Genomic DNA, 54,232 nt, shown 5'->3' on the forward strand with positions numbered 1-54,232 from the left:
GGTAAGAAAAATTGTACTATCGTTAATTGCTGTTTTGGGGATTTGCGCCGTTGCAATGGCCCAGAACCAGCAGGTTTCCGGTACAGTTACCGACGCTGCCGGTGCTCCGGTAGCAGGTGCCACAGTCATGGTGGACGGAACGACGGTCGGAACGACGACGAGTGCTGACGGCGCTTACTCGATTTCTGTTCCCAGGGAGGGTGTTCTGCTGGTGACCTTCATCGGCTATGAGCCCCAGCGTATTGCTGTCGCCGGAAAAACCCGTGTGAACGTCGTGATGAAGGAGGATACGCAGGCGATCGACGACGTGATCGTGGTAGCATACGGTACGGCCAAAAAAGAGGCCTTTACGGGTTCTGCTTCCGTGATGAAGGCCGAGGATATCGGCAAGCGCCAGGTATCCAACATTTCGAACGCCCTGGCGGGTGCCGTGGCCGGTGTGCAGGCTGTTTCGTCGAACGGACAGCCGGGTGAGAGTGCCAAGATCCGTATCCGCGGTATCGGCTCCATGTCGGCGAGCAGTGCTCCGCTCTATATCGTGGACGGGGCCCCTTACGACGGGTCGCTCTCGTTCCTGAACAGTGCCGATATCGAGTCGATCACGGTGCTGAAGGATGCCGCCGCGTCGGCCATCTACGGTGCCCGCGGTGCCAACGGCGTCGTGCTGGTCACCACCAAGCGCGGCAAGTCGCAGGATGCGACCGTGACCTTCGACGCCAAGTGGGGTACCAACTCCCGCGGTGTGCCCAATTACGACGTGATTTCCGATCCGGGACTGTATTACGAACTGGGCTACAAAGCTTTGTACAACAGTAAGTTCTATGCCGGGAGCTCGGCGGCGGATTCGCGCGCGTTTGCCAACTCCGCCCTGTTCGACTCGACGAACGGCGGTACGGGTTACAACGTCTACACGCTTCCCGAAGGCCAGACGCTGATCGGTGCCAACGGCAAACTCAATCCCAACGCTAAACTGGGCTACTCCGACGGGCAGTATTACTACACCCCCGACGATTGGTACGACGAGCTGTTCGGCAGCGGCAACCTGCGCCAGGAGTACAACGTCTCCATCGCGGGTGCTTCGGAACGCCTCAACTACTACCTCTCGGCCGGTTACCTCGACGATTCGGGCATCATCAAGAATTCGGGCTTCACCCGTTATTCGACCCGTATGAAGGCCGATTACCAGGCCAAGAAGTGGCTGAAGGTCGGTGGCAATATCGGTTTCTCGCACGCTATTACCAACTCCCCTACGGGGCAGACCGACTGGGGTTCGTCGGGCAACCTGTTCTACCTGGCCAACATGATTGCCCCGATCTACCCGATGTATGTGCGCGATGCCGATAAGAAGATCATGTACGACGAACACGGCAATAAGATCTACGACTCGGGTGTGAATACCAACCAGATACGCTCGTTCTCGGGCGGTGCCAACCCCATGATCTCGATCGACCTGGATCGCCACCGCACCTATACTGATGCGATCAACGGCAACTGGTTTGCGACCGTGACGCCCGTCGAGGGGCTGAACGTCACGGCCAACATCAGTGCCAGCGCCATCAACCGCCGTGCGAACCACCTTTATAACTCCTACTACGGTTCCTATATCGGCAAAGGTTCGGTCTCCGTTGCGCAGTCGCGTACGTTCGGCGTCAACCAGCAGTACCTGGCTTCGTACAAGAGAACGTTCGCCCAGAAGCACAACTTCGACGTGCTGGTCGGCTTCGAGAACTATTCGCTGAAGATGCAGTACCTCTCGGGCAGCAACACCGACCTTTACAATCCCAATGTAGGGGAGCTGGACAACACGATCTATGAGACCCCGCAGGTTTCGTCCTACACCGATACCTATTTTACAATGGGTATTCTCTCGCGTGTGCAGTACGACTACGACGGCAAGTATTTCTTCTCGGCATCCTACCGCCGCGATGCTTCGTCGCGCTTCCATCCCGACCACCGCTGGGGTAACTTCGGTTCCGTGGGTGGTGCATGGCTGCTGACCAAGGAGAACTTCCTGAAGGATGTGAAGTGGCTCAACATGCTGAAACTGAAGGCTTCGTATGGTATCCAGGGTAACGACGACCTGCTCGATCCCAGCGGTTACAGCAACTACTATCCCTACCAGGATCAGTATTCGGTAGGCCGTGTCGACGGCGATTTCTCGTTGACGCTCAACTACAAGGGTAATAAGAACATTACGTGGGAGTCCTCGCACTCGCTCAACGTGGGTGTCGAGTTCGGCCTTTGGGACGACCGCCTGAGCGGTAGCGTCGAGTATTTCTCGCGCAAGACCTCGGACATGCTCTACTACAAACCCGTACCTCCTTCGCTGGGTTACTCGCGGCAGCCTATCAACGTGGGTTCGATGCGCAACGCCGGTGTCGAGATCCAGCTGTCCGCCGGGTTGCTGCGCTATAAGAATTTCTCGTGGGATCTGGATCTCAATATGACGCACTACAAGAACAAGATCCTCTCGCTCGACGGCGACGTGCCCGAGACGGGACTGGTTTACTCGATGGCGATCCGCGAGGTGGGCGGCTCGATGTACGACTCCTACCTGAAGACCTATGCGGGTGTCGATCCCAACACCGGTAAGTCGCTCTGGTACGTAGACCCCGACAACGGCGATTATTCGACCACGGATGTTTACGACAACGCCCGCCAGGCCCGCCAGGGCAGCACGCTGGCCAAGGTGAGCGGCGGCTTCGCCACTTCGCTGAGCTTCTACGGCGTGGATATCTCGGCACAGTTCGCTTACCAGCTCGGTGGCAAACTCTACGACAACACCTACCACGAATCGATGCACTACGGCGATAACCTGGGTATGAACTTCCACAAGGATGCCCTCAAGGCCTGGACGCCCGAGAACCCCAACACGAATGTCCCGCGCCTGAACTCGTCCGACGATTCGAACCAGAAATATTCGTCGCGCTTCCTCGTAAGCTCCGACTACCTTTCGGTCAACAATGTGACGGTAGGCTATACCCTTCCCAAGAAGTGGTCGAACAAGATCGGCCTGGGCAGCATCCGCATCTATTTCTCGGGTGACAACCTCGCCGTCTTCTCCGCCCGCGAAGGTCTCGACCCCCGCATCGTATTCGGCGGTACGGGTACTGCGGACAACACCTCCTATTCGGCCCTGCGTACCATTTCGGGCGGTATTAACCTGACGTTCTAATTTTGGCACAATCAAATAACAACGTGTATATGAAAGCAATCAATAAAATATGGGTATTTGCCCTGGGGACGGCGGTTATGGTCTCCTGCTCCGACCTCGATACGTTCCCCGAGAGCGGTATTGTGACCGAGGATCAGAAAAAGGAGGTCGTGGAGGACAACCCCGAACGTCTGCAGGCGGATATCAACACCCTGTCTTCGATCTTCACGAAGCTCCTGCCCAACTGGGCCGGAGGTAGCGCCACGCCTTTCCACAACGACTTCAGCTATCCTGCCGTATGTATCGCCACCGACGGCAACGGTGCCGACATGGTATCGGACAACAGCGACTACGAGTGGTTTTCGGTTGCGTTCGAGTATTCGGATCGCAACGCCAACTATGCCGTGCCCATGTTCACCTGGAATTTCTGCTACAAGCTGAACAAGCAGGCCAACGACATCCTGGCTACGATCCCTGCGGATACCGAAAACCAGACGCTTATCCACTATCGCGGCCAGGCTCTGGTGGCGCGTGCGTTCGCCAACTTCACGCTGGCGCAGCGTTTCCAGTTCACCTACAAGGGCAACGAGGACAAACCGACGGTACCCATCGTGACGTGGGACATGCCGGCCGAGCGTGCCGGTGCGAACCCCCGTGCCACCAATGCCGAGATCTACAAGCTGATCTACGACGATCTGACGCAGGCCATCGCCGACCTCGAGGGTTTCCAGCGCACGAGCAAGGCCGCCGCCGACCGGAACGTGGCTTACGGAATGCGTGCCCGCGTGAACCTGGTGATGAACAACTGGGGCGAAGCTGCCACCGATGCCGAAGCTGCCCTGAGCGGCTACACGTTCCTCTCCAAGGACGACGTGTCGGCTCCCGGTTTCAACAGTGCCAACTCCCCGTCGTGGATCTGGGCCGGCATCTACAAGGCTGCCGACACCCCCGCCAACTACCGCAATATCACCTGGGGCGGACACCTCTGCTCCTTTGCCCGCGGTTATACCACCAGCCAGGGTTTGTATAAGCGTATCAATTCGCTGCTTTACAACATGATCCCCGATACGGACGTGCGCAAGGGATGGTGGATCAACGCCAGCCTCGAATCGCCGCTGCTCGACCACATGGACTGGGACGGCGTGACCGGCTCGGCCATCAGCTCGCTGGCGATTCCCAATGTCAAGCGTGCCTTCCAGCCCTATACCAACGTGAAGTTCGCGCCTTATGAAAATAAGTGCGGTACGGACATCAACGCGGGTGACTGGTGTATCATGCGTGCCGAGGAGATGCTTCTCATCCAGGCCGAGGCCATGGCCATGGGCGGCAACCTCGGCGGCGGCAAGTCCCTGCTCGAGAATTGGGTCAAGACCTACCGCGATCCTTCGTATTCGTGCGCCGCCACGACTCCCGAGGCTTTCCAGAGCGAGATCTGGTGGCAGCGCCGCGTCGAGTTGTGGGGCGAGGGCCATGCCTATACCGACATCATGCGTCTGAAGAAGAACCTCGTGCGGTGCACGACGGACGGCAAGTCGGACTTCCCCGATGCCTGGGCGTTCAACATCGCGGCGACGGACGGTATCCTGCTGATGCGTATCCCCACCGGGGAGACCAACGCCAATGCGGCTATCGACCCTGTCAAGGATAACAACAACGAGGGTACGTTCCCTGTTAACGGCAGCGGAGCTGGTTTGACCGACGGATGCGTAGTTAAATAAGTTTTGAACCGGATAACATCGACAAAATATGAAAACACTCAAGAGTTTATTATATGTGTTCCTGGCGGCGTTCCTCTTCGTGGGGTGTAACGACGACGAGAACTTCAACCCCGGGGAACCCGAAGATCCCGATTGTTACAGCGTCTATTTCCCTACGCAGGAGAATATAGGTTCCAAGGAACTCGACCCCGCGGCTCCGACCGAGATGACGTTCACCGTACGCCGCCTGAAGAGCGAGGGTGCGATCGTAGTTCCCGTGGCCGTAACGTCGAGTGAGGAGGGAATCTTCGTTCCCTCGCAGATCGAATTTGCCGACGGGCAGGAGGAGACGACCTTCAGCATTCAGTTCCCGCAGGCCGAAATCGGTACCACCTATAAATGCGAGGTCAATATCGAGGACAAGAAGTACGCCTCCGTCTATGGTGAAAAAGCCACGGGCTTCGCCTTCAGCGTGACCCGCGTGAAGTGGAACAAACTGACGGGCAAAGGCGGCGAGACCAAGGGCAAGTGGCGCGACGACATCATTTCGACGCTGTTCAATACCGCCAACCCCAACGCCGAGGTCGACGTGGAGATTTACGAGCGGGCCGACAAACCCGGTTACTACCGCATGAATCCCTTTACGCAGGATTTGATCCGGGCCCTCTTTAACGGAACCGCACAGGCTTGCACCGAACCCAATATCATTATCGACGCCACCAACCCCGATGCCGTGTGGATCCCTTACCAGACGACGGGCGTGACGCTCGGAGGTGACGGCGAGATCGAAATTGCTTCGAAGGTCAATGCCAACTTCTCCTCCGTGAGCGAGTCGGCCAGCCTCTACGGTACGCTCAAGGACGGTATCATTACCTTCCCGGCCACCGGCATCATGGTGAACTTCACGGTCTCCGGCGGGTGGTACGGCGCCAACGGCAGCGGTCTGCAACGGATCATGCTTCCGGGTGCCAAGGCATACGACTATACGCTCGCACTGACGAACACCGAGCCTGCGGCCGGTGTGGTCAAGGTCGGCTTCAAGTTCGGTGCGGACGTGGCCAAGGTGAAATACGCGTTCTTCAACGGCTCGATGAGCGACGCGTTGGCCGACGTCCGTTCGGGCGAGATCGAATCGGGTGAGACCCCTTCCACCGAAATCACGGCTTCCGGCACGGTTTCCGCTTCGTTCGACGATACGGGCGTTTATTCGGTCGTCGGCAATATGTACAACACGGCCGGCGAACTGGTAGGGCGTTCGTTCCTCTCGTTCGGGTACGTCAAGTCGGGTGAGGAGTCCCAGAATGCGGTTATCCTTTCGGTAAGAACCGAACTTTCCTGGGAAAAAGAGGCGTTGGGCTATACCCCCGAGAATTCGATCAAGGCGATCCTGTTCGGACAGAATATCCAGTCGGGTTATTGGGGTTTGTTCAAGACTTCCGACCTGGCAGGCCTGAGCACGGCACAGTTGGGACAGGTTGCCAAATCCTCGGGCGATGCGTTCACGGAAGAAGAGCTCGCGAAGATCAACGGCAAAGAGTCTTTGGTTCCGTTCCTCGTCGGCCTGAACAGCGGTACGAGCTATACGCTCCTGGTGTCGGCTTTCAACGGGTATTTCTCCAAGGTCTATGCCGTCGAGCAGACTACCGCCGGTAAGGAAGACCCCATGCAGCAGAAGTATAAATTCGACGACGTCAAGGGTGAGGTGAGCAAAGACGATCTCTTCAATACGACGTGGAATTACTATGCCGTGGATGCATTCGACGAAAATGATGCCACCAACCGCCAATACCTCGGCAAGGTCACGTTCAGTGAGAATGCTGACGATCCTAATTACGTCAAAGTCAAGGGACTTTCGTCCTACCTTGCTTCGAATCTGGATACGAAAGACGACACGTTCCTGGCAAAGTACAACGGACTGGTCAGCCCGATGCCGACCTGCCACATCGGTATGTTCAAGACCTATCATGTCGGCAACATGTTCACCTACGAAGAGAATCCCACGGGAATAAATGGCAGCCAGGGTTGTCTCTATGCAGGCTATGTCGATGACGGAATCCTTGCATTCGTTCCGAACCCGAATTATGTGACGCAGGGCTACACCTTCAAAGGTATCTATTGGGGTGGTTTCGGCAATTATGATCCAGCCACGGGCAAATTCACGAATTTGGCTGCCGATCTGGTACAGTTCGACTACCTGATGCTGATAAATCCCGCAAACGATCCCAATGCGGTAACTGCCGCGGCTGTTGCCCGGGAGCTTGAGGTACGGCCGGCCAACAATTTCGTCGAACTGCGCGGGCCCGAATTGATTCAGGTACTTTGGAGCGAGCAGACCGGCAAACCTGTCAACCGTGCAACATTCGGCGGTTACGGTATGCAGCCCGACCTGGGCGTGGCCGATGCGGTCGCGACCTTCAGCGAGGGCAGTATGCCCCAGGCTCCGGGGGCGATCGTGATGATCGGCAAGAAGGTATCCTTGAAGTAACCGATTCCGGCAATGTTGGAATAATTATCGGGAGGAGCCGGCTCTGAGGGGTCGGCTCCGCCCTCTAAAAACCGATAGACTATGGCTGATAAAAAAATTCTACTTTTCGCCGTGCTGTTGCTGGCGGCGTGTACCGCCGATCCGGCGATGGATGGTGCCGACGGCGGGAATTCTTCTGCGAATACCGCAGCCGCCGCGAAGCTGATCAACACGCCTTACGATGCCAAGCAGGGGTCGCTGATCGTTTGTTTCGACGATGCTGCCGTGCCGACCATCGAGGCTACGGCGGCTTCCTTCGCCGCAACGCGCGGCGATGCCGGGGACGCTGCCGTACTGACCCGTTCGGGCATTGCCCCGGTCGACGAAGTGTTGCAGGGGCTTGAAATCACCTCCCTGCGCCGTGTGTTCCCCTACACACCCCGCCATGAGGAGCGTACGCGTGCCGCAGGCCTGCACAAGTGGTATGTCGTGACTTTCGACGAGCAGGCCGACCTCGAAGCCGCCGCCCTGAAACTGGCCGCCGTGGCCGAAGTCCGGAATGTCGAGTTCAACACGAAGCTTTATGTGACCTCGGTAGGGCCGCGCCGACCGCTGACGGCTGCCGATATGGCTGCCACCCGCGCCGCAGCCGCGGGGCGGTTCAACGATCCGCAGCTTTCCCGCCAGTGGCACTACAACAACAACGGCGACAAGACCGTTGCCTCGACGTCCCGCGCCGGGGCCGACATCAACGCCCAGGATGCCTGGGCGATCACGGCCGGTAACCCCGGCGTGGTGGTTGCCATCGTGGATCAGGGCGTGAAATATACGCATCCCGACCTTGCGGCGAACATGTGGATCAATACGCAGGAGAAAAACGGGGCTACGGGTGCCGACGACGACGGGAACGGCTATATCGACGATATTTACGGGTATAACTTCGTCACGCGCGGTGCCGTCTCCTGGGATCGCGAGGTCTGGGTCGGCGGCGAGAACAAAGGCGATTCGGGGCACGGGACACATGTGGCCGGTACGGTGGCCGCCGTCAATAACAACGGCGTCGGCGTTTGCGGCGTGGCTGGCGGCACGGGGCGCAACGACGGGGTGAAACTCATGTCGTGCCAGATATTCTCGGGCAACGACGCCACCTCGGGGGCTATCACCACTTCCGCCGAAGCCATCAAGTATGCCGCTGACAACGGAGCTGTGATCATCCAGTGTTCGTTCGGAAGCAAGGCCGGAACCTATACTTCGGACAGCGCCTATGAACGCGGCTCGGGCGTGCAGTACAATGCCATCAAGTATTTCATCGAATCTCAGAACTGCGATGCCGTCGACGGCGGCGTGGTCATCTTTGCCGCCGGCAACGATGCTACTGCCATGTCGGGCTACCCGGGGGCTTACCACGATTATATCTCCGTGACCTCCTTCTCGCCCGATTACCTGCCGGCCTATTACACCAATTACGGCCCGGGCTGCAATATCTCGGCTCCCGGCGGCGACTATAAGATCAGTGCCGATGCGGCCAAGACCTACGCCGAAGTCCTGTCGACGGTTCCTTCCGAGTTGTCGGAATACAACGGTGCCGATTACGGCTTCATGCAGGGTACGTCGATGGCCTGCCCGCACGTTTCGGGCGTCGCGGCGCTCGGGCTCTCCTATGCGCTGGAAAAGGGAAAGAAATTCACGCTCGACGAATTCAAGACCATGATCCTCACCTCGGTGAATGATATGGAAACCTATCTCGATGGTTCGAAAACCGGCCTTGTACTGGCCGACTACCGCAAGAAGATGGGTACCGGGTCGATCGACGCGTACCAGCTGCTCATGCAGGTCGAAGGGACACCCTGCCTGCGGGCCAAGGTCGGCACCAAGCAGCTCGTGGCCCTGACCAAATATTTCGGCGGCTCGGCTTCGAACCTGACCTATCTGCGGGTCGAGATGACGCGGGAGAATATGGATAAGCTCGGCATCACCGAGGCTCCTTCGATCTCCTACGGCAAACTGATGATCCACTGCACCAAACCCGGTGTCGCCAAGATCTCCGTCACGGCTATTGCCGGCGGCGGGAGTGTGGGCGGCGGCAGTTCGATGGGCGGTCAGGAGATCACCAAGGAATTCGCCGTCATCGCCCGCGCGACGGAAAATGCGAACGGAGGTTGGTTATAATAAACGATAAGATCATGAGAAAAACTCTTTATACCTTATTCGCCGTGCTCGGTTTGTGCATGTTCGCCGGCTGCGGCTCTTCGTCGAAAGGCGACGACGCTTCGCCGCTGGCCAAGCAGCTCGTGGGCGAATGGCACCTCGTTTCGTGGAACGGGGCAGCCCCCGGCGTATTCGATGCTTACGTGTCGTTCGCTTCGGATAAGACCTTCGAAATCTACCAGCAGATCGAGCAGGTCGGATACCAGAAATACACGGGTTCCTACCTGATCGGCAACAAGATGCTTTCGGGTAAATACAGCGACAATACGCCCTGGGGCAGCTCTTACGAAGTGTCGTTCGATGAGTCGGGCAATACGCTCACGCTGGTGAGCGATCCTTCGGTGGGCGAAGTGAGCGTCTATACGCGCGCTTCGATACCCGTGTCGGTCAAGGGCGGAGCCACGGTCATGAAGGCCTCTTCCCGCGCCGCCGGCCCGCTGCTGTTCTGACGACCCGGTTTTTCTGTAAAACTTTCTGGAAATGCCTTCTGCAATTCGCAGAAGGCATTTCCCATGTTGCGGACTTGTGCGGGTTTTACTTGAAAATAGGCACCGAAACATCGCTTGTTTTGCCCTGGGAGAAACAGAAACCCTTGATTCCAAACGGAATCAAGGGTTTCTGTTTCTTTTGTGGTACCACCAGGAATCGAACCGGGGACACAAGGATTTTCAGTCCTTTGCTCTACCAACTGAGCTATGGCACCATCCCGATAATTGCGGTCGGAAGCACTTCTTTCCCGTATTATCGTGGTGCAAAGGTAAACAAAATTTCCAAACGTGCAAAATATTCTCCGAATTTTTGCGCATTATTACACTTCCAGGCTGATCCTGGGCACATACAAATGTCCTGTACTCCTGCCTGCCGAGTCTTGTCGGACAGGGTCTGATTGAAAATATTGCCGGGACTTGCCATTTCCATCCTTGGCTGCCCCGATTCCGGAGGGCTGGACCGATAATAAACCATTTTCATTCGACCTCACTTACGGGGCATTCGGAGTCTGGATGCCGGTTCTGAAACCCGGTCCGGCGGGAACCCACCGGATTACCGGGCGTACCCTTGCTCATCGGCCGCAAGGGCTGCTCCCTGCCCGGCTTGCCTTACAAGTCCCTGCAGCCCGGCCTCGTATTCCGCAATGGTTTCGCGGACGATTTGTCCCGCCGTCGGCAGCTCGCGGATCAGCGAGGCTGCCTGCCCGATTTCCAGTTCGCCGTCCGTCAGGTCGCCTTCGAAGATGCCCCGTTTCGAGCGTCCGCGTCCAAGCAGCTGCTGTAACTCTTCGGCCGTCGCACCCCTGTTCTCCGCCTCCTCGACCGCACGGAAAAAGTCGTTGCGGATCAGGCGTGTCGGACTGAGTTTCTTCAGCGCGAGCATCGTGTCGCCCTCCTGCAGTCCGATACAGAGTTTCTTGAATGCGTCGCTGGCGGAACTCTCCTCCGAAAGCGCGAACCGCGTTCCCATCTGGATGCCCTCGGCTCCCAGCGCGAACGCCGCCAGCATACCGCGCCCGGTGGCGATGCCGCCTGCGGCGATCAGCGGTATCGCCACGGCCTGCCGCACCCGGGGTACGAGCACCATCGTCGTGGTCTCCTCGCGTCCGTTGTGGCCGCCGGCCTCGAAGCCCTCTGCTACCACGGCATCGACCCCTGCCTGCTGGCTTTTCAGGGCGAACTTTGTGCTCGAAATCACGTGCGCCACCTTGCATCCCGCTTCGTGCAGGCGGGCCGTCCATGTTTTCGGGCTGCCCGCCGAGGTAAACACTGCGGGTACGCGTTCCTCCATGATGACGCCCATGATCTCTTCTGCGTAGCGGTACATCAGCGGGACGTTCACGCCGAACGGTTTACAGGTCGCCGCGCGGCATTTGCGGATATGCTCGCGCAGCAGGTCGGGCGTCATCGAGCCGGAGCCGATCAGCCCCAGTCCGCCTGCTTCGCTTACGGCTGCGGCCAGCCGCCAGCCGCTGCACCAGATCATGCCGCCCGCGACGATGGGGTAGCGTATGCCGAACAGCGAAGTGATTCTGTTTTCCATGGTTTCAGGTATTTGTCGTCCTGCAAAAATAGGCAAATTATCGGGAGTGCAAACGGCCTGCCACGGGAAATAACGGCCGTATTCCTTGGCCGGGGCTGAAAATTTTGCCACCTTTGTCCCGCGTTTTACGAATAACCGTTCACAGCCATGTTATATACGGAAGATACCCGGATCGCGGCGCTGGCCGTGCATATCGTCGGGAACAAGGCCAAGGACGAGCCCCTGCTCGTCGCCCCCGCATTGTCCGGCCAGGTCGGCGACACCGGCCTGATGCAGACCCTGACCGCCTATTTCGCCGGAGGTTTCAAATCCGAGGAGTACTACAACCTCCACCACGAAACCGACCTGGCTTGCAACGAGGTCTATAATTTCGTCTGCAAGGTGTTCGACGACCGGGAGACGTTCTACGACAACTCCGTGGGCCTTGCCCGGCACCTTTACGAGACGGGCACACACCCGCAGATCAAGGGCGGCGAATTTTACGTCGTCTATTTCACCGGCTGCCGTTTCGGGGGCGAGGCGGTCGATGCCGTCGGGCTTTTCAAGTCCGAGACCCGCGATACGTTCCTTGATGTCGGGGAGCAGGACGGGCAGCTGCATATCTCCTCCTGCCAGGGAATCAACGTCGACAAACTGGACAAAGGGTGCCTCGTGTTCGATACCGAGCGCGAAGAAGGCTTCGCCGTCTGCGTCGTGGACAACACCAACCGGGCGGAAGCGCGTTACTGGATCGACGATTTCCTGCATGTCCGCCCGCGGCAGGACAACTACCACAACACGCACAACGTCCTGGCCATGTGCAAGAAATACGTGACCGGGCACCTTCCCTCGGAGTTCGACGTGTCGAAGGCCGACCAGGCCGAGATGCTCAACGAGACGATGAAATACTTCCGGGAGCAGGACTGTTTTTCGCTCGACGACTTTTCCGAAAAGGTGATCCGCCAGCCCGAGGTCATGGAGAGCTTCTCTCGCTACAAACAGGAGTACGAGCAGGAGCGCGAGATCCGTATCGAGGATGAGTTCGCCATTTCCGATTCCGCCGTCAGGAAACAGGCGCGCGCCTATAAGAGCGTCATCAAGCTCGACCGCAATTTCCATATCTATGTCCACGGCAACCGCAATCTGCTGGAGCAGGGCGAGGACGAGAAGGGCAAATTTTACAAGGTCTATTACCAGGAGGAGCAATAACATTCCTTCCCGGGCGGGATTGCCGCACCGGCAAGGCGGGTTGCACGACGCAGCCCGCTTTTTTTGCGTTGTGCCGAATAACCGGATTTTGAATTCCCGTCGCCGGGATCAAATAGTCGCTTATTGTGTATATTTGTATAGGAAGTGGGGATTCCGAAAGGTACGATAGGTTGCTGCGTTATCTTGCACGGCTTGATTTTTTGGTACATTTTAACCTGGTGAAGGCCGGGGCATCGGTTACGGGATATTCCGAAACGGTGCGATTGTGGTGCATTCGGGCTGAAATCGGCGGATTATCCGTCACAGGACTTCAGTGGAAACGGTATCATCCTGTCAACTACTTATTTGTAGTTATAAATCAGGGTATAAATGCGGTAATTTGCACTATGAAAAGGCAGCGGCAAAATGACTTTTTTGTCGGGCAGGTTGCAGACAGGCTGGCCAAGGCCAGACGGAGGCTAAACCTGACTCAGGAAGTCGTGCGTTTCGATACCGGACTGAATGTCGGCCGGATCGAAGCCGGATATACCGATATCACGCTGTCGACCTTGGCTGACCTATGTGATTATTATGATATTTCTCCCGGGGAGTTGTTACAGGGTATAGTGACGCACTCATCCTGAAGAGGGAACCGGCCGTATGGCCGGTTCCCTCGTTTTATGCCCTCATGTCCCGAGGGGTTTCTCGAATGCCAGCCGTTCGCCGCTCCGGTAGCGTACCTTGCCGCAATAGACGAACCCCAGCCGTCCGAGCATGCGCAGCATGTAACGGTTGTCGAAATTGGTGTCGACGCGCATACTGCCCGTGCCGCGCCCGTGCGCCATCGCTTCGACGCGCCGCATAAACTCCGTCGCCACCCCGCGGCCTTTCTCACCGTCGGCCACCGCCATGCGGTGCAGTACGACATACTCTCCGTCGGTGAGCCATGCCCCTTCGATGGCGTCGTAAGCGGGTTCCCCGTCGAAAACCACGGCCCCGTAGGCGATGACGTTGCCCTGTGCCGCGGCCGCTTTTGCAGGCTCTGTTTCTCCTCGTCCTCCCGCTTCTCCCGCTTTTTCCGCCTCTTCCGCCGCCGCTGCCGTTTCGTCAGCGCCGGATACTCCTGTTTTGCCGGCCGCCTCCGTGCCCGTTGTTTTCCCCGCGGCAGCCGTTACAGCCCGGAACCCCGCAGCCCCCGTGCCGTCGGTTCCCCGTGCATCCGTGCTCTTTCCCGCCTCCGGTTTCTCGAAGACCCATCCGTAGCCGCAGGCGATATCGTGTCCGATATCGGCCGTTGCCGGGTAGCCGTCCTGCCATTGCAGGCTTCCCAGTGCCCGCATCTGCGCCTGCGCCTGCCGGATGATCTCCATGATGCGCTCCGTGTCGGCGGGGCGGGCGCGCCGGAACAGTAATTTTTCGTTCATACGGCAAATATAGGATAAAATGCCGTGATACGCTACTGCACGGTAGAATATCGGTGCGGCGGAATTTCCGCCGTACTGCATTTTTCGCTACCTTTGATCTGCCATAACATACCTTCCATGAAGAATCTGCTTATCGTGTGCCTGTGCCTTGCGGCCTCATGCAGTGCCCTGCGGGGCTTTACCGATGCCGAATGCGGCGTGATCGCCTCGCAGCAGGGGCACATCATGCGCCTGTGGACGGTCGCCGACCCCGGCGATTCGCTGTTCCTGCGCCGCAAGGCTGTCCCGCTGGGGCGCGAGGAGTTGCAGTCCGCCCATTTCCGGATGCTCAAGGAGGGGATGCTGGCTACGGTGTGCGACACGACCGACCGGGGCGTGGGGATCGCCGCGCCCCAGGTCGGGGTGTCACGCAGGCTGATCGCCGTGCAGCGTTTCGACAAACCCGGTGAGCCGTTCTGCTTCTATGTCAACCCCGAAATCGTCTGGTATTCCCAGACCCGGCTTCCGGGTTCCGAAGGGTGCCTTTCCATCCCCGGTGTCTCGGGCAGTGTCCTGCGTTCGGAGAGGATCGTCGTCCGGTACCTGGACGAGGAGTCCCTGCGCATGGCCGCCGATACGGTCGAAGGGTTCACGGCCGTCATTTTCCAGCACGAGGTCGACCATCTGGACGGCGTGCTGTTCATCGACAGGCTGCTGCCGCGGTAGTCCCTGCCCGGTTGTTGCCCGGTCTATTCCGGTAGCCCTCGTCTGTCCCCTGTTATCCCCGTTCGCTTCCGGTACTCCTCGCTTGCGCTCCGGTTATTCCCGGCTGTTTCCGGGAACCTTCGGTTGCCCTCTTCCTCCACACACTCGCTCTTCTGTTATCCCTGTATAGTTCCCGGCAGCCGTGCAATCTTTTCCCGGCTGTCGCCCGCAGGACACGCCGATGGGGTAGCGATGGCCGCTCCGTTGGCCGCCTGACCGTCGGGGACGAATAATACCGCAGCGGGCGGAGCGGAACGCTTCTTCCGCTCCGCCCGTTTTTCGCTGCCCTGCCGGGAATTTCCGGCAGCCGGTTTCGCACCGTTTTCCGTGGTGCGGCTTTTTTGTCCCTCCCGCCGCCCGGACGGGATGCCTTCCGCACCTTTTTTTACGATGCTCCGTGCGTATCCTGCAAAAAATTCCGGGATAAAATCGTACATAATAGGCAAAAATCGTAGCTCCAGACCCCTGGTTGTGTCCTGCGGACTTTTATCCCGATACCCCGTCCTAAATTCGCTATTAGCGGGACAGCCCTTCTGCGGGGCGTCCCCCGGGATACCAACCAAACCTATTTTTTAACCTTAAAATTAGTGTGTATGAGTTTTTCTACTAACCGTTTTTCCCGGAAAGCACTATTACTTGTGACAGCCGTGTTCTCTGCGTCGTTGCTGTGGGCGCAGACCACCGGCATCTCCGGACGTGTGCTCGATGAGACCGGTGCGCCGGTCATCGGTGCGACGGTCATGGTCAAAGGTACCACGATCGCCACGGCGACCAATGTCGACGGTACCTTCAACCTGAAGAATACCGACCGCAACGTCACGCTCGTCGTGTCGTATGTCGGTTACGAGGCGCAACAGGTGTCGTCCAAAGGCGCCGGGTCGGTGACGATCACGCTCAAGCCCGAGGCCATCGGCATGGAGAGCGTCGAAATTGTCTCCGTGGGCTACGGTACCCAGAAACGCGAATCGGTCGTGGGGGCCATCTCCACGATCCGGCCCGAGGAACTGCGTGTCCCCGTGCGGTCGCTGAGCCAGACGCTGGCCGGTAACCTGGCGGGCGTCGTCGCACTGCAAACCTCGGGCGAGCCGGGCAAAGACGACGCCCAGTTCTGGATCCGCGGTATCGCCACCTTTACGGGCAGCCCCGATCCGCTGATCCTGGTCGACGGCATCGAGCGTCCGCTCAACGATGTCGACCCGCTGGAGATCGAGTCGTTCAGCGTCCTGAAAGACGCCAGCGCCACGGCCGTATACGGCGTACGCGGTGCCAACGGCGTTATCCTTGTCAACACGCGCCGCGGTTTCGACGGCCCGGCCCGGATCGACCTGCGTTACGAGCAGGGCTTCTCGTTCGCCAGCAAACGCCTGTCGTTCGTCGACGCCGCTACCCGCTCCGAAATGTTCAACGAGGCGGTGGATGCCGTGAATGCCTCGGCGGCACTGAAATACGGCGCCGACGAGATCAAGGCCATGCGCATGCAGACCGACCCCGAGGTCTATCCCGATGTCGACTGGCAGAAGCTCCTTATGAAAAAGGTGTCTCTTTCCGAGAAGGTGAGCGCCAACATCTCGGGCGGCGGCAAGTTCGCCCGCTACTTCACGGCCCTCTCCTTCTACAACCAAGAGGGGCAGTATGCTGTCAAACCCGGCGAATATTCATGGGTGAGCGACAAGATCGGCCGTTACGGCGAGAATGTCAACTACAAGCGCTATAACTTCCGCTCCAACGTCGACATGGACATCACCAAGACCACGGTGGTGAACCTCGGCGTGCAGGGCAACGTGACCGAGAACATGGAGCCCGTCGAGGGGTCTGCAGCCATCTACCGCGACATCATCAACGCGGCGCCGAACGCTTTCCCCGTCCGCTTCAAGGACGGCGAGCTGGCCGGCCGCGACGGCCTGAACAACCCCTATAACATGCTCACGCAGCGCGGTTGGAAGAAGACCACCGGCAATACGCTTCGCGCCAACCTGACGATCAATCAGGATTTCTCGTTCATCACCCCGGGTCTTTCGGCCAAGGTGAGCTACGCCTACGACGCCGTGAATTATTCGGTGGAGGAGCGTGCGCGCAACATCAACTTCTTTGAGGCCACGGGACGCGATCAGGACGGCGAACTGATCCGCACCGAGTGGCAGGCCGACCAGAAACAGGAGTACCTGAATTACAAACAGTCCGGCAACGGTTCCCGTACGCAGTATGTCGAGGCGGCGATCAATTACAGCCGGACGTTCGGCGAAAAGCACGAGGTCGGCGGCCTGCTGCTCGGCTTCGCCAAGGATTACCGGTTGCAGGAGGCCACGAGCGATTACCTCAAGTCGCTGCCCAACCGTTCGCTCGGCCTTGCCGGCCGTCTTACCTATGCCTACGACAAGCGTTACCTGATCGAGGCCAACATCGGTTTCAACGGTTCGGAGAACTTCGCCAAGGGCAAGCGCATGGGCGTATTCCCCGCCGTGGCTATCGGCTGGGTGGCCTCCGAGGAGAGCTTCCTGCGCAACAGCGAGGTGCTGACGTGGTTCAAGATCCGTGCGTCGGTCGGGCAGGTCGGCAACGACCAGATTCCCAGTACGCGTTTCATCTACCTGGCTACGATCAACAGCGGCGCCAACGGTTACGGCAACCTCGGCGTCAACTTCGACCAAGGAGCCGGCGGTATCGGCGAAGGTCGCATGGCCAATCAGGACGTGACGTGGGAGGTGTCGACCAAATACAACGTCGGTATCGAAACCGGGTTTTTCAACGAGTTGAAAATCAATGCTGACTTCTTCTACGAGCGGCGTGAAAACATCTTCCTCGCACCCCAGTTCTCGGAGATTTCGGGGCTTCCCAAGGATTATACCAACTACGCCAACATGGGTCTGATGGAGAACCGCGGCTTCGAGGTTTCGGCCGAATACGTCAAGCGTTTCAGCAAAGACCTCACCGTCTCCGTCCGCGGAAACTTCACCTTTGCCCGCAACAAGGTGATCGACGACGGCAAGTACTATGCCTATCCGTGGCAGGATCAGCGCGGCGTGCGTTACGGACTGACCATGGGCTACCGTGCCATGCACCTCTTCTCGCAGGAGGAGCTGGACAACATGCCCGACTACTATACGCAGTTCGGCCTGGACAAGCAGCAGCTGCGTGCCGGCGACATCCGCTACGAAGACCTCAACGACGACGGCAAGATCACCGAGGCCGACATGACGTGGATCGGCAACCCCGCGATGCCGGAGATCGTCTACGGTTTCGGTGCGTCGCTCAACTACAAGGGCTTCGACTTCTCGTTCCTCTTCCAGGGCGGAACCAACCGTTCCTCCTACCTGAGCGGCGGCTGGTATTTCTACCCGTTCCAGGCAGACCGCGGCCCGAAGTTCATGGGTAACGTGATGACCATGTTCAAGGATCGCTGGACGGTGGACAACCCCGATCCGCACGCCTTCTCGCCCCGCCTCTCCTACGGCGCCGATGCCAACAACTACAAGACTTCGACCTGGTGGCAGCGCGACAGCGGCTACCTGCGCCTGAAGAATGTCGAGATCGGCTATACGCTGCCCTCGGCCTGGGCCAGCAAGCTCCGGTGCAGCTCGCTGCGCATCTATGCCACGGGTGTGAACCTGTTTACGGTCAGCAAATTTATCTCCGACTACTGGGATCCCGAGACGGGTGCCGATGCCTATCCCATGCAGCGCCAGGTTTTCGTCGGTGTGAATTTAACCTTCTAATACAGCCTAAAGAATGAAAAAGAATATCGTATATTTAATGCTCGCGTCGCTCCTTTTGTTTACCGGCTGCGCCAACTATCTGGATCAGGATCCCGAAGACCTGAACTCGATGGACAAGATCTTCTCGTCCAAGATCGAGACCACCAAGTGGTACAACCGCATTTACAGCGACGATTTCATGGTGCAGGAGATGCATTACAGCGGCCAGATTCCCTATTTCTGGTGCACCGACGAATCGGCCTACATTCTCGAATCGCACGTGCGCAATATCGCCGAGGGGAAGATGAGCCCCGACAACTACTACGGCTATACGGGCTACAACCTCTATTTCTTCGTGCGTTACTACCAGGCCATCCGCCATTGCAACCTGTTCCTTGAAAACGTGGACAAGTGCGCCGAACTGGGCGAGATCGACCGCCGCACGATGCGTGCCGAAGCCCGCTTCATGCGTGCCTATTACCACTACCTGCTGCTGCGCCTCTACGGCCCGATCCCCATCGTAGAGACCAGCCGTTCGGCCGACCAGATCGGGGCTTCGCAGGCGCGCAACACGCTCGGCGAATGCGTCCGCTGGATCAACGGCGAGATCGACTGGGCCTGTGAAAACGGCATGCCCGCCGCCCGCGACGAGAAATTCACGCTGGGGCTCCCCACCATCGGTGCCGCCCGGGCCATCCAGTCGCGCATGCTGCTGATGGTCGCCAGCCCGCTCTTCAACGGCAATTCGGCCTACAAGAACTGGACGAATCACGACGGCACAGTGCTCATGCCCCAGACCTATGACAAGGAGCTGTGGAAGGATGCCGCCGATGCCGCCAAGACGGTCATCGACATGACCGAATACCAGTTGCTCAAACCGGCCGCTGACGCTACGTTCGATGAGATCGTGGATAACCTCCGCGCCGTGACGACCACCTGGGGCGCCGGCAAGAATACCGAGATCATCTGGGGGCACCCCAACTCGGTGCAGTGGTACGGCATGTGCGCCCTGCCGGCGCGCTGGTACGGCTGGAACGGCCGCTATTCGCTGGCCATCGGCATGATCAACGATTTCTTCATGGCCGACGGCAGCCCGAGCCGCCCGCTCGAAGAGTGGTTCGCCTCCAAGAAGTTCTCGGCCGAAGCCGGCAACGGCACCATCGCCAATACGTTCTGGATGTTCGTCGACCGCGAGCCGCGGTTCTATGCCTCGGTTCACTTCCCCAACCAGCGCCTGTCGTACGCCTACGAGAACAAGACCGACAGCTACCAGGATGCCGACGGCTACGGCGTGGTCGATTTCTGGTACTCGGGGCTGAGCGGCAACGGCAGCACCCCGGGCGACAAGAACACCTCGGGATTCTCCGTGCGCAAGAACCTCCCGCTGGATTACCGCAGCAACAAGCAGACCAGCGAGGCGACGCGTATGCTCAACGTGCCTTTCCCCATCATCCGCCTGGGTGAGGTCTACCTCAATTATGCCGAGGCCCTGAACGAGTACTACGGCACCTCCCGGCAGGACGAAGCGCTCTATTACCTCAACGAAATCCGCACCCGTGCCGGCATCCCGGCCTATGAGGGCACCTATTCGCAGGACGAGATGCGCGGGATGATCCGCCACGAGCGCAAGATCGAGCTGGCGTGGGAGTGCAACCGCTATTTCGACGTGCGCCGCTGGTTCACGGCCCATGGCCCCGACGGCGAGTTCAACCACGACGAATACGGACTGGACATGTCGCGCGGTACGGGTGCCACCGACCCGGCGTTCTTCACCCTGACCAAGGTGGCCAACAAGCGCTTCGACATCCAGCACTACTTCCTGCCCATCAAGTCTTCGGAGATCATGCTCAATACGCAGCTGGTGCAGGCGCCCTACTATTGATGGCCGCAGCCGGACACATGTTAAACTTAAAAATGGAAAATTCGCTATGAAACAGTTTTTTAAGATACTGGCGCTCGCGGCCCTGGCGCTGCCTTTCACCGGCTGCGACGTGGAGTATTCGGACATAAATATTCTGCCCGACCCGGTTTTCGAACAGAACGGGCTGTACACGGTCAATACCATATCCATCTATGACGACTACGAAACCGTCATCAATGTTTCGAGAACTGCCGGTCTGTCGAAAGAACTGGAATTGGATATCGTGGTGGACGAAACGCTGCTCGCCGAATACAACGAATTGTACAACACCGACTATAAACTGCTGGAAGCACAGTTCTACGACATTCCGAAGAATGCGCAACTTGCAAGTACGGTCAAGTCCGTCGATATTTCCGTGCGGATACATCCCAAAGCCCTGATTGCGGCCAAAGGCATGGCTGCGGCCAACAACATGCTGCTCCCCATCCGTATCTCCAATGCCTCCACGCCCGTCGAGGACGGCGGTTCGATGATGCAGGCGCTGTTGCGTTTGAACATCGTCGAGCCGATTGTGCAGGTGGAGATGCCCGAACAGATGCCGCAGCTGGAGTTCATTCCGACCATTCCGCTGCCGCAGGAAATTACGCTGAACGCCACGGCCAATTTCAACACGCTGGAGGTGGCGAAAATCGGCTATCGGGTCAATGCATCGAAAGTCGATGCCTATAACGAGGAGCACGGCACCTCTTACCAGCTGTTGCCCGAGCAGTATTATAAAATCAAGGAATCGGATTTCGATACGGAAACGCTGGAAATCGAGAGCCGCATCGAATTCGATTGCGCTGCAATCGGCGGTGAGGGCACCTACCTGCTGCCGCTCGAAATGCATTCCGACGACTATTCGGTCGTCCAGCGGGAGCCGGTTTATGTCTTGATTCAGATGTCCGAACTCAAAATATGGGTAACGAACGCCGCCGACCTCGCAAAAACGTCGGGCAAGGGAAAAATCAGGGTGCAGATGAACTCCCCGATGACTGTCGGCCAGCCTGTCGACTTCGTATTCGAACCGGAGAAGGTCGAAACCTACAACACGGAGCACGGGACTGCATTCAAGACGCTGGATGCCGCCAAGGTGGTCGTTACCCCGACTGAAATTCAGGCCGGCAGCCAATACGGCGAACTCTCGTTCGAGCTCGATCTGTCGGAATTGGATTACGACGGCGCCGATAAATACATGGTTCCGTTGACCCTCAAGAGCAGCGAACTGGTGGACGGCACGATCGTAACCGGCCCGTCGACATTCTACATCGAGGTGAACAAGACGCTCAAGGGCACCTACGACAAGGAAGTCTGGGGCGAAGAAAAAAGCAACCGCGTTTTGAAACCGGCTATTTTCATCGCAGGACAGGACGGCTATGCCGAGTCGCGGAATGCGAAGAAGCAGAAGTACATCATCAATTACAACCAGACGTGGACAGGCGGCCTGATTTACTTCAATATTTCGGACGAAACGGTCGCAGGACATCCCAACCGGCGGGTACTCGTCGATTTCTCGGATCGTCCCAACGAAAGAGCTGACGGTTATGACCAGATTGTCGATTCCGGCAGTTATCTGGACACTGACACGGGGGATATTTATTTCAACCTCCGGGTTATGGACGGTGCGTACGGTGCGACGGGCGGATTCGGTATCGAAGTGCTGCTGTCCAACCGTGCAGACCTTTGACGGTCTGGCAGGGCCGATGGCCGGGGGTACACAGGGTATCCCCCGGCCATTGGCAATCGCTGCCCTGCTGGCAGGGGGCTGCTCCGGCCTGTAACCTTTCCGGCACAGATCGCCGCGCTGAAAACCCTGAAATGATTGAATTTTAAATATACCGATTATGAAAAAAATGCGATTCTTTTTGTGCGTAGTCCTGTCGGCCGCGGCGCTTTGGTCGTGCGGCGGCGACGGTGACGGCGAGCCCGGGCCCGAACCTCCCGTGCCGCCCGTCGTGGATCCCAATGCCGTCGAGGTCGTCAACAGCGGCTTCGAAAAGGGGCTCGAAGGCTGGACGCGCGTCGATTTCCACAACGGCGGCAAGGTGACGGTCGAGGTGGTCGAGGGTGCCGGCGTCAACGACAGCCGCTGCATCAAGATCCAGCAGTTCCCCGAGAACGGCCGTTGCGGCGTGGGCATCAAACAGAAGCTTACGGGGCTGGAACCCGACCAGATGTACCGCATGTATGCCAAGGTCAAATATTCGGACATTCCGCAGGACGAGGGGCGCGGCGCCATCCTGTTCGACATGTCCCAGAAGCAGTTCTGGGGCGCCTCGAAATTCCTCTACGGCACCAACCTCAGGAACTGGACGTCGCTCCATTTCGACTTCCTTTCGCAGGACGACGGGACTGCCGAGATCGTCTGCTCGCTGGGGTTCCGTTACGGCGGGACGACCAACGGCGGCTATTCGACCGGCACGGCCTACTTCGACAACGTGAGCGTGGTGAAGGTCACCGACGAACTTTTCATGCAGGAAGGCGAGCATATCCGCCTCTTCGTCGAACCCTCGCAGGTCTACGCCTCGGCGTCGCAGATCACCGAGTGGATCGCCAACCTGGACAGGATGTACGAGTCGTATGCCGACCTGGTGGGGGCGACCCCGCACGAGGGGCGCAAGCTGGCGATCCTTTCGTCGCGCGGGCTCGAAAGCGGTTATTGGGCGCTGGCGGGCTATCCCATCCTGTGGAGCAGCAACTATTCGGCCGTCACCTCGACCTTCGAGGAGCTGGCGCAGCACGGCACCTGGAGCTTCGGCCTGATGCACGAACTGGGGCACGTCTTCAACCTGGGCAATTCGAGCTGGAACTGGAACGACGAGATGTTCGCCAATTTCCGGATGCAGTACGGCCTGGAACAGAACCAGGGCAAGGTCTGGATGGACGAACGGGTCTACACCGGGCGCGAGATTCTCGACATGTACAAGAAGGATTACGACAATACGGTCTACACGCAGGTCAACGACAACGGCATCCATTACATGCTCGGTCGTCTGGCCGGCCCGGGCGGCATCGGCTGGGAACCTTTCAAGGCCGCTTTCCGCGAACTGACGACCACGGGCGGGGCGCCCTCGGGCAAATACGACAAGTTCGAATACCTGCTTTCGCTGCTTTCCAAGCACGCTACCCGGCTGACCGGGCGCGACGTGGATGTCAGGACGCAGTATTTCACCGAGGCCGAGCTGGCTTCGATCCGCAAACAGTTGCAATAATAACCGCCGTATCCCGTCGCGGGGCGATGCGTCGCCTCTGCCGGGCGGCAATTAATACCCAATGCGAAAAATGAAGAGAGTGGTATTTCTACTCGCCGCCATCGCGGCGTGCGTGCTGTGCCTGTGCGCCTTCGGTTCGAAGGTCAAGGTCTTCTCCGACAATTTCGACCGGCCCGAAAGGTTCGCGCGCTACTGGAACCATAATGCCGGGGAGGTGCCCGGCACGGTCGAATACCTGCCCGGCGGCGGTGCCGACGGCGGCGGATGCGTGAAGATCGCCAGCGCCGAAAAGACCGCCCTGGCCATCAAACACAAACTTACGGGGCTGCATCCCGGCAAGCTCTACCGCCTGAGTGCGCTGATGAAGTGCGACAGCGTGCAGGACGGCCGCGGCGCCGTGCTCTACCTCGACCCCGAGGGGCTGGAACAGTCGTGGAATGCCTCGGAGTTCGCCTACGGCACCAACGACTGGACGGAAGTGTATATGGATTTCGTGCCCGACCGGCAGGGCGAAGCCGTCGTCTGCTGCGGCCTGGGATTCCCCTGGGGCACCTACAACGGAGGCAAGGCCTCGGGGACGGTGTGGTACGACAACGTGAAGGTCACACCGGCGCCCGAAGAGGCCCTCTATACCCGCGAGGGCGAACACATCGTGCTGAAACTCGACCGCGACAAGGTGACCGTCTCCGATGCCGACATCGACGCCTGGCTCTCGAAGCTCGACCGCACGTACGAGGCTTACCGCGACCTGGTGGGCGACGTGCCCTTCGACGGGCGCAAAATCATGATCCTCAACACGCCGGGCATCGAACCCGGTTACTGGGCGCTGGCCGGCAACCCGATCCTGTGGAACAGCCACGTCGCCGTATCGAAGCTGCTCGACCGCACGGTCGAGTTCGGCGACTGGGGCTTCGGCATCATCCACGAGATCGGCCATGTCTTCTCGCAGGGAAACATTTCGGGTACGGGACGCTGGAACTGGAACGACGAGATTTTCGCCAATTTCCGCATGTCCTATGCCCTCGAAGCGTGCGACGGTACGATGTCGCAGCGCGACATCTGCTACCGGGGTGCCGACGTAATCAACTACTACAAGATTTTCTACGACGAAACCATCGGCGCCGGCATCCCCAAGAATAACGGCGATGCCCTGCATTACACCTTCCTGCGCATCAAGGAGCGTTACGGGTGGGACGTCTACAAAAAGGCGTTCCGCGAACTCTACGCGCTCGGCGACTCGGGGCAGGAAGGGCTCGAGACGCCCTACGACAAATTCCTCTTCTTCCTCTCCTACGTTTCGAAGGCCGCGGGCGAAGATGTCGTGGCGGCGACCTATACGCCCGGGGAACTGGCCCTGATCGAGGAATCGCTTAGAAACTGATGCCGATGAATACCTTGCGAACAGCCCTCCTGGCCCTGGTCGTGGCCGCCGCGTTCCGCGCTGCCGCACAACCGGTCTATACCTTCCGCGTCAAGGTCGGCATCGACCGCGAATCGGTCGATTCGCTGGGCGGGCGCGACCGGGTCGTGCAACTGACCGAAGATATGTTCCGGCGCGTCAACCGTGCTTTCAACTACGGGGCGCAGCTGCGTGCGGTCTACGATTTCGTGGTGGACTGGGACGCCTTCTACATCTACGACGGCGTGTCGGCCGACCAGATCCGCAAGCCCCATCCCGACCACGATTATCTGGTGGTGATGGACGGTTACAAATCCGATCCCCGCGAGACGGGCGGCGGCTGGTACGGCGACGAGATCCAGACCATCTACCATTCGCGCACGCACAACGACCGTTTCAACAGCCCGTTCGAGAAGAATGCCATCGACGGCATCATCCACGAGTTCGGCCATGCGCGGGGCGTCCCCGACATCTATGCCATGAAGGTCGACGCGGACAAGAACCCCGTCAACGGACAGGCGTTTTCCGGCGTGCGGTGCATCATGAATTATCCCTATGGCGAGGAGCTCTGGAGCGACTATGCCGTCCGCATGATCAACCATGCCGCCGACCGCAATGTCGACATCGACGACCTGGTGGCGGGCGTGTTGCCCGACCGTATCCGGGTCGAGGTGGCGGATGCCGACGCAAGCCCGGCCAAAGGGGCTGTCGTGCGGTTCTATCCCGTGCGGTGGTACACCTATACGGTGACCGCCGAGCCGCAGGCCGAGGCCGCGACCGACCGCCGCGGACGCTGTACGGTTCCCGTTGCGCGAATTTTCGAACCCGAGCAGGAGTTCGGCGTGCGCTATTGCAACTGCCTGGTCGAAGCGGAATACGGCGGCGTGAAAGCCTATGGCTGGCTGCCGCTCTACGAGTTGCAGAACGCCCGTTTTGCCGGGCAGCGGGAGCATACGCTCCGGCTGCGGCTCAAACGCGGCTGCGGGCTGGTTCGCGCCGTAGGAATTGACGAATAATTGCTATCTTTAGGGCTCTTAATCACAAAACACCGAACTATGACAGGAAGAACCTTACTGACTTGCATTTTCATGCTGTCCGCAGTTGCCGTATGCGGACAACGCTGGCAGATCGCCCCCGACGGGCGGGGCATCGTGTGGAAGGTCGGCAGCGACATCCCGCACGACGACCACATCGAGATGAGCGGCGAGCGAATGGCCTTCGTGCTCCGCTGGGGCGTTGACTCGCGCGGGGCGTTCCGCCAGGAGCGTTCGCTCGTCTTCCCCCTGCTGCGCACCCTGCCCAACAACACCCACGCCAGCCTGATGTACCGCATGGCCGCGGACATCCCTTCGCTGCTGGGCGTGGACGGCCTGGCCTTGCAGGACGAACGGGTCGGGCAGGTGGCCATCGACGGTGCGCTGGAGGTGCGGAGCCGCTGGGGCGTCGGTAAGATGAACGTCGGTTCGGCGCGGGACATGAAACCCGAGCCCGTCGTGGAGATGACGCGTACGATCTTCCCTTCGCGCACGCTGCCGCTCATGTGCGAGCGCTACACGCTGCGTAACGTCGGGGCGAAGCCGCTGACGGTTTCCGTACCCGAATTCTCGCAGGTCGTGACGACCGATCCGGCCAAGGGCCTCACGGGCAGCTATGTCGTGCGGGGCGACATCGCGGGCAGCGGCACCTTTACGCTTGCCGCGGGGGACTCGCTCGCGTTCGACGCCGTGTTCCAGGCCTACCCGGGCGGCGGAGAGCCCCTGCACCCCGACGTGGCGGCCGAGTTGGCCGCCCGGATGGCGTTCGTCAGGGAGTGCATCGACGCGAACCTCGTGCTCGAAACCCCCGACCCGGTGATCGACACCCAATTCCGCTATGCCAAGCTGCGGGCTGCCGAGAGCATCGTTGCGACCAAGGGCGGCTACATGCACGCCCCCGGCGGCGAATCCTACTATGCGGCCATCTGGGCCAACGACCAGGCCGAATACGTCAACCCCTTCTTCCCCTTCCTGGGCTACGGGGTGGGCAATGCCTCGGCGCTCAACTCGTTCCGCCATTTCGCCCGCTTCATGAACCCCGCATACGAACCGCTGCCCAGCTCGGTCATCGCCGAGGGCGACGACATCTGGAACGGCGCGGGCGACCGCGGCGACGCCGCGATGATCGCCTGCGGGGCGGCACGCTACGCCCTTGCGCGCGGTGACCGTGCCGAGGCCGCCGAGCTGTGGCCGCTCGTCGAGTGGTGCCTCGAATACTGCCGCCGCCAGCTTACGCCCGACGGCGTCGTGGCTTCCGACACCGACGAACTGGAGGGGCGTTTCCCCACCGGCGATGCCAACCTCTGCACCTCGACGCTCTATTACGATGCACTGCTGTCGGCCGTGTCGCTCGGCCGCGAGCTGGGTGTGGAATCCGCCCAGACCGCCCGCTATGCCGCACAGGCCAGGGCGCTCGCCCGAGCTATCGACGCGCACTTCGGCGGTGAGGTCGGCGGGTACGACACCTACCGCTACTATGCGGGCAATACGCTGCTGCGCTCGTGGATCTGCATGCCGCTGATCGTGGGGCTGAAGGAGCGCAGCGAAGGCACCGTCCGGGCGTTGCTCGGCCCCGAGCTGATGACCGACGACGGCCTGCTGACCCAGCAGGGCAGCTCGACGTTCTGGGATCGCTCGACGCTCTACGCCCTGCGCGGGATCTACAACGTGGGGCAGGCCGACCGCGCGACCGAACTGCTGCACCGCTATTCGCAGCGGCGCCTGCTGGGCGACCATGTGCCTTATCCCATCGAGGCGTGGCCCGAAGGCTCGCAGCGCCACCTTTCGGCCGAGAGTGGGCTCTACTGCCGCATCATCACCGAGGGTCTGTTCGGCATCCGCCCCACGGGGCTGCGGTCGTTCGACCTCACGCCTTCCATGCCCGCTGCCTGGAAGAGCATGTCCCTGCGCCATATCCGGGCGTTCGGCTCCGATTTCGACATCACGGTCGCGCGCGTGGCGGACGGCAGGCTCCGCATTACGGTGGCCCGGCCCGGCGCAAAACCGAAAATATACCGCGCGGCACCCGGCGCGACGATACGGGTGAAACTAACCGATTAACAATCCGATTTACCTATGAACCTTTTCCGCTGCTTCGCCATTTCGTTTGCATTGTCCTTCGCGGCCGCCTGCTCGTCCGGCCCCGGGACTGATTTCAAAGTCGCCTCGCCCGACGGGACGCTCTGCGTCGGGATCCGTGCGGCCGACTCGCTGACCTATACCGTGACCCGCCACGGTACGCCCGTGCTGCAGCCTTCGGCCATCGGGCTGCACTTCGCCGACGGTACGGTGCTGGGACGCGGTGCGAAGGTGACCGATGCGCGGCGCGAAACGGTGGAACGGGTCGTCGAGGCCCCCTTCTACCGGCAGGCACGCTTCACGGAGCATTACAACCAGCTGCGGCTTACCTTCGAAGGCGGTTATGCCGTGACTTTCCGGGTCTTCGACCAGGGTTGCGCCTACCGTATCGAAACGCATCTGCCGGGCGAACGAACCGTGGCCGGTGAAGTGGCCGAGTTCAATTTCGCGGGCGACCCCGGGGTGTTCGCCGCCTATTCCGACGGCCTGTGCAACGCCTACCAGAGCCAGTATGAGAAGTGCCGCCTGAGCGCGCTGGGGACGGAAAAACCCGTCCTGCTGCCGCTGGCCGCCGACTGCGGCGCCGCCGGCCGCGTGTTGGTCTGCGAAGCCGACCTGGAAGCCTATCCCGGCATGTTCCTGACGCCCTCGGCGGGCGGCCTGCGGGGGCTGTTTGCCGCCGTGCCCGACAGTTGCTACCTTCACGAGCGCCGCTGCCAGGAGAAGGTCGCCACGCGCCATGACTATATCGCCCGCGTCGAGGGCACGCGGACATATCCGTGGCGTATTCTCGCCGTGGCCGACGAAGACCGCGAACTCCCGACCAACGACCTGGTCTATGCCCTCGCCGCAGAGAACCGCATCGGCGACTGCTCGTGGGTGAAGCCCGGCAAGGTGGCCTGGGAGTGGTGGAACGACTGGGGGCTGACGGGCGTGGACTTCGAGCCGGGCATCAACACGCGAACCTATAAGGCCTATATCGACTTCGCGGCCGACTACGGGCTCGAATACGTCGTGCTGGACGAAGGGTGGTCGGATCCGAAGGCCGGCGACGTGATGTCCGTGGTCGAGCAGATCGACCTGCCCGAACTGGTGCGTTATGCCGACGCCAAAGGTGTCGGGCTGATGCTGTGGGTCGTGGGCAACGTGCTCGACGCCAAGCTCGAAGAGGCGTGTAGCTACTATGCCGGATTAGGTATCCGCGGCTTCAAGGTCGACTTTATCGACCGCGACGACCAGAAGGCCGTCGAGCTGGTCTACCGCCTTGCCCGGGTCGCCGCCGCGCACCGCCTGGTGCTCGATATCCACGGCGTCTACAAACCCACGGGTCAGAACCGCACCTATCCCAATATCGTCAATTTCGAAAGCGTCTTCGGGCTGGAGGAACTCAAGTGGAGCAATCCCGACATGCCGCTCTACGACGTGACCTTCCCCTTCATCCGCATGGTGCAGGGCCCGGTGGACTACACCCCCGGCGCCTACCGCAATGCCACGCGCGAAGGCTTCCGGATCGACTACCGCAACCCGATGAGCCAGGGCACGCGGGCGCACCAGGTGGCGGCTTACGTGGTTTTCGACGCACCGCTGGTGATGCTCTGTGACTCTCCGACGCGCTACATGGCCGACGAGGCCTGCACGCGCTTCATCGCTTCGCTGCCCGTCGTGTTCGATACGACGCGGGTGCTCGCGGGCGAGATCGGCGAATATATCGTCACGGCACGCAAACGGCAGGATTGCTGGTATGTGGGCGGGCTTACCGGCTGGACGCCGCGCACGCTCGATGTCGACCTGTCGCTGCTCGACCCCGGGCGGGAGTATACGGCCACGCTGCTCGCCGACGACGGCCGCTCGGCCGCGGAACCCACCCGATATACGATCTCCACGCAACGGGTGACCTCCGCGACACGGCTGCAAATACCCGTGGCGCCCGGCGGCGGCTTCGCGCTGAAGATCGAACCGGCTGATAACAAATAACCCTATCCGAAAAATACGACCCTTATGAACCGAACCCTGAGAAAATGCTGCGCCGCCCTGCTGGCCATCCTGGCCGTATATGCGGCACCTGCGGCGGAAAAAACCGTCTACCTGAAAGATTTCCTTGCGCCCGGCGCTGCCGGGACGGATGCCGTGCCCGCCGTGCGGGCCGCGCTGGAACACTGTGCCCAAATCGGCGCCTCGCGGCTCGTGCTGCCCGGCGGCCAGCTCCGCATGCGCCCCGACCGGGCGGTCGAAAAGTACCAGTTCATCAGCAACAACGACGAGAGCCTCAAGCGCATTGCGTTCGACCTGGTGGGTATGCGCGACTTCGAGATCGACGGCAACGGCACCGAACTGCTCTTCACGGGCTTCATCTCGCCGTTCAGCCTCGAAGACTGTGAGAACATTACGGTGCGTGACCTGACGATCGACTTCACCCGTACGTTCAATTCCGAGGGCACCGTTGTGGCGAAGGGCGACGGTTGGCTGGAAATCGAGTTCCCCGAAGATTACCTCTGCGACATCGTCAACGGCTGCCTGCGTTTCCGCGATGCCGAGGGTACGGTGTACCCCTTCTCCAACCTGCTGGAGTTCGACGCCGTGCGGCGCGAACCGGCGTTCCGTGCCACGGACTACTGGCTGTCGAACCGGACGATCCCGGCCGAAAAATGCGCCAACGGCAACATCCGCATCCTGCGCAAAGACCTGACCGCCACGGTCGGCAACGTGATGGTATTCGGCGCGGCTGCGCGTTACAACCCCGGTTTCACGCTCGCCGACTGCCGGGGCGTTGCCATCCGCGACGTCAACCTCTACCACTGCGGCGGCATGGGTGTGATCGCGCAGCGCAGCCGCGACATCGAGCTTCGCAAGCTGGTGATCGTCCCCTCGCCCGGCAAGGGACGCATGATCAGCATTACGGCCGATGCCACGCACTACGTCAACTGCGGCGGCTACATCCGCATGATCGACTGCACGTTCGAGAACCAGAAAGACGACGCGACGAATATCCACGGGCTGTACATGGCCGTCGAAAAGGTCGGGGACGCCGACAAACTGCTGCTCCGCTGGCGCAACTCGGGGCAGTACGGCGTGGATTTCATCGTGCCGGGGATGACCCTCGAACTGGTCGACAACAACAACGTGGAGACCTATGCCCGCCGGACGGTGAAGTCAGTCAGGCGACTCAACAAGGTTTACACCGAAGTCACCTTCACCGAGCCGCTCCCCGACGGGGTCGAGCCCATGCATGTCGTGGCGGCCGACGATGAATATCCCGAGGTGCTCATCAAGGGTTGCCGCATGCGCGGCAACCGGGCGCGCGGACTGCTGCTGGGCTCGCGCAACCGCATGGTCATCGAGGATAACTACTTCCACATCGCCGGGGCGGCCATCCTGATCGAAGGCGACGCCAACTACTGGTACGAGCAGTCGGGCGTGCGCGACGTGGTGATCCGCCGCAACCTCTTCGAGAACGGCAACTACGGCAGTCCCGGTTGGGGCTCGGCATGTATTGCCGTGGGCAGCGGCATCCCCGACCGCGAGACCAGCCGCTACCACCGCAACATCCGGGTCGAGGGTAACACCTTCCGCGTGTTCGACCCGCGTATCGTCAACCTCTACTGTGTCGACGGGTTCGTGTTCACGCGCGACAACGTCATCGAATACACCGACGATTATCCCTATGTACTCGACGAAAAGCGCAATTTCATCACGCGGAATTGCGACCGCGTGGTCGTCGATAAGAAACAGACCGATAAAAAATAAACGACTTTTTCCGATGAAACGGCTCTTTTCCGTCGTGCTGGCGCTATTGCTGGCCGTGCAGCTCCCGGCGCGGGTGAAACTCCCCGCCGTGCTGGGGAGCAATATGGTGTTGCAACGCAATACGGAAGTGAATTTCTGGGGCGAAGCATCGCCACGCAGCCGGGTGCGGGTCACTGCCTCGTGGGACGGCCGCACGCATGAAACCCGGGCCGATGCCTCGGGCCGCTGGGCGCTGAAGCTCCCCACGGGCGAAGCCGGAGGCCCCTATACCGTGACCCTCAGCGACGGCGAACCGCTCGTGCTCGACAATGTCCTCGTGGGCGAGGTGTGGGTCTGCTCGGGACAGTCCAACATGGAGATGCCCGTGAGCGGATTCATGTTCCAACCCGTCGAAGGGGCGGTCGATGCCATCGCCGATGCGGGCATGTACCCCGGCATTCGGATGTTCACCGTCCCCAGGGTCTCGTCCAAGACGCCCCTGGACGATTGCGATGCGGCCTGGCAGACCGCGACGCCCGCCTCCGTCGGCCAGTTCAGCGCCGTTGGCTATTTCTTCGGGCGTATGCTCTACAAGGCATTGGGCATTCCGGTCGGGCTCATCACTCCCAACTGGGGCGGTTCGACCATCGAGGCGTGGATGACCGTCGACGCCATCGACGCGACGCCGGGCATCGACCACGCCGTCGCCAAGTCGGGAACCTACGACAACAGTATCCCGCAGCGGCTCTACAACGGGATGATCCTGCCCGTCTGCCGCTATACGGCCAAAGGGTTCATCTGGTACCAGGGCGAGTCGAACCGCAGGAACTGGTACGATTACAAGGCGTTGCAGGTTTCGCTCGTCAAACTCTGGCGCAACGCGTGGGGCGACGCGAAGATGCCGTTCTACTATACGCAGCTGGCGCCTTACCGCTACGAGGGCGACACACTGCGTTCGCTGCCGCTGGTGATCGAGGCGCAGTACCGTGCGCTGGCCGAAATCCCGCACTCGGGGATCGCCGCCACGACCGACCTGGGCAACCCGACCTGCATCCATCCGGCGCGCAAGCGCGAAGTGGGGGAGCGGCTGGCGTTCCTCGCCCTGGCGAACGATTACGGGGTGACGGGGCTGCCCGCCCCGGCGCCGGTATACAAGTCGATGGAGCGCGACGGCAATAAACTGGTGCTGACTTTCGACAACCTGCCCGTCCGGGCCCAAAACGGCGTCGACAGTTTCGTGGCCTTCGGCCCTGATGGTTATCGCCGTCCGGGCGGTTTCGAGATTGCGGGCGAAGACCGGGTTTTCCACCCTGCCGTTGCGAATTTCAAATATTGGGACAACCGGATCGAAGTGAGCTCCGACCGGGTGCCCGACCCTGTGGCGGTGCGCTACGCCTTCCGCAATTACTGTCCCGAAGCCAATGTCGTGACGACGATGGGACAGCCCCTTGCGCCGTTCCGCACCGACGACTGGCCGCTGGACGATATCGGTGAGATCAGGTAAACATCCGGCGGCCATGAATCCCGAATTCCCCCCCCCTCTTCCCGGCTCATTTCCGGGTACTCCCTGTTATTCACGGGGATAGCGACCCGTATCCTGTGTCTGTATTGCGGATGGCATCGGCCGTCCGCCCGGGGGCGGCATGTCTTCGGGGCGGGGCGGCGGATTGCGGCGCGTAAGGGCGGTGCCCCGACGGTTGATGTTTCCTGTCGCGGAGCTGGATGCTGTATTTCGGATTGTCTGAATTGAGTATAATGGAGCCTAATATTTGTATATATTACGGAAAGAGAGTATTTTTCTCATCGGATGCTTCCGCCCCGGGAGAGGTTGCGTCGGGGTTTTCGGGAGGAAATTACAAGTATTATAACGTTCTCTAAAAGGTCGGCGCTATGGAATCGAGGGTGAAATGTGCGGTATGTGCGGTCGTGATGTGTCTGGTGTTGCGTGCAGGGAACGGTATGGAGCACAAATTCAGGTATTATACCGACAACAGCGGGTTGTCGTCGAATACCATCCAGTGCCTCTACCAGGATGACAAGGGGTATGTCTGGGTCGGCACGGCCGACGGCCTCGACCGGTTCAACTCCTACGATTTCACCAACTACCGCTCCGATTACCGCCGCCGCAATACGCTCGAAAACAACTGTATTTACAGTCTTTGCGGCGAAGGGTTCCCCAACGGCGACCGCATATGGGTCGGAACCAGCGACGGGGTCTATATTTTCGACTCGAAGGACGAGTCGTTCGTCCACCTGCCCATCCTGGGCAGCGATGGCCGGGAGCGCCGCAACCTGCTGGTCTATTCGCTTGCGGCGGACGTCGCGGGCAACATGTGGATCGGGACGCTCGGCGACGGCCTCTACCGTTACAGCCTCAAGAGCGGCACGTTCGAACACTATAACGCCGCGAAATACCCCGAAGCGTTCTCGTCCGACGTCATCGTGAAAATCGTGCTCGACCACGACAACAACATCTGGGTGGCTTCGGGCGGCGGTTCGCTGCTGAGCCGCTACAACCCCGAGAACAACCGTTTTTCGACCTTCCGGGTCGAGGACACGCTCACGCGCGAGCCGATCTCGCGTATCAGTACCATGTGCCAGGATTCCTTCGGCGACATCTGGATCGCGGGGTATGCCTGCGAGCTCTACAAGTTCGAACTTTCGCGGCTGACGTTCACCTGCAACCGCCCGGAGGACGGCGAGGCGTATGGCCGCGTGCGGAGCATGATCGAATACACCCCGGGGATAATCATGCTCGGGACGGATCACGGCCTGGTGAATTTCAATACCAAGAACCGCAGTTTCGAGCATGTCGACAACGGCACGACCAACCGGAACGGACGGCTCAACGACAAATTCATCCACTCCATCCTCAAGGATCGTGACGGCGGCGTGTGGATCGGAACCTATTTCGGCGGCATCAACTACCTCTCGCCGCTCAGTTCGCTTTTCACGCTCATCGAGGCCGGCGAGGGGTGCGGGCATATCATCAGCAAATTCTGCGAGGATCCCGAGGGGAATATCTGGATCGGCAGCGACGACGGGGGGCTGAGCCTTTACAACCCGCGTACGGGCAGCTATACGCCCGTGGCGGTCGACCCGCGCGACCGGGCGCTCAACATCCATGCGCTCACCATCGACGGCGGATGGCTGTGGGTCGGGACGTATGGCGACGGGCTTTACCGTATCGACCTGCGCACGCGGCAGATGAAGCACTTCACGCAGGCCGGCACGGGACTCGACAATCTCGACGTCTATTCGGTTTTCCGCGATTCGCGGGGGCAGTTGTGGATCGGCACCAAAATGGGCATCTGCCGTTACGACGACGTTTCGCAGACCATCACGTGCGCATTCGGCCTGGGACATAACAGCGACGTGGTGGACATCTGCGAGGATGCCCGCGGGCACCTGTGGTTCGCGTCGCTGGGCAAGGGGTTGATCCGCTACGGGTTCGACGACGGCCGGTTCGCCCTCTGTTCGCACGATTCCGGGGGCGGGCTTTCCGATTTCGTGAGCTGCCTGGCCGTCGAGGGGGACAACCTGTGGATCGGCACCCACGGCTGCGGGCTTTGCCGTTACGACATCGCGGCCGACACGCTCTCCAGGGAGTTCGACATGCTGCCCTACGGCAACTGCGCCGTGTTCCAGATCGTGCAGAACGGCGGCGAACTGTGGCTCACGACCAACCGCGGGCTGCTGAAATACAGCCCCGGGAACGGCCCGCAGTCGATCTACAAGTTCACCTCCGACGACGGACTGCTGGCCAATATCTTCAATGCCAATTCGGGCATCAAGTCCTCGACCGGGCATATCTACATCGGCTGCAACAACGGCATCAACAAGTTCTATCCCTATGATTTCACGCGCCGCGAGAATTCGGCCAAGCTCAGCGTCGTCTTCCCCGATTTCAAGCTTTTCAACCGCAGCGTGCCCGTGGACGGCCGGCTGCTGTCCAATACCATCGACTGCCAGCGCTCGGTGCGCCTGCGCGGACGGAAGATGTCGTTCAGCCTCGATTTCATTGCGCTCAACTTCTCCTCGCCGCTGAGGACCGTCTACCGTTACCGGCTGGAGAACTTCGACGACAAATGGATCACCACCGGCCTGGACGAAGGGGCCGGGGTGCAGCATGTCTCCTACACCAACCTGCCGCCGAATCGTTACCGCTTCGTCGTGAGCGCCTCGACCGGCGGCGAGCAGTTCGGCGAGGAGGCCGTGGTCGAGATCCTCGTGCTGCCGCCGTGGTGGATGGCTCGCGCCATGGTCGTGGCCTACGGCGTGCTGGCTCTGCTGGCCGTGGCGGGGGGGGGGGGGTGGGGGGGGGGTGGCGGGCGGCGGCCTGTGGCTGCGCCGCAGGATCGGCCGCGCGCACCGCGAGCAGATCGCCTCGATCACCCGCAAGAACAAGCTCGACCTGCTCGAGGCCAAGGTCAGCCTCTTCACGGAAGTGGCCAACGAAATACGTACGCCCGTCGCGCTGATTGCCGCGCCCGTCGAGGAGATCGCCAAGCGCGCCGGGGATTTGCCCGGGCTCCGCGACGACGTGGACATCATCCGCAAGAACTGCGAGCGGCTGCGGACGCTGGTCGACCAGATCCTGAACCTGAAAAGCGCGGAGGAGGGCGAGCATGCCGCCTCCTGCGTTCCGGAGCGCGTCGACGTACGGGAAGTATTGCGGACGGTGGTCGCGGCGGTGGGGGATGCCGTCCTGCGGCGGGGTATCGCGGTGCACCTCGGGCTGCCCGGCGAAGCCCTCACGGCCGAGATGTGCTGCGACCACTTCTCGAAGATCATGGGCCAGATACTCGGTAATGCCTACCAGTTCGCCGAAAGCCGCATCGACGTGACGCTCGAAGGCCCCGGCGGGGAGGTGCCCGGCGATGTGTTCCGGGTGCGTGTCCGCGACGACGGCGCGGGGATAGACCGGGCGGAGAAGGCACGCATATTCGAACCTTTCTATACGTCGGACAAGTGTGTCTCCGGCAGCGGGCTGGGGCTGGGGCTCGCCGTGGCGAAGAGCCTGGCGACCCGGATGGGCGCCGTGCTCGGGGTCGAAAGTGCCGTGGGACAGTGGACGGAGTTTACGGTGACGGTTCCGCTCGGTGCACCCCGTCCCGTCCCCGGGTCGGATGGCGATTCCGGAGTGCCTGCCGGGCAGCCGGCCGTGGCGGCCGTGCAGCCCGAGGTGCAGAAACGGCTGCCCGACATCCTGCTGGCCGAGGATAATGCCGACTTCGCGGACTTTTTCGTGCGGCATCTTTCCGGCAGCTATACGATTCATTGTGTGGCGGACGGGCGGGAGGCGCTCGACCTGCTCCGGAGCCGGGGCATCGCGGCCGTTGTGAGCGACGTGGCGATGAAAGGGATGGACGGCGTGGCGCTCTGCGCGGCGATCCGCAACGACCCGGCGCTGGATCACCTCCCCGTGGTGCTGGTTTCGGTGGACTCCTCTTCGGCGGCGAAGGTGCGTGCGCTGGAGGCGGGTGCCGACGCCTACCTCGAAAAGCCGCTGTCGGTGGATTACCTCGACCGCCAAATCCGGGCACTTATCGACATTCGGGGCCGGTTGCGCCTGAAATTCTCGAAGATGCCCTACCTGGTCATGGACGGGGATGCGGCGAGCCCTTCGGGCAACCGTTTCATGGCGCAGGTGAACCAGTATGTCATGGACAACATCTCCAATTCGAACCTTTCGGTCGAGGACATCGCCGCAGCCGTGAATGTCAGCCGTACGCTCTTTTTCTCGCGCATCAAGTCGCTGACGGGCACTACGCCCAACGAGTTCTTGCGTTCCACGCGCCTCAGGGTGGCCGCCGACTTGCTTTCCAAACCCAACGACTTGCGTGTTACGGAGATATGCTATATGGTGGGCTTCACGTCGACCTCCTATTTCGCCAAGTGTTTCCATGCGCAGTTCGGGATGCTGCCCACCGAATTCATGGAGAAATACCGCCGGGAATAGGCCGCCTCATCCCGTAGCCGATGCGCAGCAGTATGAGCAGGAGCAGCGTCACGGCCAGTTCGGCCGCCGGTACCGCGAGCCAGATCCCCGCGACGCCCGCCAGCCGCGGCAGCACGAGGAAGCAGAAAGCCATCAGCACGATGCCCCGAAGCACGGTGAGCCCCGTCGCAAGCCGTCCCCGTTCGATGCTCTGGTAGTAGCCGATCGTGACGACGTTGATTCCGAAAAAGGGATACCCGGCGGCGAAGAGCGGCAGGCCGCGCACGGCGATTGCATAGGCCGGGGCGTCGGGCGTCAGGAACAGCCCCACGATCCACGGGCTGAACAGCCATGTGAACCCGAATACCGCCAGCCCGCAGGCGAACGCCGAGCCGAGTGCCATCCTGAACGCATCCCTGCCGCGCCGCATCAACCCTGCGCCGTAGTTGTAGCTGATGATCGGCTGTGCCGACTGGATGATGCCGTTGTAGACCATGAAGATGATCGGGAAGATATAGCAGGCGATGCTGTACGCCGCCACGCCGTCCTTGCCGATGTAGCGGATGAACGTATAGTTGCCCACGATCATCAGGCACGAGATCGCCAGTTCGCTCAGCAGCGCCGGGAACCCGATGTAGGTCATGTAGCCCAGGTTGCGGGCCGTGAGGCGCAGGCTCTTGTAGCTGGTTTTGAGCTTCACGAAATGCAGCGTGCGGCTGCTGCGCAGCATGTACCGCAGCATCACGCCCGAGCCTACGATATAGCCGATGCCCGTTGCGATGGCCGCGCCTGCGAGCCCCCACCCGAATTCGAAGATGAAGAGGTAGTCGAGTACGATGTTTATGCAGGCCGCCATGATGTTGCACGCCATGGCGAACCGGGGCGCGCCGTCGAGCCGCACGATGAACATCAGGATGTTGAAGACGGCCAGCGGCGCGAGGAAGAGCGTGAACCACACGAGGTATTCGCGCGCGGGAACCATCAGCTCGGGCGGCGTGCCCAACAGCAGCAGCAACGGTTTGTGGCAATGGATCAGCAGGGCGCTGAGCAGCGCGATCAGCAGGGCCGGTATGACCAGCGACTGCGTGATGTTGATCTGGGCCACGCGGCGTTTGCCCTGTGCCAGGTTCACCGACGCCACCACCGAGCCGCCCATGCCGAACATCAGCCCGAGCCCCGTGCCGAGCGTGAAGAGCGGGGCGGTGAGGTTGACTGCCGCCAGTGCGTCGCTGCCGATGCCGCGGCCTACGAATATCCCGTCGGTGATGACGAACACCGCCGAGAAGACCATCCCCATGACCGTGGGGAAAAGAAAGCGGCGGAAGAGTTTGCCGACCGCCGTGCCTTTGTAATCGATACTGTCGCGTAACATAGTTGCACCTCTTTTTTTTGAGGTGGTGCAAAAGTAAGGCATTCTGCGCCGGGAAAAGTTATCTTATGGTAATTTCCGTGTCATTTGACCCCGGCGCGGATGCGGCTCAGGCTTTGGGGCGTGAGAAAGAGGTAGGCCGCGAGGTCTTTCAGGGCGATGCGCTGCATCAGCTGGGGATATTTGCGCAACATGAGGCCGTACTGTTCGCGTTTGTCGCGCCAGGCATAGTCGGCGAAATAGTCCTCGTGGCGGCGCAACTGCTCCTCGGCCATGCGCCGTCCCCAGTCGGCCAGCTCGACATTCCCGGCGAAGAGGGCGTCCATGCGGGCACGCGGGATGCGTACCAGGATCGTGGGCTCCATCGTTTCGATCGTCTGGCGCGACAGCCCGCCGGGCTGTGTGCCGAGTGTCGCCGTTGCAGGGTCGCCTTCGAACGAGAAGGAGACGATGACGCATTTGTCCTCGCGCATGACATACGTGCGCACCGAACCCTCGGCCACGAAGCAGACGTCCGGGTCTCGCTGCCCCTCCTCGATGATGACCTCCTTGCGGGCGTGTTGCGTCAGCGTGGCGGATTGCATGAGCAGGCCCGTGCCCTCGTCCGAGAGTGCGTAGCGTTCGGTCAATATCCGTGCGAAATCCATGCGGCAAAGGTACGCTTTTTTCGGCAATTGCGAAAATGCCGCCTGTTCAGTCGCTGGCGGAAGATTTTTTTGCCGGTTTGTCATGTCGGAATTACAGGGTTTGTGACAATTTATGACATTTTTTCATTTCCATGCGGCTGGCACAGGATTTGACCTTTTACGGGTGAAACCGCTCCGGAAGGGGCAGCGAAAGAAAACAAAGTTAAACCAAAATAAAACAAGGAGGACAAGATTATGACACCTGCAAGAACGAATCAGAACTGGCTGCCGAGCATTTTCAACGAATTTCTGGATAACAACTGGCTCGCCGAGCGCCGCAACGCCACGGCTCCTGCCGTCAACATCATCGAAGACGAAGACCAGTACAAAGTGGAGGTCGCCGCTCCGGGCATGACCCGTGAGGATTTCAAAGTCCACATCAACGAGGACAACGAGCTGATCATCTCCCTGGAGAAGAAATCCGAGGAGAAGGAGGAAGACAAGAAACGCAAGGGTACCTACCTGCGCCGCGAATTTTCCTATACGCAGTTCCAGCAGAGCCTGCTGTTGCCCGACAACATCGAGCGCGAGAAAATTTCGGCCAAGGTCGAAAACGGCGTGATGACCATTGACATCCCCAAGAAGAAGGTCGAGGAACTCGCCGCCGCCACGCGCCAGATCGAAGTGAAATAGAGGCATGCGTAGCCCAGGTGAAATACTCCTGGGAGCAGAAACCCCGGATACGAATTCGTATCCGGGGTGTTTTTTCTGTCAGCCCGTATCTGTGGACAGACAGGGATCAGGCTGTTTTCAGAATGCCAGTATGCACCGGATCAAGTTGCTGTCATTGCCCTTATTGCTGCTGGCCACAATGCCGGACTTGAAATTTATGATTTTTGCCGTACGTCCGTCTTCTTCCGAAGCCGTCCAGTAGGTAATGTTGCTTAATTGGCTTGCAGACCCGATTGTCGCCAATCTTTCGTTGATCGCGAGGCTGTTGGCTGTGTCGGGTTCGTCCTCGTACCCGAGATCGTCGATATTCCCGTCGAAGACTCCCGTGCAAAGTAATGAGAGTTCTTTTACCGAGGGGGCGTACCAGTCGCTTGAATTTTCGGGCGCTTTGGTCTTGTCGCGATATTCCTGGACATAGGTTACGATTTCGACCTCCCACCATTCGTTGGCTTCGTCCGCATTGAATGCCTCGATGGCCTTGGTATTGTTATATCCCAGCATTTTATTGAGGTTGTCGTCCATTTTATAACCGGCGAGCAGGGAGGTATAGCCTGTGAGGTTGTTTCCGAGCCATGCGCTGACCGTCGCATCGTAATCGGAGTAATATGCCTGCCACGGACTGTCGGTTTCGTGCAGGGCTACAACCAATCCATGAGTACATCCGGGATGTTCCTGTCTCAGGATCGCATCGTCTTTCGTGGGATCGCCGACCCAGAATATAATTCCGATCGGGTCTTTCCCCGTTTCCAGGGCGGAGGAATAAGAGCCGTCGGAGTAGTAGTAATCGCCGATAGCAGGTGTGGAGGGACGGGCGGTTACCGTTATTTCGCACGTTGCCGTTTTTTCACCCGCTTTTGCTGTAATGACGGTTTTCCCCGCAGCAACGGCTGAAACCGTACCGTCGTTTACTGTGGCGACATCTGTTTTAGAGGAAGTCCAGGTGATGATTTTATCGTCCGTGTTGTCCGGAAGCACGGTCGCTTTCAGGGTTACGGCTTCTCCGACCTGCATTTCATGGGTTTCCTTGTCCAACGTAACCGACTCTACGGGAATTCCCGTTACTGTTATCAGGCAGGTCGCCGATTTTTGACCGGCTTCGGCTGTGACGGTGGCTTTGCCGATGGCGATGGCTGTTACCTTACCCGTATTGTCTACCGAAACGCAGGTAATGTCCGACGAACTCCATGTTACTGTTTTATCCTCGGCATTTTCCGGTTTTACCGTTGCGGTAAGCGTTTCGGACTCGCCTTTATGCAGGCTGAGAGAGGACGTGTTCAAGGTTACGCCCGTAACGGCTACCGGATTTTTGGGATCATCGTTGTCCGAACAACCGACCAAAGTAATGGCTGACGTGATGGCCAGCATGAATAGTGTGGTTAATTTCATAATAGGATTGAATTTAAAAGTGACGATAGCAAAAATACGAAAAAAAGCTTAGCGGCACATGTAATGCGTCTATTTATTTCTATTGTAGAGCTAAATATGTTATTGCGGCCGGGATTTGGAAGTTCGATAATTTATTTTGTTTGATTTATATGACGTTGGTTATTAGCCATGTTACATCCGTTTTATAGCCCAAATGGCCCGGGGGAGGACAATTTTCGCGTAAATCCGCTATCTTTGGGGTGCATACGCGACAGCAGACTAAACCAACGTACATGAAAGTAGGATTGTTCATACCCTGTTATATCAACGCCGTCTACCCCGGGGTGGGGCGTGCGTCGTACGAATTGCTCGGGCGGCTGGGCTGCGAGGTGGATTATCCCCTCGGACAGACCTGCTGCGGGCAGCCGATGGCCAATGCCGGGTTCGAGAAGGACGCCCGGGCGCTGGCAGAACACATGGATGCGCTTTTTGCGCAGTACGACTACGTGGTCGGGCCTTCGGCCAGCTGCGTGGTTTTCGTGCGCGAGGGCTATCCGCGGTTGTTGGACAATTACCGCGAGCATGCCTGCGTCGATTCGCGTATCTGGGAGATCTGCGAGTTCATCCACGACGTGGTGAAGCCCGCGAAGCTGGATGCACGTTTCCCGCACCGGGTGAGCGTGCACAACTCCTGCCACGGGGTGCGCAAAATGGGGCTGTCATCGCCCAGCGAGCTGAACGTGCCCTATATGTCGAAGCTGCGCGACCTGCTCTCGCTGGTCGGGGACATCGACATCGCCGAGCCGTCGCGCCGCGACGAATGCTGTGGTTTCGGCGGCATGTTCTCCGTCGAGGAGAATGCCGTGTCGGTCTGCATGGGGCGCGACAAGGTGCGCGACCACATGGCTACGGGTGCCGAATACATTACGGGCGCCGACTCTTCGTGCCTGATGCACATGCAGGGGGTTATCGACCACGACAAACTCCCGATCCGCACCATCCATGCCGTTGAAATCCTCAATTCGAAGTTATGAGTACCCACTCCAAAGCCGCCGCGAAATTCATCGCCGACGCCGAACGCACGGCGTGGCACGACAAGGCGCTTTACGCCGTACGCGAAAAGCGCGACAAGATGGCACGCACGGTGCCCGAATGGGAAGACCTGCGGCGCATGTCGTCCGAGATCAAGCGCCATACGCTGAGCCATCTGGGGTATTACCTCGAAGAGTTCGAACGCAACGCCACGGCCAACGGCATGGCGGGGCACTGGGGCGCCGCGGGCCGCGGGACGGACGCCCCCCGATGCCGACGAGATGAACGCCACGGTGTGGCGCCTGGTGCAGGAGCACGGCGGGCGGAACCTCATCAAGAGCAAGTCGATGCTCTCCGAGGAGTGCGGGCTTACGCCCTACCTGCGCGAGCGGGGCGTCGATGCCGTCGAGAGCGACCTGGGCGAGCGGATCATGCAGTTGCTGGAGCTGCCGCCCAGCCACATCGTGCTGCCCGCCATCGGCGTACGCCGTGAGGAGGTCGGCGAGCTTTTCGAACGCGAGTTCGGCACCGAGCACGGCAACAGCGATCCCACCTACCTGACGCACGAGGCTCGCCGCCAGTTGCGGCCCAAATTCCTCGGTGCCGACATCGCCATGACGGGCGTCAACTTCGCCGTGGCTTCCACGGGGACGCTGGCCGTCTGTACCAACGAGGGGAATGCCGACATGGGAACGTCGTTCCCCGACCTGCATATCGCCATCATGGGGTTGGAGAAGGTCATCCCCGACATGCGGGCGCTGGCGGTCTTCACGCGCCTCTTGGCGCGTTCGGGGACGGGGCAGCCCGTCACCTCCTACACGTCGCTCTACCGCAAGCCTGCACCGGGCAAACGGATACACGTCGTGATCGTGGACAACGGCCGCTCGGAGTGGCTGGCCGATGCCGCGCACCGCAACATGCTCAAATGCCTGCGTTGCGGCGCCTGTATGAATACCTGCCCCGTCTACCGGCGCTCGGGCGGCTATTCCTACTCCTATTTCATCCCCGGGCCGCTGGGCATCAACCTGTCGATGCTGCGTTCGCCGAAGCTCCACCACGGCAATGTCTCGGCCTGCTCGCTGTGCTACTCCTGCTCGGACGTATGCCCGGCGATGATCGACCTCGGGGAACAGATTTACGCATGGCGGCAGGAGTTGGCGCCCATGCATCTGGCCGACCCGGTAAAGAAACTGACGGTCAAAGGCATGGACTTCATCATGGGAGGGCGACGACGATTCTACGGCGGCATCGCGCTGGCCCGCGTCGCGGAACATCTCCCGCACGCCGTGCTCAACAACCGGTTCAATCCGTGGAGCGCCCCGGGCCGCGACATGCCGCCGTTCGCCCCCAAGACGTTCAATGCCCTGTGGAAGCGGGGCGAGGTAAAATCCGGAAAAACGAGTAAAGATGAATAACAGCAAGGAAAACATACTGAAACGGATCGCCGCGGCGGGAATGCCCGAATACGCATACCCCGACTTCGGCTACGAACCCCAGCATTTCGACGACCCTGCGGCGATGTTCGCCCAGCGGCTCCGGGCGGCCGGGGGCGAGGCCGTATGGCTGGACGGGGCAACGACGCTCGATGAGGTCGTACGCCGCTGCTACCCCGATGCGAAGAGTGTCGCTTCGGCACTGCCCGAAGTGACGCTCGCCACGGTGAATCCCAACCGGGTCGAAGACCCGCGCGAGTTGGTCGACATAGATCTGGGGGTCGTTTCGGGGGCGTTCGGCGTCGCCGAGAACGGTGCCGTGTGGATCCCGCAGGACATCCGCCACAAGGCGCTCTATTTCGGCGCCACGGCACTGATGGTCGTCATCCCGCGCGATGCGCTGGTCGATACGATGCACGAAGCCGTCGTGCGCCCCGAAGTCGGGGACTTCGCCTACGGGTGTTTCATGTCGGGCCCTTCGAAGACTGCCGACATCGAACAGGCGCTGGTGTTCGGCGCCCACGGGCCGATGTCCGTCACCGTCGTGCTGCGCTGACCGCCTGCCCCGGGAGCGGGGAGTACGCCGTGTGCCATGTGCCGGTCGGGATTTCCCGTACCTTTTTCTGCCGCGGCAGCCGGCCTTTTCGCGGGCTTGTTTTTCCGGTGCGGATTTTTTACCTTTGCCGTATGACGACCGAACTTTGCGCCTACAGCGTCGAGGCGTGCGAGGCTGCCCGCCGTGCGGGTGTCACGCGCGTGGAATTGTGTGCCTCCCCTTACGAGGGCGGCACGACCCCTTCGGCTGCCGCCATCCGTATGGCGCGCCGTATCGGAGGGTTGCAGCTCAGCGTGATGGTGCGTCCCCGCGGCGGGGATTTCCTCTATTCCGATACCGAATTCCGCCAAATGCTCGAAGAGGTGCGCTTCGCCCGCGAATGTGGCGCCGACGGCGTGGTCTTCGGCGTGCTCACCCCCGACGGGCGGGTCGACGTGCAGCGTACGGCTGCCCTGGTCGCCGAGGCGGGGCCGATGCAGACCACCTTCCACCGGGCGTTCGACATGGCGTGCGACCTGGAGGAGGCGCTCGAAGCGGCGGTGGCTGCCGGATGCCGCCGGATCCTGACCTCGGGGGGCCGCAATACGGCCGTCGAAGGCATCGACACGCTGCGGGCGTTGGTGGCGCAGGCCGCCGGGCGCATCGAACTGATGGCCGGCAGCGGCGTCAACCCCTCGAATGTGCGGCAGCTGGCGGCCACGGGCGTCGATGCCGTGCATTTCAGCGCTCGCAGCGTGCGTCCGGGCGGCATGGTTTTCCGCAACCCGCATGTTTCGATGGGCGACTGCGGCGATGTTTCCGAATACGATCTTCTTTGTGCCGACGAACGGCTCATCCGACAAATACTTACCCTGCTCGAACCATGAAACGCATCATCTTCCTTTTGCTGGGGGCGTGTCTCTGTGCCTGCGGCCGTTACGGCTGCGGTGTCCCCGCCGGATACGAACCGCTGCTGGATGCCGCGCTGGCCGGCTGCCCGCGCGCCGACAGCCTGCGGCAATTGCTGCGGCAAACTCCGCGCGAGCAGCGCGAAGGGATGGCCTTTCTGATCGCTCACATGCCCCGGGGCGACCGCGACACGATGCGCCTCGACCTGCTGCGCGAGAATGTGGAATATGCCTACCGTGCCCGCCGCGAATACCCGTGGACACGTGCGCTGCCCGATTCCGTCTTCCTGAACGAGGTGCTGCCCTATGCCGCCGTGGACGAGGTGCGCGACAGCTGGCGGGCGGATTTCTACCCGCGCTTCGCCCGGCGCGTGGCGCTTTGCCGCGACATCCGCGCGGCGATCGACTCCGTGAACCGGAATATCGCGGCCGACGTCGGGGTGGAGTACAACACCGCCCGCGAAAAGACCAACCAGAGCCCTGCCGAGTCGATGCGGCAGCATATGGCCTCCTGTACGGGGCTTTCGGTGCTGCTGGTCGACGCCCTGCGCGCGGCGGGAATCCCGGCGCGTTTCGCCGGGACTCCCGCGTGGCACGACGACCGCGGCAACCACAGCTGGGTCGAGGTATGGATCGGCGGCCGCTGGTATTTCACGGAATATTACCCCTCGGGGCTCGACCATGCCTGGTTCCTTTCGGATGCCGGGCGGGCGCTCGACGACCGTACGCACGGCATCTTCGCCGTGTCGTTCCGGCCGACCGGCGACTGGTTTCCGATGGTGTGGAGCGAGGACTCGCGTGAGGTGCACGGGGTCGATGTCTCGCAGCGTTACCGCGACCTCTATGCATCCTACGAACAGGCCCTCGTGGCGCAGGGAAGGCATACGACGGTGACTTTCGTGATGTACGACAGTGCGGCGCACGAAGGGCGCTCGGACGCCCGCGTGGCGGCCAATGTCGATGTCTTCTGCGGTGCCGAGCAAATGGGCGGAGGCCGCACGGCCGGGCCGAGGCAGGACATGAACGATGCGTTGAGGTTCCTGCTGGAAAAAGGCAAGTCCTATACGTTCCGCTACGAGAACGCCCGCGGCGAAACGACGGAGGTCACGGCCGAGGTGGGCGATGCCCCGCTGACCGTTACGGGATACATGCGATAGCGCCGTTAGCTGCGTCCTCTTCATCCGGGAATCCCACTCTTTCCCGCTTCCCCGCCGATGGTGCGGGACGGGCTGTCGGCCTGCTCCCCGAAAATGGAAATCACCCCTGCCGGAGATAACTCGGGTGGGGGTGAAATCGTAAGAACCGGGCTTGTCGGACAGCACTTTCCGTCAGGGCTGCTTTTCCGTATCCGTGTCGGACACTTCGGCCCGGAAGCCGATGTCGATCCGGTCGGTCAGCAGGCTCGGAATCGGTACGAGCCCTGTGTGCGGGGCGTGTCCGAGTTCCATATGCAGGATGGGGTAGGGCCGGCCCGACGGGTCGGTCGCGTCGCGCCCGGCGGTGCGGAATCCCATCCGTTCGTAGAAACCCGCGGCCTGCGGGTTCTGCTCGTTGACGTCGACCCGCCGCACGCCGCAGTGCCGTGTGACGTGGTTCACGAGTTGCCGGCCGAATCCCTTGCCCCGCGCCCCGGGGGCGACGAACAGCATTTCGAGCATATCGCCGGCGACGCCTGCGAAGGCGGTGAACCCGCCGAACTCGTTTGCCCGGCTGTCGCGTCCGGTTTCGCCCGTTGGGCTTGCCGCGGTCGATCCCCTGTTCCCGTCCGCCCCGTCTGTCCCGTCTGTCCCGCCAGACCCGCAGGCCCGGTCTGTCCTGTCGTCGGTGTCCCGTATGACATACAGGTCTACGGCCGCAAGTGCTTCGTTGCGAACCATCTGCCGGAAGAAGGGGATGTCCTCCTCGCTGAGAAAATCGTGCGTCGCCCGCACGGAGGCCTCCCAGAGGGCGGTCAGTGCGTCCAGCTCTGCGGGCGAGGGTTGTGTGAGGTGTTCGATCATGTTGCAATAAGGGTTATAATAAGGTCACGGGCGGTTTCTGCCGCACGAAATTCCGGGCCAGGGCGGCTGCAAAGGGCGTGCGGAATGTGCGGGCACCGAAGGCGCACCCTTTCACGCAGGCGCAGCAGCGGATGCAGCGTGCCGGGTCGGTGTGCAGCTCGTCGCCGCGTGCGATGGCCTGCGTGGGGCACAGTGCGACGCAGCGGCCGCATTGCGTGCAGCGTGCGGCATCTCCCTCGGGTAGCAGGACGACGGGGTTGCGTTTCTGCCGGCGGCGGTAGCCCAGTACGAACCGGATGAAGCGCAGCTTCGGGAGGAGCGGTGTACGCGGTTCGCGCAGCTTCGCGGGGTCGACGGGAACAAGGGCGCCCGTTGCGGGGGCCTTGGCTGCATCCATGCTGCCGGTTTGGGTTGCCCGGGTGGTTGCTGCGGTGTCGGATGCCGTTTCCGGGTTCTTGCCGGGGGAAGGCCCTGTTTTTGCTAATTTTTCGCGCACCTGAGCCCCGAATGCCGTGGCGGCAATCAGATCCCGTGCGTCGGGGCGTCCCTGTGCGATCGGGGTTGCGGGCGTGCTGTACGAATGTTCGCCGACGAATGCCCCTGCCGCTACGGGCACGAATCCCCGTCCCGCGACGAACGAGGCGAGTTCTGCGACGGCCGTGCCGAACGAGCGGTTGCCGTAGACGGCCAGAACGACGGCTGGGGTGCCTTCGCCGCGGATCTCCCGCAGGCGTTCCAGGGCTACGGGCGCCACGTGCCCTCCGTAAACCGGCACGGCGAATATGGCGACGGCTTCGCCCGGCAGCGGGGCGGGGTACCCGGCGGGATGGGTCAGGTCGATGGCCGTGACTGTCGGTTCCCCGTGCATGCTTTTCGTTTCGCCCCTGTTCCCGGCGGCAGGCTCTGGTGTCGCCGCTGCGGTTCCCGCTTCCGGGGTTTGCCCGGCAGGGGATTCCGGTGCCGTGTTGTCTCCGGCGGACGCCCGTGTGGCTCTCCCTTCCGTCCATGCCATCCCCTGCGCCACGGCCGCGGCGATTTTCCGCGATGTCCCGGTAGGCGAGAAAAAGAGGGTGTAAATGCTTGTCGTTTTCATGTTCCCGGCAGATTTTTTTCGGTGTAAAGATAGCGTTTTTCCGGCTGAATTTTTATATTTGTCCGGAAACCTGTAAAATTGAGAAGAGATGACTATGAAGATTTTTGCATGTGCGGCCTTGCTGCTTGCGTCATGCGGCGGCATGCAGACGGCCGGGGAGCAGGCACAGACCCCCGAAACGAAGACCGCGGTGAAGCACGGGCCGGAGATCGCACTCCTGAAGCCCGACCCGAAATCGGGCATGACGGTCAACGAAGCGTTGCAGAACCGCCGTTCCTGGCGTGAATATGCTCCCGAAGCCCTTTCGCTCGAGGAGTTGTCGGGCGTGATGTGGGCGGCCGGCGGCATCAACCGCCCGCAGGACGGACGGCTCACGGCACCTTCGGCACTGGCGTTGTATCCCATCCGCATTTATGCGTTTTTCCCCGAGGGCGTTTACCGTTACGATGCCAAGGGGCAGAAACTGGTGCGTGTGGCGGAAGGCGACCGCCGGAGCGTCGCAGGGGCACAGCCGTTCGTGTTCACGGCGCCGCTCAATCTGGCTTATGTGGCCGACATGTCGGTCTATGAAGGTAAGAATATTCCCGCCGGGCATGTCCGCTACCTTTGCGGGCAGGATGCCGCGGGCTATGCCGAAAACGTCAACCTCTACACTGCGGGCCATGGCCTGAAGTCGATCACGCGCGGCAGTGCCCCCGAGGCCGAGCTGCTCGAGGCCCTCGGCCTCGACCCGGGACGTTACTTCCTTGCGCTGGCGCAGACGGTGGGCAAATAGCGGTGTGCCCCCGGAATGGAAAAGGGACGGCTTTTAGGCTGTCCCTTTTTTATTTGTCCGCAGGTGCGGCTATGGCCGGTCGGATGGCCCGTCCCGACTTTGGCTCGGTCACGGCCTTTCGCACGAGCTGTTGCGGGGCTGTTGCCGGGGCTCGTCCGGTCTTCCGTTTCCAGCTTGTCACCGTCCCGTCCTGGGTTCGGTCACGGCCTTTCGCACGGGCTGTCTTGGGCGCGTTCCCCGGTGTTGTCCTGAAGGCCGTTTCCGGCTGTTCCGTCCTTAGTCTGCCGAAAGCGTCTCCTTTGCCGCATCCCGGCCGTCGGGTTCCTCCAGCGGGACGATATAGAATCCGCGTCCCGGTGTCCACTCCACGCAGAAAAGTTTTTCCGCATCGGGGTACCCCGCCTGCCGGAGGTGGCGCAGGAGCCACCGCTTGCCCTTGCCGCTGCGCTCGAGTGCGTCTTCCATGACCTTGCCCCCGTTGACGAGCAGGTACGATTCTGGCGGTTCGTTGCGGCGCGATATGGTTATCCGCCCGTTGGTTTCGAAACGCACGTCGTCGACGTCGAACATCGAGAAGATGCCGTTTTCGCGCAGCATGGTGCGGAACTGTTCCATTTCGAGCCCGTTGCGGCGGAATTCGCGCATCACCAGCCGGCGGTCGCGGACGAGCATCACCGAGTCGCCCTTGATCGCCCTGCGGATGCGGTGGAAGCGCATCAGGTAGCGCAGCGAGACGTTGGCCGCCGTCCATACCGCGAAGGCGAATACCAGATACCATACCGGGGTGTCGGGGTTGTAGATTACGCCGCCGACCAGCGCCCCGAGTACGAACGAGTTTACCGAATCGAGGGGTGTGAGCTGTGCCATCTGGGTCTTCCCCGATATGCGCAGGAAAAAGATCACGCCCAGCATTCCGACCAGCAGTTTGATGGCGATGGATAGATACATGGTGTGCAAGGTTTTGTTTTCCGTTTCCCCTCACCCTGCAAATTCCGCGCAAATCCGGAAAAACCTACCCGGCGGGGGGCTCCATCCTGCGAATAGCGTGGTACGGCCGTATCTCCGGCCGTCTTCCTCGGGGCTAAAGGCCGTACTCCGCGGCGTAACGCCACAGGGGTGCGGCCATCAGTGCCTGCCGGATGCGGCCGCTTTCGAGCAGGTCGCGAACCTCGGCGCCCGAGAACAGGTGCACGCGGATGTCCTCCGTAGCATCGAGGTGCTGTTCGCCCAGGCGTTCCACGCCCGTCGCCAGGTAGCAGTACGTCAGGTTGTTCTGCGTCGAGGGGTTGGGCGCCACGACCATTAGCTCGCGCCACTGGCCGCCGCCGTACCCCGTCTCCTCGGCCAGTTCGCGCTGTGCCGCGGCCAGCATCGAGGCGTCGTCGGGCTCGGCTACGCCCGCCGGGATTTCATAGTCCGTTTCGCCCAGCCCGTGGCGGTACTGGTCGATAAAGACGAATTTCCCCTCTTTCGTAATGGCGATGACGTTCACCCAGTCGGGATATTCGAAGACGTAGTAGTCGGGTATGCGGCGCCCGTCGGGCAGTTCGATGCTCTCGTGGCGTACCGTAAACCAGGGTTTGCGGGCGAGGTATTCGCTCGTGAGAACTTTCCAGTTGCGTTTTTTCGGATTTTCCATGGCGGCGTCTTGCTTGTCGGATGCAAAAATAGCGAAAAATAGTTATCTTTGTAACATCCGTAAAAAAACATCCATGTTGTCCCAGAACGAACGAAAGCGTATCATCGCCCTCATCAACCGCGAAGTGGTGCCCGCCATCGGGTGTACCGAACCGATCGCCGTGGCGCTGTGCACGGCGCGTGCAGCCGAACTGCTCGGCTCGCGTCCCGAAAAGGTCGCCGTGCGCCTGAGCGCCAATATCCTCAAGAACGCCATGGGCGTTGGGATCCCCGGTACGGGGATGATCGGCCTGCCGATCGCCGTGGCGCTCGGGGCGCTCGTCGGCCGTTCGGAGTACCGGCTGGAGGTATTGCGCGACGTGACGCCCGGGGCCGTGGAGCAGGGCCGCCGGTATATCGACGAAAAGCGCGTATGTATCGACCTGAAGCAGGGTATCGCCGAGAAACTCTATATCGAGGTCGAGGCCCGGGGCGCCGGGCACTGTGCCACGGCGGTGATCGCGGGCGGCCATACCTCGTTCGTATACCTCGAGCGCGACGGCGAGGTGACGCTCGACAAACGTACGGCCTCGGCGGCCGAAGAGGATGGGGGCGAAGTACCCCTCACGCTGCACCGCGTGTGGGAGTTCGCCACGACGGCGCCCCTCGACGAACTGCGCTTCATCCTCGAAACACGCCGCCTGAACAAGGCCGCCGCCGAGCAGGCTTTCGCCGGGGAGTTCGGCCACTGCGTAGGGCGTACGCTCCGTTGCGAGCGAGAACGGAAGATTATGGGCGACAGCATCTTCTCGCGGATACTGTCCTATACCTCCGCGGCGTGCGACGCCCGCATGGCCGGGGCGATGATCCCCGTGATGAGTAACTCGGGAAGCGGCAACCAGGGCATCGCGGCGACGCTTCCCGTGGTGGTCTACGCCGAGCAGACCGCAGCCACCGAACAGCAGACGATCCGTGCGCTGGTGCTGAGCCACCTCACGGTGATCTATATCAAGCAGAGCCTCGGCCGCCTGTCGGCCCTGTGCGGCTGCGTGGTGGCCGCCACGGGGTCGAGCTGCGGCATTACCTACCTGATGGGCGGCGACTACGGGCAGGTCGCGGCGGCGGTGAAAAACATGATTGCCAACCTTACGGGCATGATTTGTGACGGAGCCAAGCCGAGTTGCTCCATGAAGCTCACGAGCGGCGTCTCGACCGCCGTGATCTCGGCCATGATGGCGATGGACGGCCATTGCGTAACGCCCGTCGAGGGAATCATCGAAGAGGATGTCGACAAGTGCATCCGCAACCTCACGGCCATCGGCCGCGACGGCATGAACGAGACCGACAGGGTCGTACTGGGAATAATGACACATAAATGCTGACTATGAATAAACTGACCATGAAAATGAGGCTCTTTGCGGCGTTCCTGCTGCTCGGCCTCTGGGGCGCCACGGCCCAGACCGCCCGTGAGCAGATCGCCGCCATGCCCGAACGCGCGGGCGGGATTTACCACTCGTACGAGTACCTGCCCGGCCCCGCCGTACCCGCCCCGAAGGGCTATGTTCCCTTCTACATCAGCCACTATGGCCGCCACGGCAGCCGTTGGCATACTTCGGAAAAGATCTATGCTGAGCCGCTGGGTATCCTGCGCAAAGCCGACTCGGCCGGGGTGCTGACCCCCAAAGGGCGCGACCTGCTGGCTAAGGTCGAGGTCATTGCAGCCGATGCCCGGGATCGTTACGGTGACCTCTCGCCCCGCGGCGTGGCGGAACACCGGGGCATCGCCGAACGCATGTATAAGGCCTATCCCGAGGTCTTTTCGACCGGGGACGGCCGCGAATGCTATGTCCAGAGCCGTTCGACGCTCGTGCCGCGCTGCATCCTGAGCATGGCGGCCTTCAACGAGCGCCTCAAGGAGCTGAACCCCGAAATCCGGATGACCCGCGAATCGAGCCAGCGCTACATCCCTTATATGAGCAACGGCGCAGGGTTGAATTCCCAGCGAAAGGCATCCGGTGCCGTGGCCGACAGCCTGCAGGATGCCCGCACGCATCCCGCCCGTCTGATGGCGTCGCTCTTCTCCGACCCCGCCTTCGTGGAACGCGAGGTGAAAAGGCCGGCGAAACTGATGAACCAGCTGTTGGCGCAGGCCGCCATCATGCAGGACGTCGAATACCTGGGCATCTCGCTCTACGACCTCTTCACCGAGGAGGAGATATACGCCGCCTGGGAAGCCGAGAATTTCCGCCGCTACGTGATGTTCGGCCCGTCGAAGCGCTTCGGCGACCCGATCATCGCCGATGCCAAGCCGCTGCTGCGCAATATCGTGGAGACTGCCGAACGGGTCGTCGCGGGGGAGGAGAACCTCTCGGCTTCGCTGCGTTTCGGCCACGACGTGAACGTCATTCCGCTGGTGGCGCTCCTGGGCGTCAGGGAGGCTTCCGGGCGCGTATGGACGGCCGAGGAAGCTGCCGGGGTGTGGCAGATACACCGCGTATCGCCCATGGCGACCAACGTGCAGTTCATCTTCTTCCGCAACCCCGAGACCGGCGACGTGCGGGTGCGGGTGCTGCACAACGAGCGCGATGCCGAACTGCCGGTCGGCGGTGGCCCCTATTATCCCTGGGAGACCCTGCGCGACTACTGCAAGTCGCTCTATGAATGACATGCCCCGGTGCCGGGCATAAAAATAAAGGGGCTGCCCGCCGGTTCTCGGAATTAAAATCACCCTCGTCAGAAGCATCTCTGACGAGGGTGATTTTTTAAGCCGGCTTGCCGGGCAACCTTTTCCGCGGCCTTTCCGTGGCTTTTTCCGCGGCTTTTTCCGCGGCTTTTTCCGCGGCTTTTTCCGCGGCTTTTTCGTCGCTTTTCTGCGGCG

36 protein-coding genes, 1 tRNA gene and 3 pseudogenes are annotated in these 54,232 nt (G+C 60.9%); 30 read left to right on the top strand and 10 right to left on the bottom strand.

The genetic code is table 11. From position 1 onward, the window contains the following. Nucleotides 1-10 precede the first annotated feature (10 nt). From QVP03_RS07000 to QVP03_RS07020, 5 genes are all read left to right on the top strand, one after another. A complete protein-coding gene (locus tag QVP03_RS07000) occupies nt 11-3,175 on the top strand; it encodes a SusC/RagA family TonB-linked outer membrane protein (RefSeq protein ID WP_410511605.1) in 3,165 nt (1,054 codons plus the stop codon). 29 nt (nt 3,176-3,204) lie between these two features. Beyond that, nucleotides 3,205-4,872: a RagB/SusD family nutrient uptake outer membrane protein gene (locus QVP03_RS07005; RefSeq protein WP_022332806.1), complete on the top strand. Its 1,668-nt coding sequence runs from the start codon at nt 3,205-3,207 to the stop codon at nt 4,870-4,872. A 28-nt stretch (nt 4,873-4,900) separates the two neighbouring features. After that, nucleotides 4,901-7,336, top strand: coding sequence for a hypothetical protein (locus tag QVP03_RS07010; protein WP_022332807.1), 2,436 nt, complete (start codon nt 4,901-4,903; stop codon nt 7,334-7,336). An 81-nt stretch (nt 7,337-7,417) separates the two neighbouring features. Continuing rightward, nucleotides 7,418-9,484 carry a S8 family serine peptidase gene (locus tag QVP03_RS07015; RefSeq protein ID WP_022332808.1) on the top strand — a complete coding sequence of 689 codons (2,067 nt, stop codon included), beginning with the start codon at nt 7,418-7,420 and terminating at the stop codon, nt 9,482-9,484. Nucleotides 9,485-9,498: 14 nt separating this feature from the next. Further along, complete coding sequence (locus tag QVP03_RS07020) at nt 9,499-9,972, top strand: lipocalin family protein (RefSeq protein WP_022332809.1); 474 nt, start codon at nt 9,499-9,501, stop codon at nt 9,970-9,972. Nucleotides 9,973-10,153: 181 nt separating this feature from the next. Here QVP03_RS07020 and QVP03_RS07025 read toward each other — a convergent pair. Together QVP03_RS07025 and QVP03_RS07030 are read right to left on the bottom strand one after the other, a co-directional pair. After that, nucleotides 10,154-10,226, bottom strand: a tRNA-Phe gene (locus QVP03_RS07025). A gap of 338 nt (nt 10,227-10,564) precedes the next feature. After that, on the bottom strand, nt 10,565-11,554 hold the full coding sequence (locus QVP03_RS07030) for an NAD(P)H-dependent flavin oxidoreductase (protein WP_022332810.1): 990 nt from the start codon (nt 11,552-11,554) through the stop codon (nt 10,565-10,567). A 147-nt stretch (nt 11,555-11,701) separates the two neighbouring features. Between QVP03_RS07030 and QVP03_RS07035 the strand changes: the two genes are divergently transcribed. Beyond that, on the top strand, nt 11,702-12,742 hold the full coding sequence (locus QVP03_RS07035) for a nucleoid-associated protein (protein ID WP_022332811.1): 1,041 nt from the start codon (nt 11,702-11,704) through the stop codon (nt 12,740-12,742). 386 nt (nt 12,743-13,128) lie between these two features. Next, nucleotides 13,129-13,365 carry a helix-turn-helix domain-containing protein gene (locus tag QVP03_RS07040; protein ID WP_130065668.1) on the top strand — a complete coding sequence of 79 codons (237 nt, stop codon included), beginning with the start codon at nt 13,129-13,131 and terminating at the stop codon, nt 13,363-13,365. A gap of 42 nt (nt 13,366-13,407) precedes the next feature. Here QVP03_RS07040 and QVP03_RS07045 read toward each other — a convergent pair whose 3' ends face one another. Then, nucleotides 13,408-14,145, bottom strand: a complete 738-nt coding sequence (locus QVP03_RS07045) for a GNAT family N-acetyltransferase (protein ID WP_256166050.1) — start codon at nt 14,143-14,145, stop codon at nt 13,408-13,410. Nucleotides 14,146-14,262: 117 nt separating this feature from the next. On the opposite strand from QVP03_RS07045, the gene def reads away from it, so the two are divergent. From def to QVP03_RS07115, 14 genes and pseudogenes are all read left to right on the top strand, one after another. Then, nucleotides 14,263-14,850: a peptide deformylase gene (gene def / locus QVP03_RS07050; RefSeq protein ID WP_022332814.1), complete on the top strand. Its 588-nt coding sequence runs from the start codon at nt 14,263-14,265 to the stop codon at nt 14,848-14,850. Nucleotides 14,851-15,482: 632 nt separating this feature from the next. Then, nucleotides 15,483-18,602: a SusC/RagA family TonB-linked outer membrane protein gene (locus QVP03_RS07055; RefSeq protein ID WP_022332815.1), complete on the top strand. Its 3,120-nt coding sequence runs from the start codon at nt 15,483-15,485 to the stop codon at nt 18,600-18,602. A gap of 13 nt (nt 18,603-18,615) precedes the next feature. Beyond that, nucleotides 18,616-20,463 carry a RagB/SusD family nutrient uptake outer membrane protein gene (locus tag QVP03_RS07060; protein WP_022332816.1) on the top strand — a complete coding sequence of 616 codons (1,848 nt, stop codon included), beginning with the start codon at nt 18,616-18,618 and terminating at the stop codon, nt 20,461-20,463. 46 nt (nt 20,464-20,509) lie between these two features. Continuing rightward, the gene (locus QVP03_RS07065; RefSeq protein WP_022332817.1) at nt 20,510-22,168 is read left to right on the top strand and encodes a DUF1735 domain-containing protein; all 1,659 of its coding nucleotides are present in this window, start codon (nt 20,510-20,512) and stop codon (nt 22,166-22,168) included. Nucleotides 22,169-22,325: 157 nt separating this feature from the next. Continuing rightward, on the top strand, nt 22,326-23,693 hold the full coding sequence (locus tag QVP03_RS07070; RefSeq protein ID WP_022332818.1) for a M60 family metallopeptidase: 1,368 nt from the start codon (nt 22,326-22,328) through the stop codon (nt 23,691-23,693). A gap of 70 nt (nt 23,694-23,763) precedes the next feature. Then, nucleotides 23,764-25,074 carry a M60 family metallopeptidase gene (locus QVP03_RS07075; RefSeq protein ID WP_022332819.1) on the top strand — a complete coding sequence of 437 codons (1,311 nt, stop codon included), beginning with the start codon at nt 23,764-23,766 and terminating at the stop codon, nt 25,072-25,074. A gap of 5 nt (nt 25,075-25,079) precedes the next feature. Next, nucleotides 25,080-26,108: a hypothetical protein gene (locus QVP03_RS07080; RefSeq protein ID WP_022332820.1), complete on the top strand. Its 1,029-nt coding sequence runs from the start codon at nt 25,080-25,082 to the stop codon at nt 26,106-26,108. Between the two features lie 39 nt (nt 26,109-26,147). Next, the gene (locus QVP03_RS07085) at nt 26,148-28,187 is read left to right on the top strand and encodes a hypothetical protein (RefSeq protein WP_022332821.1); all 2,040 of its coding nucleotides are present in this window, start codon (nt 26,148-26,150) and stop codon (nt 28,185-28,187) included. A gap of 15 nt (nt 28,188-28,202) precedes the next feature. Next, nucleotides 28,203-30,179, top strand: coding sequence for a glycoside hydrolase family 97 protein (locus tag QVP03_RS07090; RefSeq protein WP_022332822.1), 1,977 nt, complete (start codon nt 28,203-28,205; stop codon nt 30,177-30,179). Nucleotides 30,180-30,203: 24 nt separating this feature from the next. Continuing rightward, entirely contained in the window at nt 30,204-31,949 is a 1,746-nt protein-coding gene (locus QVP03_RS07095) for a right-handed parallel beta-helix repeat-containing protein (RefSeq protein ID WP_022332823.1), read from the top strand. A gap of 13 nt (nt 31,950-31,962) precedes the next feature. Beyond that, nucleotides 31,963-33,432 carry a sialic acid-specific 9-O-acetylesterase gene (locus tag QVP03_RS07100; protein WP_022332824.1) on the top strand — a complete coding sequence of 490 codons (1,470 nt, stop codon included), beginning with the start codon at nt 31,963-31,965 and terminating at the stop codon, nt 33,430-33,432. Nucleotides 33,433-33,887: 455 nt separating this feature from the next. Beyond that, nucleotides 33,888-36,062 (top strand): annotated as a pseudogene (locus QVP03_RS07105) (two-component regulator propeller domain-containing protein); the annotation flags it as partial. Nucleotides 36,063-36,375: 313 nt separating this feature from the next. Next, nucleotides 36,376-36,492: pseudogene (locus QVP03_RS07110) on the top strand (hypothetical protein); the annotation flags it as partial. A 117-nt stretch (nt 36,493-36,609) separates the two neighbouring features. Beyond that, nucleotides 36,610-37,890, top strand: coding sequence for a hybrid sensor histidine kinase/response regulator transcription factor (locus tag QVP03_RS07115; protein WP_288210694.1), 1,281 nt, complete (start codon nt 36,610-36,612; stop codon nt 37,888-37,890). On the opposite strand, the gene QVP03_RS07120 is transcribed toward QVP03_RS07115, so the two are convergent. Next, entirely contained in the window at nt 37,865-39,241 is a 1,377-nt protein-coding gene (locus QVP03_RS07120) for an MATE family efflux transporter (RefSeq protein ID WP_022332827.1), read from the bottom strand. The genes QVP03_RS07115 and QVP03_RS07120 overlap by 26 nt on opposite strands. A gap of 80 nt (nt 39,242-39,321) precedes the next feature. Beyond that, nucleotides 39,322-39,885 carry a Crp/Fnr family transcriptional regulator gene (locus QVP03_RS07125; protein ID WP_022332828.1) on the bottom strand — a complete coding sequence of 188 codons (564 nt, stop codon included), beginning with the start codon at nt 39,883-39,885 and terminating at the stop codon, nt 39,322-39,324. Between the two features lie 234 nt (nt 39,886-40,119). Here QVP03_RS07125 and QVP03_RS07130 point away from each other — a divergent pair, with 234 nt between their 5' ends. After that, nucleotides 40,120-40,557 carry an Hsp20/alpha crystallin family protein gene (locus QVP03_RS07130; RefSeq protein ID WP_022332829.1) on the top strand — a complete coding sequence of 146 codons (438 nt, stop codon included), beginning with the start codon at nt 40,120-40,122 and terminating at the stop codon, nt 40,555-40,557. A gap of 117 nt (nt 40,558-40,674) precedes the next feature. On the opposite strand, the gene QVP03_RS07135 is transcribed toward QVP03_RS07130, so the two are convergent. Beyond that, nucleotides 40,675-41,982, bottom strand: coding sequence for an Ig-like domain-containing protein (locus QVP03_RS07135; protein WP_022332830.1), 1,308 nt, complete (start codon nt 41,980-41,982; stop codon nt 40,675-40,677). A 272-nt stretch (nt 41,983-42,254) separates the two neighbouring features. On the opposite strand from QVP03_RS07135, the gene QVP03_RS07140 reads away from it, so the two are divergent. The 5 genes and pseudogenes from QVP03_RS07140 (at nt 42,255) to QVP03_RS07160 (ending at nt 47,026) form a co-directional block, all read left to right on the top strand. Next, nucleotides 42,255-42,995 carry a (Fe-S)-binding protein gene (locus QVP03_RS07140; protein ID WP_022332831.1) on the top strand — a complete coding sequence of 247 codons (741 nt, stop codon included), beginning with the start codon at nt 42,255-42,257 and terminating at the stop codon, nt 42,993-42,995. After that, nucleotides 42,992-44,408, top strand: a pseudogene (locus tag QVP03_RS07145) (lactate utilization protein B). Before QVP03_RS07140 ends, QVP03_RS07145 begins: the two are co-directional and overlap by 4 nt. Continuing rightward, on the top strand, nt 44,401-44,982 hold the full coding sequence (locus QVP03_RS07150) for a LutC/YkgG family protein (protein ID WP_022332833.1): 582 nt from the start codon (nt 44,401-44,403) through the stop codon (nt 44,980-44,982). The pseudogene QVP03_RS07145 and the gene QVP03_RS07150 overlap by 8 nt, the downstream one beginning before the upstream one ends. A 131-nt stretch (nt 44,983-45,113) precedes the next feature. Beyond that, entirely contained in the window at nt 45,114-45,848 is a 735-nt protein-coding gene (locus QVP03_RS07155; protein ID WP_022332834.1) for a copper homeostasis protein CutC, read from the top strand. Next, entirely contained in the window at nt 45,845-47,026 is a 1,182-nt protein-coding gene (locus QVP03_RS07160; protein ID WP_022332835.1) for a transglutaminase-like domain-containing protein, read from the top strand. Before QVP03_RS07155 ends, QVP03_RS07160 begins: the two co-directional genes overlap by 4 nt. Nucleotides 47,027-47,197: 171 nt before the next feature. On the opposite strand, the gene QVP03_RS07165 is transcribed toward QVP03_RS07160, so the two are convergent. Further along, nucleotides 47,198-47,869 (bottom strand): GNAT family N-acetyltransferase, encoded by a 672-nt coding sequence (locus QVP03_RS07165; protein WP_022332836.1) that lies wholly within the window; start codon nt 47,867-47,869, stop codon nt 47,198-47,200. Between the two features lie 13 nt (nt 47,870-47,882). Continuing rightward, on the bottom strand, nt 47,883-48,962 hold the full coding sequence (locus tag QVP03_RS07170; protein WP_022332837.1) for a 4Fe-4S dicluster domain-containing protein: 1,080 nt from the start codon (nt 48,960-48,962) through the stop codon (nt 47,883-47,885). A gap of 88 nt (nt 48,963-49,050) precedes the next feature. Here QVP03_RS07170 and QVP03_RS07175 point away from each other — a divergent pair, with 88 nt between their 5' ends. Beyond that, complete coding sequence (locus QVP03_RS07175) at nt 49,051-49,737, top strand: SagB/ThcOx family dehydrogenase (RefSeq protein ID WP_022332838.1); 687 nt, start codon at nt 49,051-49,053, stop codon at nt 49,735-49,737. A gap of 276 nt (nt 49,738-50,013) precedes the next feature. Here the strand turns inward: QVP03_RS07175 and QVP03_RS07180 are convergent, their stop codons facing one another. Together QVP03_RS07180 and QVP03_RS07185 are read right to left on the bottom strand one after the other, a co-directional pair. Beyond that, a complete protein-coding gene (locus tag QVP03_RS07180; protein ID WP_018694929.1) occupies nt 50,014-50,685 on the bottom strand; it encodes a DUF421 domain-containing protein in 672 nt (223 codons plus the stop codon). A 133-nt stretch (nt 50,686-50,818) separates the two neighbouring features. After that, entirely contained in the window at nt 50,819-51,376 is a 558-nt protein-coding gene (locus QVP03_RS07185; RefSeq protein WP_018694930.1) for an NUDIX hydrolase, read from the bottom strand. A gap of 73 nt (nt 51,377-51,449) precedes the next feature. On the opposite strand from QVP03_RS07185, the gene QVP03_RS07190 reads away from it, so the two are divergent. Both QVP03_RS07190 and QVP03_RS07195 read left to right on the top strand, forming a co-directional pair. Then, nucleotides 51,450-52,736, top strand: coding sequence for an L-cysteine desulfidase family protein (locus QVP03_RS07190; protein WP_022332839.1), 1,287 nt, complete (start codon nt 51,450-51,452; stop codon nt 52,734-52,736). Further along, nucleotides 52,730-54,019: a histidine-type phosphatase gene (locus QVP03_RS07195; protein ID WP_022332840.1), complete on the top strand. Its 1,290-nt coding sequence runs from the start codon at nt 52,730-52,732 to the stop codon at nt 54,017-54,019. Before QVP03_RS07190 ends, QVP03_RS07195 begins: the two co-directional genes overlap by 7 nt. The last annotated feature ends 213 nt before the right edge of the window (nt 54,020-54,232 follow it).

This window comes from Alistipes sp. CAG:29, from assembly GCF_000435435.1.
In the GTDB taxonomy this organism is placed as follows: Bacteria; Bacteroidota; Bacteroidia; order Bacteroidales; family Rikenellaceae; genus Alistipes; species Alistipes onderdonkii.

What these genes read in the sequence shown, in the direction of transcription:
- QVP03_RS07005 (WP_022332806.1), top strand. Translation starts at nt 3,205, where the DNA reads ATGAAAGCAATCAATAAAATATGGGTATTTGCCCTGGGGACGGCGGTT.
- QVP03_RS07010 (WP_022332807.1), top strand. Translation starts at nt 4,901, where the DNA reads ATGAAAACACTCAAGAGTTTATTATATGTGTTCCTGGCGGCGTTCCTC.
- QVP03_RS07015 (WP_022332808.1), top strand. Translation starts at nt 7,418, where the DNA reads ATGGCTGATAAAAAAATTCTACTTTTCGCCGTGCTGTTGCTGGCGGCG.
- QVP03_RS07020 (WP_022332809.1), top strand. Translation starts at nt 9,499, where the DNA reads ATGAGAAAAACTCTTTATACCTTATTCGCCGTGCTCGGTTTGTGCATG.
- QVP03_RS07030 (WP_022332810.1), bottom strand. Translation starts at nt 11,554, where the DNA reads ATGGAAAACAGAATCACTTCGCTGTTCGGCATACGCTACCCCATCGTC.
- QVP03_RS07035 (WP_022332811.1), top strand. Translation starts at nt 11,702, where the DNA reads ATGTTATATACGGAAGATACCCGGATCGCGGCGCTGGCCGTGCATATC.
- QVP03_RS07040 (WP_130065668.1), top strand. Translation starts at nt 13,129, where the DNA reads ATGAAAAGGCAGCGGCAAAATGACTTTTTTGTCGGGCAGGTTGCAGAC.
- QVP03_RS07045 (WP_256166050.1), bottom strand. Translation starts at nt 14,145, where the DNA reads ATGAACGAAAAATTACTGTTCCGGCGCGCCCGCCCCGCCGACACGGAG.
- def (WP_022332814.1), top strand. Translation starts at nt 14,263, where the DNA reads ATGAAGAATCTGCTTATCGTGTGCCTGTGCCTTGCGGCCTCATGCAGT.
- QVP03_RS07055 (WP_022332815.1), top strand. Translation starts at nt 15,483, where the DNA reads ATGAGTTTTTCTACTAACCGTTTTTCCCGGAAAGCACTATTACTTGTG.
- QVP03_RS07060 (WP_022332816.1), top strand. Translation starts at nt 18,616, where the DNA reads ATGAAAAAGAATATCGTATATTTAATGCTCGCGTCGCTCCTTTTGTTT.
- QVP03_RS07065 (WP_022332817.1), top strand. Translation starts at nt 20,510, where the DNA reads ATGAAACAGTTTTTTAAGATACTGGCGCTCGCGGCCCTGGCGCTGCCT.
- QVP03_RS07070 (WP_022332818.1), top strand. Translation starts at nt 22,326, where the DNA reads ATGAAAAAAATGCGATTCTTTTTGTGCGTAGTCCTGTCGGCCGCGGCG.
- QVP03_RS07075 (WP_022332819.1), top strand. Translation starts at nt 23,764, where the DNA reads ATGAAGAGAGTGGTATTTCTACTCGCCGCCATCGCGGCGTGCGTGCTG.
- QVP03_RS07080 (WP_022332820.1), top strand. Translation starts at nt 25,080, where the DNA reads ATGAATACCTTGCGAACAGCCCTCCTGGCCCTGGTCGTGGCCGCCGCG.
- QVP03_RS07085 (WP_022332821.1), top strand. Translation starts at nt 26,148, where the DNA reads ATGACAGGAAGAACCTTACTGACTTGCATTTTCATGCTGTCCGCAGTT.
- QVP03_RS07090 (WP_022332822.1), top strand. Translation starts at nt 28,203, where the DNA reads ATGAACCTTTTCCGCTGCTTCGCCATTTCGTTTGCATTGTCCTTCGCG.
- QVP03_RS07095 (WP_022332823.1), top strand. Translation starts at nt 30,204, where the DNA reads ATGAACCGAACCCTGAGAAAATGCTGCGCCGCCCTGCTGGCCATCCTG.
- QVP03_RS07100 (WP_022332824.1), top strand. Translation starts at nt 31,963, where the DNA reads ATGAAACGGCTCTTTTCCGTCGTGCTGGCGCTATTGCTGGCCGTGCAG.
- QVP03_RS07120 (WP_022332827.1), bottom strand. Translation starts at nt 39,241, where the DNA reads ATGTTACGCGACAGTATCGATTACAAAGGCACGGCGGTCGGCAAACTC.
- QVP03_RS07125 (WP_022332828.1), bottom strand. Translation starts at nt 39,885, where the DNA reads ATGGATTTCGCACGGATATTGACCGAACGCTACGCACTCTCGGACGAG.
- QVP03_RS07130 (WP_022332829.1), top strand. Translation starts at nt 40,120, where the DNA reads ATGACACCTGCAAGAACGAATCAGAACTGGCTGCCGAGCATTTTCAAC.
- QVP03_RS07135 (WP_022332830.1), bottom strand. Translation starts at nt 41,982, where the DNA reads ATGAAATTAACCACACTATTCATGCTGGCCATCACGTCAGCCATTACT.
- QVP03_RS07140 (WP_022332831.1), top strand. Translation starts at nt 42,255, where the DNA reads ATGAAAGTAGGATTGTTCATACCCTGTTATATCAACGCCGTCTACCCC.
- QVP03_RS07150 (WP_022332833.1), top strand. Translation starts at nt 44,401, where the DNA reads ATGAATAACAGCAAGGAAAACATACTGAAACGGATCGCCGCGGCGGGA.
- QVP03_RS07155 (WP_022332834.1), top strand. Translation starts at nt 45,114, where the DNA reads ATGACGACCGAACTTTGCGCCTACAGCGTCGAGGCGTGCGAGGCTGCC.
- QVP03_RS07160 (WP_022332835.1), top strand. Translation starts at nt 45,845, where the DNA reads ATGAAACGCATCATCTTCCTTTTGCTGGGGGCGTGTCTCTGTGCCTGC.
- QVP03_RS07165 (WP_022332836.1), bottom strand. Translation starts at nt 47,869, where the DNA reads ATGATCGAACACCTCACACAACCCTCGCCCGCAGAGCTGGACGCACTG.
- QVP03_RS07170 (WP_022332837.1), bottom strand. Translation starts at nt 48,962, where the DNA reads ATGAAAACGACAAGCATTTACACCCTCTTTTTCTCGCCTACCGGGACA.
- QVP03_RS07175 (WP_022332838.1), top strand. Translation starts at nt 49,051, where the DNA reads ATGACTATGAAGATTTTTGCATGTGCGGCCTTGCTGCTTGCGTCATGC.
- QVP03_RS07180 (WP_018694929.1), bottom strand. Translation starts at nt 50,685, where the DNA reads ATGTATCTATCCATCGCCATCAAACTGCTGGTCGGAATGCTGGGCGTG.
- QVP03_RS07185 (WP_018694930.1), bottom strand. Translation starts at nt 51,376, where the DNA reads ATGGAAAATCCGAAAAAACGCAACTGGAAAGTTCTCACGAGCGAATAC.
- QVP03_RS07190 (WP_022332839.1), top strand. Translation starts at nt 51,450, where the DNA reads ATGTTGTCCCAGAACGAACGAAAGCGTATCATCGCCCTCATCAACCGC.
- QVP03_RS07195 (WP_022332840.1), top strand. Translation starts at nt 52,730, where the DNA reads ATGCTGACTATGAATAAACTGACCATGAAAATGAGGCTCTTTGCGGCG.